The sequence below is a fragment of the Pseudomonas oleovorans subsp. oleovorans genome (assembly GCF_002197815.1).
Classification (GTDB): domain Bacteria; phylum Pseudomonadota; class Gammaproteobacteria; order Pseudomonadales; family Pseudomonadaceae; genus Aquipseudomonas; species Aquipseudomonas oleovorans.
Genome location: NZ_NIUB01000034.1, coordinates 1 through 52383, shown reverse-complemented (window position 1 = coordinate 52383; position 52383 = coordinate 1). Strand labels below are relative to the sequence as shown.

Annotated in this window: 46 protein-coding genes, 2 tRNA genes and 1 pseudogene; 37 read left to right on the top strand and 12 right to left on the bottom strand. The window is 57.5% G+C overall.

The genetic code is table 11. The features are described from left to right. The 11 genes and pseudogenes from adh to PSOLE_RS18145 form a co-directional block, all read left to right on the top strand. Window positions 1-386 (top strand): annotated as a pseudogene (gene adh, locus PSOLE_RS18195) (aldehyde dehydrogenase); the annotation flags it as partial. A 525-nt stretch (window positions 387-911) separates the two neighbouring features. Beyond that, on the top strand, window positions 912-983 hold the full coding sequence (gene pqqA, locus PSOLE_RS18190) for a pyrroloquinoline quinone precursor peptide PqqA (RefSeq protein ID WP_003243383.1): 72 nt from the start codon (window positions 912-914) through the stop codon (window positions 981-983). 47 nt (window positions 984-1030) lie between these two features. Continuing rightward, complete coding sequence (gene pqqB / locus PSOLE_RS18185) at window positions 1031-1945, top strand: pyrroloquinoline quinone biosynthesis protein PqqB (RefSeq protein ID WP_074859077.1); 915 nt, start codon at window positions 1031-1033, stop codon at window positions 1943-1945. Between the two features lie 87 nt (window positions 1946-2032). Continuing rightward, window positions 2033-2785 carry a pyrroloquinoline-quinone synthase PqqC gene (gene pqqC, locus PSOLE_RS18180; RefSeq protein WP_074859080.1) on the top strand — a complete coding sequence of 251 codons (753 nt, stop codon included), beginning with the start codon at window positions 2033-2035 and terminating at the stop codon, window positions 2783-2785. 100 nt (window positions 2786-2885) lie between these two features. Continuing rightward, window positions 2886-3167: a pyrroloquinoline quinone biosynthesis peptide chaperone PqqD gene (pqqD, locus tag PSOLE_RS18175; RefSeq protein ID WP_074859083.1), complete on the top strand. Its 282-nt coding sequence runs from the start codon at window positions 2886-2888 to the stop codon at window positions 3165-3167. Continuing rightward, window positions 3139-4293 (top strand): pyrroloquinoline quinone biosynthesis protein PqqE, encoded by a 1155-nt coding sequence (gene pqqE / locus PSOLE_RS18170; RefSeq protein WP_074859086.1) that lies wholly within the window; start codon window positions 3139-3141, stop codon window positions 4291-4293. Before pqqD ends, pqqE begins: the two co-directional genes overlap by 29 nt. Next, window positions 4281-6224 carry an alpha/beta hydrolase family protein gene (locus PSOLE_RS18165; RefSeq protein ID WP_074859088.1) on the top strand — a complete coding sequence of 648 codons (1944 nt, stop codon included), beginning with the start codon at window positions 4281-4283 and terminating at the stop codon, window positions 6222-6224. Before pqqE ends, PSOLE_RS18165 begins: the two co-directional genes overlap by 13 nt. 77 nt (window positions 6225-6301) lie before the next feature. Further along, window positions 6302-7465, top strand: coding sequence for an alcohol dehydrogenase-like regulatory protein ErcA (gene ercA / locus PSOLE_RS18160; RefSeq protein WP_074859091.1), 1164 nt, complete (start codon window positions 6302-6304; stop codon window positions 7463-7465). Beyond that, window positions 7449-9173, top strand: coding sequence for a hybrid sensor histidine kinase/response regulator (locus tag PSOLE_RS18155; RefSeq protein ID WP_074859094.1), 1725 nt, complete (start codon window positions 7449-7451; stop codon window positions 9171-9173). The genes ercA and PSOLE_RS18155 overlap by 17 nt, the downstream gene beginning before the upstream one ends. 80 nt (window positions 9174-9253) lie before the next feature. Next, window positions 9254-9661: a PA2779 family protein gene (locus tag PSOLE_RS18150; RefSeq protein WP_003461210.1), complete on the top strand. Its 408-nt coding sequence runs from the start codon at window positions 9254-9256 to the stop codon at window positions 9659-9661. A 56-nt stretch (window positions 9662-9717) separates the two neighbouring features. Next, window positions 9718-10599: a PA2778 family cysteine peptidase gene (locus PSOLE_RS18145; protein WP_074859096.1), complete on the top strand. Its 882-nt coding sequence runs from the start codon at window positions 9718-9720 to the stop codon at window positions 10597-10599. Between the two features lie 49 nt (window positions 10600-10648). On the opposite strand, the gene PSOLE_RS18140 is transcribed toward PSOLE_RS18145, so the two are convergent. Beyond that, entirely contained in the window at window positions 10649-11932 is a 1284-nt protein-coding gene (locus PSOLE_RS18140; protein ID WP_003461214.1) for an NAD(P)/FAD-dependent oxidoreductase, read from the bottom strand. 183 nt (window positions 11933-12115) lie between these two features. On the opposite strand from PSOLE_RS18140, the gene PSOLE_RS18135 reads away from it, so the two are divergent. The 12 genes from PSOLE_RS18135 (at window position 12116) to PSOLE_RS18075 (ending at window position 21783) form a co-directional block, all read left to right on the top strand. Beyond that, window positions 12116-12192, top strand: a tRNA-Val gene (locus PSOLE_RS18135). 264 nt (window positions 12193-12456) lie between these two features. Beyond that, window positions 12457-14379, top strand: a complete 1923-nt coding sequence (thrS, locus tag PSOLE_RS18125) for a threonine--tRNA ligase (protein ID WP_074859098.1) — start codon at window positions 12457-12459, stop codon at window positions 14377-14379. Continuing rightward, on the top strand, window positions 14379-14930 hold the full coding sequence (gene infC / locus PSOLE_RS18120; protein WP_169968739.1) for a translation initiation factor IF-3: 552 nt from the start codon (window positions 14379-14381) through the stop codon (window positions 14928-14930). The genes thrS and infC overlap by 1 nt, the downstream gene beginning before the upstream one ends. Before the next feature lie 60 nt (window positions 14931-14990). After that, a complete protein-coding gene (rpmI, locus tag PSOLE_RS18115) occupies window positions 14991-15185 on the top strand; it encodes a 50S ribosomal protein L35 (RefSeq protein ID WP_003461222.1) in 195 nt (64 codons plus the stop codon). A gap of 29 nt (window positions 15186-15214) precedes the next feature. Then, window positions 15215-15571, top strand: a complete 357-nt coding sequence (rplT, locus tag PSOLE_RS18110) for a 50S ribosomal protein L20 (RefSeq protein WP_003461224.1) — start codon at window positions 15215-15217, stop codon at window positions 15569-15571. Window positions 15572-15667: 96 nt separating this feature from the next. Next, a complete protein-coding gene (pheS, locus tag PSOLE_RS18105) occupies window positions 15668-16684 on the top strand; it encodes a phenylalanine--tRNA ligase subunit alpha (RefSeq protein ID WP_003461226.1) in 1017 nt (338 codons plus the stop codon). A 176-nt stretch (window positions 16685-16860) separates the two neighbouring features. After that, on the top strand, window positions 16861-19239 hold the full coding sequence (pheT, locus tag PSOLE_RS18100) for a phenylalanine--tRNA ligase subunit beta (protein WP_003461228.1): 2379 nt from the start codon (window positions 16861-16863) through the stop codon (window positions 19237-19239). 3 nt (window positions 19240-19242) lie between these two features. Continuing rightward, window positions 19243-19545 carry an integration host factor subunit alpha gene (ihfA, locus tag PSOLE_RS18095; RefSeq protein ID WP_003461231.1) on the top strand — a complete coding sequence of 101 codons (303 nt, stop codon included), beginning with the start codon at window positions 19243-19245 and terminating at the stop codon, window positions 19543-19545. Beyond that, the gene (locus PSOLE_RS18090; protein WP_003461233.1) at window positions 19526-19882 is read left to right on the top strand and encodes a MerR family transcriptional regulator; all 357 of its coding nucleotides are present in this window, start codon (window positions 19526-19528) and stop codon (window positions 19880-19882) included. Before ihfA ends, PSOLE_RS18090 begins: the two co-directional genes overlap by 20 nt. 75 nt (window positions 19883-19957) lie before the next feature. Next, window positions 19958-20034 (top strand) — tRNA-Pro (locus tag PSOLE_RS18085). Between the two features lie 217 nt (window positions 20035-20251). Then, window positions 20252-20467, top strand: a complete 216-nt coding sequence (locus tag PSOLE_RS18080) for an AlpA family transcriptional regulator (protein ID WP_024915821.1) — start codon at window positions 20252-20254, stop codon at window positions 20465-20467. 359 nt (window positions 20468-20826) lie between these two features. Further along, window positions 20827-21783, top strand: a complete 957-nt coding sequence (locus tag PSOLE_RS18075; protein WP_074859101.1) for an inovirus-type Gp2 protein — start codon at window positions 20827-20829, stop codon at window positions 21781-21783. A gap of 365 nt (window positions 21784-22148) precedes the next feature. Here PSOLE_RS18075 and PSOLE_RS18065 read toward each other — a convergent pair whose 3' ends face one another. Together PSOLE_RS18065 and PSOLE_RS18060 are read right to left on the bottom strand one after the other, a co-directional pair. After that, window positions 22149-22727 (bottom strand): plasmid pRiA4b ORF-3 family protein, encoded by a 579-nt coding sequence (locus tag PSOLE_RS18065; RefSeq protein WP_074859107.1) that lies wholly within the window; start codon window positions 22725-22727, stop codon window positions 22149-22151. A gap of 14 nt (window positions 22728-22741) precedes the next feature. Next, window positions 22742-23617, bottom strand: a complete 876-nt coding sequence (locus tag PSOLE_RS18060; protein WP_033997851.1) for a helix-turn-helix transcriptional regulator — start codon at window positions 23615-23617, stop codon at window positions 22742-22744. 137 nt (window positions 23618-23754) lie between these two features. Here PSOLE_RS18060 and PSOLE_RS25060 point away from each other — a divergent pair, with 137 nt between their 5' ends. The 13 genes from PSOLE_RS25060 to brxL all read left to right on the top strand — a co-directional run bounded on the left by PSOLE_RS25060 (window position 23755) and on the right by brxL (window position 42872). Next, the gene (locus tag PSOLE_RS25060; protein ID WP_074859110.1) at window positions 23755-24423 is read left to right on the top strand and encodes an OB-fold protein; all 669 of its coding nucleotides are present in this window, start codon (window positions 23755-23757) and stop codon (window positions 24421-24423) included. Between the two features lie 92 nt (window positions 24424-24515). Further along, window positions 24516-24719 (top strand): methylation-associated defense system helix-turn-helix domain-containing protein MAD1, encoded by a 204-nt coding sequence (mads1, locus tag PSOLE_RS18050; RefSeq protein ID WP_069953197.1) that lies wholly within the window; start codon window positions 24516-24518, stop codon window positions 24717-24719. Beyond that, on the top strand, window positions 24712-25323 hold the full coding sequence (locus tag PSOLE_RS18045) for a DUF1819 family protein (RefSeq protein ID WP_025297449.1): 612 nt from the start codon (window positions 24712-24714) through the stop codon (window positions 25321-25323). Before mads1 ends, PSOLE_RS18045 begins: the two co-directional genes overlap by 8 nt. A gap of 23 nt (window positions 25324-25346) precedes the next feature. Further along, window positions 25347-25976 (top strand): DUF1788 domain-containing protein, encoded by a 630-nt coding sequence (locus PSOLE_RS18040; protein WP_209375533.1) that lies wholly within the window; start codon window positions 25347-25349, stop codon window positions 25974-25976. Window positions 25977-25987: 11 nt separating this feature from the next. After that, window positions 25988-29542: a BREX system P-loop protein BrxC gene (gene brxC, locus PSOLE_RS18035; protein WP_074859114.1), complete on the top strand. Its 3555-nt coding sequence runs from the start codon at window positions 25988-25990 to the stop codon at window positions 29540-29542. Between the two features lie 80 nt (window positions 29543-29622). Further along, window positions 29623-31431 carry a BREX-1 system adenine-specific DNA-methyltransferase PglX gene (gene pglX / locus PSOLE_RS18030; protein ID WP_074859117.1) on the top strand — a complete coding sequence of 603 codons (1809 nt, stop codon included), beginning with the start codon at window positions 29623-29625 and terminating at the stop codon, window positions 31429-31431. Then, entirely contained in the window at window positions 31428-31571 is a 144-nt protein-coding gene (locus PSOLE_RS24405; protein WP_083393743.1) for an ATP-binding protein, read from the top strand. Before pglX (PSOLE_RS18030) ends, PSOLE_RS24405 begins: the two co-directional genes overlap by 4 nt. Further along, window positions 31555-32865, top strand: a complete 1311-nt coding sequence (locus PSOLE_RS18025) for an AAA family ATPase (protein WP_074859120.1) — start codon at window positions 31555-31557, stop codon at window positions 32863-32865. The genes PSOLE_RS24405 and PSOLE_RS18025 overlap by 17 nt, the downstream gene beginning before the upstream one ends. After that, entirely contained in the window at window positions 32858-33388 is a 531-nt protein-coding gene (locus tag PSOLE_RS18020) for a hypothetical protein (protein WP_074859123.1), read from the top strand. The genes PSOLE_RS18025 and PSOLE_RS18020 overlap by 8 nt, the downstream gene beginning before the upstream one ends. Window positions 33389-33446: 58 nt before the next feature. Beyond that, the gene (locus tag PSOLE_RS18015) at window positions 33447-36467 is read left to right on the top strand and encodes a reverse transcriptase domain-containing protein (protein ID WP_074859126.1); all 3021 of its coding nucleotides are present in this window, start codon (window positions 33447-33449) and stop codon (window positions 36465-36467) included. Beyond that, window positions 36464-38245 carry a BREX-1 system adenine-specific DNA-methyltransferase PglX gene (pglX, locus tag PSOLE_RS23875; RefSeq protein ID WP_115288485.1) on the top strand — a complete coding sequence of 594 codons (1782 nt, stop codon included), beginning with the start codon at window positions 36464-36466 and terminating at the stop codon, window positions 38243-38245. The genes PSOLE_RS18015 and pglX (PSOLE_RS23875) overlap by 4 nt, the downstream gene beginning before the upstream one ends. Window positions 38246-38252: 7 nt before the next feature. Then, the gene (pglZ, locus tag PSOLE_RS18005) at window positions 38253-40760 is read left to right on the top strand and encodes a BREX-1 system phosphatase PglZ type A (protein WP_074859133.1); all 2508 of its coding nucleotides are present in this window, start codon (window positions 38253-38255) and stop codon (window positions 40758-40760) included. 12 nt (window positions 40761-40772) lie between these two features. After that, a complete protein-coding gene (brxL, locus tag PSOLE_RS18000; RefSeq protein ID WP_074859136.1) occupies window positions 40773-42872 on the top strand; it encodes a BREX system Lon protease-like protein BrxL in 2100 nt (699 codons plus the stop codon). A 92-nt stretch (window positions 42873-42964) separates the two neighbouring features. Here brxL and PSOLE_RS24285 read toward each other — a convergent pair whose 3' ends face one another. The 8 genes from PSOLE_RS24285 to PSOLE_RS25055 all read right to left on the bottom strand — a co-directional run bounded on the left by PSOLE_RS24285 (window position 42965) and on the right by PSOLE_RS25055 (window position 49065). Beyond that, window positions 42965-43135 carry a hypothetical protein gene (locus tag PSOLE_RS24285; RefSeq protein WP_169713330.1) on the bottom strand — a complete coding sequence of 57 codons (171 nt, stop codon included), beginning with the start codon at window positions 43133-43135 and terminating at the stop codon, window positions 42965-42967. Between the two features lie 9 nt (window positions 43136-43144). Next, on the bottom strand, window positions 43145-43642 hold the full coding sequence (radC, locus tag PSOLE_RS17995; RefSeq protein WP_074859139.1) for a RadC family protein: 498 nt from the start codon (window positions 43640-43642) through the stop codon (window positions 43145-43147). Continuing rightward, on the bottom strand, window positions 43614-44564 hold the full coding sequence (locus tag PSOLE_RS17990) for a recombination directionality factor (protein WP_074859142.1): 951 nt from the start codon (window positions 44562-44564) through the stop codon (window positions 43614-43616). The genes radC and PSOLE_RS17990 overlap by 29 nt, the downstream gene beginning before the upstream one ends. Before the next feature lie 91 nt (window positions 44565-44655). Next, on the bottom strand, window positions 44656-45660 hold the full coding sequence (locus PSOLE_RS17985) for a YqaJ viral recombinase family nuclease (RefSeq protein ID WP_074859145.1): 1005 nt from the start codon (window positions 45658-45660) through the stop codon (window positions 44656-44658). A 79-nt stretch (window positions 45661-45739) separates the two neighbouring features. After that, window positions 45740-46708: a DUF932 domain-containing protein gene (locus PSOLE_RS17980; RefSeq protein WP_074859148.1), complete on the bottom strand. Its 969-nt coding sequence runs from the start codon at window positions 46706-46708 to the stop codon at window positions 45740-45742. A gap of 97 nt (window positions 46709-46805) precedes the next feature. Then, entirely contained in the window at window positions 46806-47078 is a 273-nt protein-coding gene (locus tag PSOLE_RS17975) for a hypothetical protein (RefSeq protein ID WP_249044923.1), read from the bottom strand. A gap of 168 nt (window positions 47079-47246) precedes the next feature. Then, a complete protein-coding gene (locus tag PSOLE_RS17970; protein ID WP_074859153.1) occupies window positions 47247-48662 on the bottom strand; it encodes a YfjI family protein in 1416 nt (471 codons plus the stop codon). Window positions 48663-48708: 46 nt separating this feature from the next. Next, window positions 48709-49065, bottom strand: a complete 357-nt coding sequence (locus PSOLE_RS25055; protein WP_083393744.1) for a helix-turn-helix transcriptional regulator — start codon at window positions 49063-49065, stop codon at window positions 48709-48711. Window positions 49066-49423: 358 nt separating this feature from the next. Between PSOLE_RS25055 and PSOLE_RS23870 the strand changes: the two genes are divergently transcribed. Beyond that, on the top strand, window positions 49424-50515 hold the full coding sequence (locus PSOLE_RS23870) for a hypothetical protein (RefSeq protein ID WP_139204974.1): 1092 nt from the start codon (window positions 49424-49426) through the stop codon (window positions 50513-50515). 28 nt (window positions 50516-50543) lie between these two features. Here the strand turns inward: PSOLE_RS23870 and PSOLE_RS17960 are convergent, their stop codons facing one another. Beyond that, complete coding sequence (locus PSOLE_RS17960) at window positions 50544-51881, bottom strand: tyrosine-type recombinase/integrase (protein WP_074859155.1); 1338 nt, start codon at window positions 51879-51881, stop codon at window positions 50544-50546. Between the last annotated feature and the right edge of the window lie 502 nt (window positions 51882-52383).

Genomic DNA, 52383 nt, shown 5'->3' with positions numbered 1-52383 from the left:
TGGCCAGCGGCTATTACATCCAGCCGACCCTGCTCAAGGGTCACAACAAGATGCGCGTGTTCCAGGAAGAGATCTTCGGCCCGGTGATCGGCGTGACCACCTTCAAGGACGAAGCCGAAGCCCTGGCGATTGCCAACGACACCGAGTTCGGTCTGGGCGCCGGTGTGTGGAGCCGCGACATCAACACCGCGTACCGCATGGGTCGTGGGATCAAGGCCGGCCGTGTGTGGACCAACTGCTACCACCTGTACCCGGCGCACGCCGCCTTCGGTGGCTACAAGAAGTCCGGTGTCGGCCGTGAAAACCACAAGATGATGCTCGACCACTACCAGCAGACCAAGAACCTGCTGGTGAGCTACGACATCAATCCGCTGGGCTTCTTCTGATAGCCAGCACACGATCTGCTGCGCGTCGGCCCTACTGCGTTAGAAGCAGGCTCGGCAGGCCGCTTGCGGCCAACGCACTTCAGTGCGGCCCTGGAGGGGCGAGCGGAGCGAGTCATGCGGACGAAAGTACAGTCGCCCGCGACTCCGACCGTTCCTCACCTGCTTCTGCCTTGTAGGTCTCTAGCTCGCAAGATCGTGAGCCGGCTATGTACCAAAGATGGCGCGCTCGCTCCGGTGCGCCGCCTCTTGCCAGGCGAACAACCCTACCCGGGTGGGTCTGCAGGCAGCCATGGGCCTGAACGGCAGCAGATCCTTATCGCGACGCGGCTTCGGCCGCGTTTTTTATTCGCGCATGTTTCAGGCCAGGCGATGACTGGAACCTTCCAGGCGTGAGCCATGCCTACTGATAGCGTCACCTACCAATGCCAGTGCCGATTCATCCCAAAGTACCATTTGGCCTCTTGCCTGGCGGGGGCTTAATGGGGTTGCCGGAATGCCCCGGCTTCATAACAAGAGGACCGCACCATGTGGACTAAACCCGCCTACACCGATCTGCGCATTGGCTTCGAAGTGACCATGTATTTCGCCAACCGCTGATTGCTCCTGGCCCCGGCTAGTCCGGGGCATCCCCGCTGGTGACTTCCATGCATATCCAGATTCTCGGTTCCGCCGCTGGCGGCGGCTTTCCCCAGTGGAACTGTAACTGCCGCAATTGCCGCGGCGTGCGTGCCGGTACCCTGCGGGGGCAGCCGCGCACGCAATCGTCCATCGCTATCTCCGATGACGGTGAGCAGTGGATTCTGTGCAATGCCTCGCCTGACATCCGTGCGCAGATTGAAGCCTTTCCTGCGCTGCAGCCGGCGCGCAAGCTGCGCGACACCGCCATCGCCGGCATTGTCTTGCTCGATAGCCAGATCGACCATTGCACGGGCCTCTTGACCCTGCGCGAAGGCTGCCCACATGAGGTCTGGTGTACCGAGATGGTGCATCAGGATCTGACTACCGGCTTTCCGCTGTTCAACATGCTCAGCCACTGGAACGGTGGCCTGCAGCATCGGTTGATCGAGCTGAATACCGAACCTTTCAGCATTCCCGCCTGTCCGGCGCTGAGCATTACCGCCATCGCCCTGCGCAGTAGCGCGCCGCCGTATTCGCCACATCGCGGCAATCCGCACCCGGGCGACAATATCGGCCTGTTCATCGAAGACCGGCGCAGCGGCCGCTGCCTGTTCTATGCGCCGGGCCTGGGCCAGGTTGACGAGCACCTGCTGGGCTGGATGCGCCGCGCCGATTGCCTGCTGGTGGACGGCACGTTGTGGCGCGACGACGAAATGCGCGTGTGCGAGGTGGGCGACAAGCTTGGCAGCGAGATGGGCCATCTGTGCCAGAGCGGTCCTGGCGGCATGATCGAGGTGCTCGACGGCCTGCCGTCCGCGCGCAAGATCCTGATCCATATCAACAACACCAACCCGATTCTCGACCTGGACTCGCCCGAGCGCGCCGAGCTGGACGCCCGTGGTATCGAGGTCGCGTTCGATGGCATGAGCATCGTTTTGTAGGGTGTGCGGGGCCGATCAGGCCGTGCGTACCTTGAAGAATGCAGGTGCGCACGGCGCACCCTACGGCAACGCGTATCGGAGATACTGATGAGCCAACCTGCCATGACACCTGCCGAATTCGAGCAGGCGTTGCGCGCCAAGGGCGCGCTGTACCATATCCATCACCCGTTCCACCGCGCCATGTACGAGGGGCGCGCCACTCGCGAGCAGATCCAGGGTTGGGTGGCCAATCGTTTCTACTACCAGGTCAACATTCCACTGAAAGATGCGGCGATCCTCGCCAACTGCCCGGATCGCGAGACCCGCCGCGAGTGGATTCAGCGCATTCTCGACCACGACGGAGCCCCAGGTGAGGAGGGCGGTATCGAGGCCTGGCTGCGCCTGGCCGAGTCGGTCGGCCTCGACCGCGAGCAGGTGCTGTCGCAGGAGCTGGTGCTGCCCGGCGTGCGCTTCGCCGTCGACGCCTACGTCAACTTCGCCCGCCGTGCCAGTTGGCAGGAAGCGGCCAGCAGCTCGCTGACAGAGCTGTTCGCCCCGCAGATCCATCAGTCGCGCCTGGATGCCTGGCCGCAGCACTACCCGTGGATCGATGCCACCGGCTACGACTACTTCCGCAAGCGTCTGAAAGAAGCGCGCCGCGATGTCGAACACGGCCTGCGCATCACCCTCGAACACTACCGCACCCGTGAAGCGCAGGAACGCATGCTGCAGATTCTGCAATTCAAGCTCGACGTGCTGTGGAGCATGCTCGACGCCATGAGCATGGCCTACGAGCTGCAGCGTCCGCCGTATCACACGGTGACCGCCGAGCGCGCTTGGCATCGGGGTATAGCCCTGTGAGTATCGATCGAGCGGTGCGCACGGCGCACCCTACGGCCGCATTTCCGTTCGACGCGCCCTTTGTAGGGTTCGCCGCGCGCACCAGTCAGGAGCCCGAACAATGACTGCTGTCATCCTCCCACCCAGCGTGCCCTCCATCCGCCGCGGCTTCCGCCTGCAGTTCGAGCCGGCGCAAGGTTGCCACGTGCTGCTCTATCCGGAGGGCATGATCAAGCTCAACGACAGCGCCAGCGAAATTCTCCAGCAGGTCGACGGCAAGCGCTCGGTGGCCGAGATCATTGGCAACCTGCAGCAGCGCTTCCCTGATGTGCCGAGTATCGACGAAGACATTCTTGCCTTCATGGAGGTGGCCCATGCTCAGTTCTGGATCGAGCTTCGCTAAGGCAGGTCATGAACCAGGGCCACCGCTGTGGCTGCTGGCGGAGCTGACCTACCGCTGCCCGCTGCAGTGCCCGTACTGCTCCAACCCGCTGGATTTCTCCCAGCAGGGCGCAGAGTTGTCGACCGCCGAATGGATCGAGGTATTCCGCCAGGCCCGTGAACTGGGGGCGGCGCAGCTGGGCTTCTCCGGCGGTGAGCCGCTGGTGCGCCAGGATCTGGCCGAGCTGATCGCAGCGGCGCGCGGTCTGGGCTATTACACCAACCTGATCACCTCCGGCATCGGACTGACCGAAGCACGTATCGCCGAGTTCGCCGATGCCGGGCTCGATCATATTCAGATCAGCTTCCAGGCCGCCGACGAGGAGGTGAACAACCTGCTGGCGGGCTCGAAGAAGGCCTTTGCGCAGAAACTGGCGATGGCCCGCGCGGTCAAGGCCCATGGCTACCCGATGGTGCTCAACTTCGTCACCCATCGGCATAACATCGACAATATCGAGCGCATCATCGAGCTGTGCCTGGAGCTGGAGGCGGATTTCGTCGAACTCGCCACCTGCCAGTTCTACGGCTGGGCCGAGTTGAACCGAGCGGGGTTGCTGCCGACTCGTGCACAGCTGGAGCGTGCCGAACGCATCACCAACCAGTGGCGCGACAAGCTGGCGGCCGAGAACCACCCGTGCAAGCTGATCTTCGTCACTCCGGATTACTACGAGGAGCGCCCCAAGGCCTGCATGAATGGCTGGGGCAACCTGTTCCTCGACATCACCCCGGACGGTACGGCACTGCCTTGCCACAGCGCGCGACAGCTGCCGGTGCAGTTTCCCAATGTGCGCCAGCACAGTATCGAGCACATCTGGCGCGAGTCGTTCGGCTTCAACCGCTTTCGCGGCGACGACTGGATGCCCGAACCTTGCCGGTCGTGTGATGAGAAGCACAAGGATTTCGGCGGCTGCCGCTGCCAGGCCTTTATGCTCACCGGCGATGCCAGCAACGCCGACCCGGTGTGCAGCAAGTCGGCGCACCATGGCGTGATTCTCGCGGCACGCCAGCAGGCCGATGAGGCGCCGCTGGGGCTGGATGCCCTGCAATACCGCAATGAGAAGGCCTCGCGAATCATATGCAAGGCGTGAGCGACCCGGACTCGATCTGGAGTGCCGACCAGGCCGCGGCCGCCAGTGCCGATTTCGCCGAGCTGCACGCTGCACACGGCGGCGTGCTGTGGGTGGCGTTCGATCCCGGGCTGGCGCGGTGCGGGCTGTTATTCTGTCGCGACGGCGTTGTGTGCGAGCTGACGCCGCCAGGGTTTTCCGTGCGCAGCCGGGTCTACGAGTACGGCGGTGGTGCCTGCTGCGCCACGGAGCTGGGGGTGGCCTTCATTAATGAGAGCGATCAGCAGATCTACCATCTGGCAATGGCAGGTATTTCTGTAGGAGCGGCTTTAGCCGCGAACCGCGGTGAGCCAAAGGGCTTCGCGGTTAAAGCTGCTCCTACGGGCCTTGAGCCACAGGCGCTGACTGCTCGCTCCCTCTGCCGTTATGGCGACTTGTCTTTCGTACCGGCCTGGCAGGCGCTGCTGGCGGTGGAGGAGTGCCACGAGGCCGGCGCGGTGCTGCATCGCCTGGTGCGCATCGGTCTCGAGGGCCAGCGCGAAGTGCTGGTCGAGGGCGCCGATTTCTACGCAGCGCCCGTGGCCGACTCCGCGGGCCAACGCCTGGCCTGGATCGAGTGGGATCGCCCGCACCAACCCTGGGTCGCCACGCGCCTGTGCCAGCGTGAGTCGGGCCAGCCTACCCGGGTGCTGGCCGGGCAGGCGGGTGATCGATCTTTGCAGCAGCCACGCTTCGATGCGCAGAACCGGTTGTGGGTGTTGAGCGACAAGGCGGGCTGCTGGCAACCCGGGTGTGTCGATCACGACATCGAGTTGCAAGTCGCACCCTTCGATCACGCGCCGGCGCCCTGGCAGCTGGGGAGCCGCACTTACCTGCCGCTGGAAAATGGTGAGCTTCTGCTGACCCGTTTCGAGCAGGGGGTGGGTGTTCTAGTAGGGTGCGCCGTGCGCACCAAGAGTTCATACAGCAATAACATCGGCGCGCACGGCCCAGGCGGCCCCGCGACATCCTACGAGTCGCGGCTGGCCGAAGGTTTTACGCGTTTCCGTTCCCTTACCGCCGATACCGAACATTTCTACTGTATCGCCGCCGCACCAGATCGCCTGCCGGCGGTGCTGGCGATCGGCAGGGCCGACGGCGCGGTACGGATACTGGCTGGTGGCGAGCAACCCCTGGGCGAAGCGCAGTTGGCCCGGCCACAGCTATTCAGCTGCGCGCTGGGCGAGGACGAGCGCTGCCATGGATTCTTCTACGCACCTCGGCCTGCTGCCGGGCGGCCGCCGCTGGTGATTTTCCTCCACGGCGGCCCGACTTCCGCCAGCTACCCGGTGTTCGACCCGCGTATCGCTTTCTGGACGCTACGCGGCTACGCCGTACTCGATCTCAACTATCGCGGCAGTAGCGGTTATGGGCGTGCCTATCGGTTGTGTCTGGCAGGGCAGTGGGGCGAGCTGGAAGTGGAAGATATTCGCGCTGCCATCGACTCGCTCGCCAGCAATGACAGTATCGACCCGCAGCGTGTATTCGTACGCGGTGGCAGCGCTGGCGGCTTCAGCGCGCTACGTGCACTGGTCGAGCTGCCGCAGCTACGCGGTGGTGCCAGTCTCTACGGTGTCAGCGACCCGCTGGCGCTGCGCCGGCTGACGCACAAATTCGAGGCCGATTATCTCGACTGGCTGATCGGCGACCCCGAGCAGGATGCCGGGCGCTACCGGGAGCGCACGCCGCTGTTGCAGGCCGAACGGATCAGGGCGCCGGTGATTTTCTTTCAGGGTGCGCTGGATGCCGTGGTGGTGCCAAGCCAGACCGAAAGCATGGTCGAGGCGCTGCGTCAGCGCGGTTTCCCGGTTGAATATCACCTGTTCGCAGAAGAACGCCACGGTTTCCGTCAGGCCGCGAACCTGGCCGAGGCTCTGCGCGCCGAGCATGCCTTCTATCTACGTCTGGGCTAAGCGCAGGTCGCATTGCATAAACCGGGCAATGCAGTAGGCTGATCGCCATTCCATAACAATAAGTTTCAGGCCGTTGTATGAGCCACGAATTGAATCAGCTGCGAAAGTTCGTTTCCCCCGAGATCATCTTTGGCGCCGGCTCCCGGCATAACGTCGGCAACTACGCCAAGACCTTCGGTGCGCGCAAGGTATTGATCGTCTCCGATCCCGGTGTGGTTGCCGCTGGCTGGGCTGGCGATGTCGAGGCCAGCCTGCAGGCCCAGGGCATCGCCTACTGCCTGTACACCAAGGTATCGCCCAACCCACGCGTGGAAGAGGTGATGGAGGGCGCCGAGCTGTATCGCAGCGAGGGTTGCAACGTCATCGTCGCGGTCGGCGGCGGTAGCCCGATGGACTGCGCCAAGGGCATCGGCATCGTGGTTGCCCACGGCCGCAGCATTCTCGAATTCGAAGGCGTGGACACCATTCGCGTGCCCAGCCCGCCACTGATCCTGATCCCGACTACCGCCGGCACCTCGGCCGACGTGTCGCAGTTCGTGATCATCTCCAACCAGCAGGAGCGGATGAAGTTCTCCATCGTCAGCAAGGCCGTGGTGCCGGACGTGTCGCTGATCGATCCGGAAACCACGCTGAGCATGGATCCGTTCCTGTCGGCCTGCACCGGCATCGATGCCATGGTGCATGCCATCGAGGCGTTCGTCTCCACCGGCCATGGCCCGCTGACCGACCCGCACGCGCTGGAAGCCATGCGCCTGATAAACGGCAACCTGGTGCAGATGATCGCTAACCCGGGCGACATTGCCCTGCGCGAGAAGATCATGCTCGGCAGCATGCAGGCCGGCCTGGCGTTCTCCAACGCGATTCTCGGTGCGGTGCACGCCATGAGCCACAGCCTCGGTGGCTTCCTCGACCTGCCGCACGGCCTGTGCAATGCCGTGCTGGTCGAGCACGTGGTGGCGTTCAACTACAGCGCCGCGCCGGAGCGTTTCAAGGTCATTGCCGAGACCCTCGGCATCGACTGCCGCGGGCTCAATCACACGCAGATTCGCCAGCGCCTGGTCGAGCATCTGATCGCCTTCAAACACGCCATGGGCTTCCGCGAGACGCTTGGCCTGCACGGCGTCAGCACCTCGGACATTCCGTTCCTGTCCAGCCACGCGATGGATGATCCATGCATCCTCACCAACCCGCGTGAGTCGACCCAGCGTGACGTCGAGGTGGTCTATGGCGAGGCGCTCTGACGAAGCGCTGGCCGGGCTGTTGGGGCTCGGCAGCCAGTCGGCGCGCAAGAGTCATTACCCCGAGCTGCTGGCGCGTCTGGAGGAGCTGGAAACCGAGCGCAACCGCTATAAATGGCTGTTCGAACACGCCGTGCACGGCATCATCCAGGCCAGCCTGCAGGACGGCGTGCTGGCGGCCAATCCGGCGATGGCGCGCATGCTCGGCTATGACGACCCGCAGCAGGTGCTGTGGTCGCCGGGCGATCTGGCTCGGCACCTGTTCGTTGGCGGCTTCGACGAGCTGGAAGTGATTCGCCAGCGACTGAGCCAGGGCCAGACTCTGCTCGGCTACGAGACGCGCCTGCGCCGGCGCGATGGCAGCACCATCGACGTGCTGATGAACCTGCTGCTCAAGCCTGAAGGCGAGGGCATCTTCGAAGGCTTCGTCGCTGATATCACCGAGCGCAAGCAGGCGCAGCAGCGCCTGCAACAACTCAATGACGAACTGGAGCGTCGCGTCGCGTCGCGCACCTTCGAGTTGCTCGAATCCAACCGCAATCTGCAGCGACAGATCGAGGAGCGCGAACGCATCGAGTTGGCCCTGCGCGAAGCGCGCGACGCGGCCGAGGCGGCCAACCGCAGCAAGGACAAGTACCTGGCCGCGGCCAGTCATGACTTGCTGCAGCCACTTAACGCGGCGCGCTTGTTGATCTCCACGCTACGTGAGCGTGAACTGCCGAGTGCCGAGCAGAACCTGGTGGAGCGCAGCCACCTGGCCCTGGAAGGTGCCGAAGATCTGCTGGCGGATCTGCTGGACATTTCCAAGCTGGATCAGGCGGCGATCAAGCCGGATCTCGATGTCTATCGCCTGGAAGAGGTGCTTGCGCCGCTGGTATCTGAATTCGACAGTGTGGCTTCGGCCAGTGGTTTGCGCCTGCGGGCGCGAGTCCCGAGTTATGCGGTACACACCGATTTCCGTCTGCTGACACGCATTTTGCGCAACTTCCTCAGCAATGCCTGCCGCTACACCGAGCGCGGTGGTGTACTGCTTGGCGTACGCCGACGTGGCGCTTTCGTCGAGTTGCAGGTATGGGACAGTGGCCGCGGTATCGCCGCCGATCAGCTGGACACGATCTTCCTTGAATTCAGTCAACTGGAGGTCGGGCGGGCGGCCGAGCGTAAGGGCGTTGGCCTGGGCCTGGCTATCGTCGAGCGTATCGCACGCATGCTGGGCTATCCGGTGCAGGTGTTCTCGCAGCCAGGGCGTGGTTCCGTCTTCAGTATCCGCGTGCCGCTGGCGCAGGAGGCTCCGCGGCGCCAGGTACAATCCGCTGCGCAGCCGATCCTCGGTAACCCCCTACCGGGGCGGCGCCTGCTGGTGATCGATAATGAAGTCGACATCCTGCATAGCATGGACGCGCTGCTCGGGCAGTGGGGCTGCGAGGTGGTCACGGCAGTCGACTTGGCTGAAGCCTTGCAGAAACTGCAGGGCAGGGCGCCAGAGGTGATCCTGGCGGATTTTCACCTCGATCACGGGGTGCTCGGTTGTCAGGTGATCCAGCAACTGCGTGACGAATTCTCCAGACCGATCCCGGCGCTGATCATCAGCGCCGATCGCAGCGATGCCTGCCGTCGTGATCTGCAGGCCCTGGGTGCGCCGCTGCTGAACAAGCCGGTCAAGCCGGGCAAGTTGCGCGCGGTACTCAGCCAGTTACTGATCGACGCTTGAGCGCGCAGCGATTGACGGAGTGAACCTGGGTGACTGGGTTACTGTCTATTGGCTACCTCGTCCCTCAGGAGATAACCACAATGACAATTTCCATGAACCCCGTTATGCGCCGTCTGGCAGCCATCACCGCGTTGTTTCACCTGTTGCTGGTGGTGCAGATTCCTGCCGCGAACGCGGCGATGGTCGGCACGCACGAGGTGATCGCCGAGCAGCAGCACAAGGTGGATCAGCAGCAGTTGATGGCCATGCTCGATGATGAGCAGGTGAAGGAGAAACTGGTATCGATGGGCGTTGACCGTGACCAGGTCGAGTCGCGTATCGCCAGCCTGACTCCGGCCGAGCTGGCGCAGTTCAACCAGCAATTGGATCAGGCACCAGCCGGTGCGGGTGTGGTTGGCATCATCGTGTTGTTTCTGGTGATCTTCATCATCACTGATATGCTGTGCGCCACCAACATCTTCAATTTCGTCAAATGTATAAATCGCTGATTCGCCTCTGCTGTATCGCATCGATCGTTCTACTGACAGCCTGCGCTCGGTCTCCGGTGTTATCACCGGAGGCCGAACGCCTGCCTGAGCGTGTAGAACTCACCGACGTTCCGTTCTTCCCCCAGGACGCCTATCAGTGCGGGCCGGCGGCTTTGGCCACTATGCTCAACCAGCGTGGTGTGCTGACCACGCCTGGTGCTCTGAGGGACAAGGTCTACATCCCCAGCCGTGAAGGCAGCTTGCAGGTGGAGATGGTCGCGGCGGCACGCAATCACGAAATGCTGGTGTACCCGTTGCAGCCGCGTCTGGAGGCGGTGCTCGCCGAGGTGGCCGCCGGCAACCCGGTGCTGGTGCTGCAGAACCTGGCATTCGACTTCTACCCCCAATGGCACTTCGCGGTGGTGGTGGGTTATGACCGTCGCGAGCGCACGCTGATTTTACGTTCCGCCACCACGCGCAGGCTCGAAGACAGCTTTGCCAGTTTCGATAGAACCTGGGCGCGGGGCGGTCGTTGGGCGGTGTTGACCCTGCCGCCGGAGCGCTTGCCGGCACAGGCCGATATGCATGTCTGGATGAAAGCTGCCAACGACCTGGAGCAAACCGGCAATGCTCAGCCTGCGCGGCGTGCCTATCGCCGCGCTGCCGAGGCCTGGCCGGAGCAGGCGCTGCCCTGGTTCGCCCTGAGCAACAGCCGCTACGCCGATGGTGACCGTAAGGGCGCCGAGCAGGCATTGCGTGAAAGCCTCAAGCGCGAGCCGGATTTCGCCGCCGGTTGGTTCAATCTGTCGCAGGTGCTCGGGGAACAGGCTTGCGCCCGTGAGGCGCAGCAGGCTCAGGCCTGTGCGCAGCGCCTGGCTCCGGAGGATCCGCGCTTCGCTGCGCCACCGAATGTCGGTGGTTCTGCCGGGCAATGTCAGGCCTTGCCGGCCTGTCCATGATGCAAACGAAAACGGCGCCATCGGGCGCCGTTTTCGTTGATGGCCGGGATTACACGCCGAGCTTGTCACGCAGCGTGTAGTACCAGGCGCCGAGGGCGCTGAAGGGGGCTTGGAACATCCGTCCGCCCGGGAAGGGATAGTGCGGCAACCCGGCGAACGCATCGAAACGCTCGGCCTGACCACGCAACGCTTCCGCCAGCACCTTGCCCGCCAGGTGCGTGTAGGTGACGCCATGGCCGCTGCAGCCTTGCGAGTAGTAGATGTTGTCGCCGATACGGCCCACTTGCGGCAGGCGCGAAAGCGTCAGCAGGAAGTTGCCGGTCCAGGCGAAATCGATCTTCACGTCCTTTAATTGCGGGAAGGTCTTGAGCATCTTCGGGCGGATGATCGCTTCGATGTTCGCTGGATCACGTGCGCCATACACCACACCACCGCCGTAGATCAGGCGCTTGTCACCGGTGAGGCGGTAGTAGTCGAGCAGGTAGTTGCAGTCTTCCACGCAGTAGTCCTGCGGCAGCAGGCTGGCGGCGACTTCATCGGGCAGCGGCTCGGTAGTGATCACCTGAGTGCCGCACGGCATCGACTTGGACGCTAGCTCCGGAACCAGATTGCCCAGATAGGCGTTGCCGGCGACCACCACGAACTTGGCCTTGATGCGGCCTTCCGGGGTATGCACCACCGGGTTGGCGCCGCGCTCGATACGGGTAGCAGGCGACTGTTCGTAGATCACACCGCCCAGTGACTCCACAGCAGCGGCTTCGCCCAGGGCCAGATTGAGCGGATGGATATGGCCGCCGCTCATGTCCAGCATGCCGCCGACATAGTTCTCGGTGGCAACGACTTCACGGATGCGCTTGGCGTCCATTAGTTCCAGCTGGGTATGGCCGTAGCGCTCCCACAGCTTCTTCTGCGATTCCAGGTGGCCCATCTGCTTGCTGGTCAGCGCGGCGAACACGCCGCCGTCCTTCAGGTCGCACTGGATGTCGTACTTGGCGATGCGTTCGCGAATGATGCGGCCACCCTCGAACGCCATCTGCCCGAGCAGTTGCGCCTGCTTGGGGCCGACCGTGCGCTCGATCACGTCGATGTCGCGGCTGTAGCTGTTGACGATCTGCCCGCCGTTGCGTCCGGAAGCGCCGAAGCCAACCTTGGCCGCCTCGACGATGCTCACCTTGAAACCGTTCTCCAGCAGAAACAGTGCAGTGGACAGGCCGGTGTAACCCGCGCCGATGATGCACACATCGGTGTCCACCTCGCCTTGTAGGGCAGGGCGTTGCGGGACGGGGTTGGCTGAAGCGGCGTAATAGGATTGTGGATATGCCGTGTGCGCCATCTTGAACCTCTGTTCTTTATTTTTTACGAATGATCCGATGCTACCTGAGTTGAAAATGGCCGGCTAGTGTCCGTGCAAAATATTCAACGATCCGGTTTCGATAAAAAATTGGCCTATTTCAGTGAGTTAGCGAAAAAATCTGTTGACGGCCAAAAAGATCTGCGTAGAATGCGCACCCATCGAAGGCACATAGCTCAGTTGGTTAGAGCACCACCTTGACATGGTGGGGGTCGTTGGTTCGAGTCCAATTGTGCCTACCAAATCGATAAAAAGGGGTCGCTAAGCGACCCCTTTTTTATTGCTCGAATTTTTCGAGCAGGCTTTGCGTGTTTGTTGCAGGTGGCTGCTTGTCAGAGCTCAGGCTTTCTGAAAGCATCCACACTCTTTACTTCCAGTGACTTGGTTCGGTCTGGTTGGCCTTTGGGCTCCTGCCATTGTTAGGCGGGTATACCGCTGAATCGCTTCCTGGCTCATCCCAACCCACGTGACCTTTGGTAGGGGTCACCACTAGGAGAGGAGGCGCCATGCCCATCATTACTCTTCCCGACGGCAGTCAGCGTTCGTTCGATCATCCGGTATCCGTGCTGGAGGTCGCGCAATCCATTGGTTCGGGCCTGGCCAAAGCCACCCTGGCTGGCAAGGTCAACGGCAAGCAGGTCGATGCCTGTGACGTGATCGATACCGATGCCACCTTGCAGATCATTACGCCGAAGGACGAAGAGGGGCTGGAGATCATTCGTCACTCCTGTGCGCACCTGGTTGGGCATGCGGTCAAGCAGTTGTACCCGAACGCCAAGATGGTTATCGGGCCGGTCATTGACGAAGGCTTCTATTATGATATCGCCATTGATCGTCCCTTCACGCCGGAAGACATGGCGGCCATCGAAAAACGCATGGCCGAGTTGATCGACAAGGACTACGACGTCATCAAGAAGATGACGCCGCGTGCCGAGGTCATCGAGCTGTTCAAGTCGCGTGGCGAGGAATACAAGCTGCGTCTGATCGACGACATGCCGGATGAGCAGGTCATGGGGCTGTATTTCCATGAAGAGTACGTCGACATGTGCCGCGGCCCGCACGTGCCGAATACGCGCTTCCTCAAGGCGTTCAAGCTGACCCGCATTTCTGGTGCCTACTGGCGCGGCGACTCGAAAAACGAGCAGCTGCAGCGTATCTATGGCACGGCCTGGGCGGACAAGAAGCAGTTGGCTGCCTATATCCAGCGTATCGAAGAGGCTGAGAAGCGCGATCACCGTCGCATCGGCAAGCAACTGGATCTGTTCCACTTGCAGGAAGAAGCGCCGGGCATGGTGTTCTGGCACCCCAATGGCTGGACTGTCTACCAGGTGCTGGAGCAGTACATGCGCCAGGTGCAGCGTGAGAACGGCTACGTTGAGGTGCGCACACCGCAGGTGGTCGATCGCATCCTCTGGGAGCGTTCCGGGCATTGGTCCAACTACGCCGAAAACATGTTCACCACGGCTTCGGAAAATCGCGACTACGCGGTCAAGCCGATGAACTGCCCGTGCCACGTGCAGATCTTCAACCAGGGCCTGAAGTCCTACCGCGACTTGCCGCTACGCCTCGCCGAGTTTGGTGCTTGCCATCGCAACGAGCCGTCCGGCGCGCTGCACGGCATCATGCGTGTGCGTGGCTTCGTGCAGGACGATGCGCATATCTTCTGCACCGAGGATCAGGTCAAGAAGGAAGCGGCCGACTTCATCAAGCTGACCCTGCAGGTCTATGCGGACTTCGGCTTCAGCGATGTCGCCATGAAACTTTCGACTCGTCCCGCCAAGCGCGTGGGCTCCGATGAGTTGTGGGATCGCGCCGAGGGTGCGTTGGCTGAGGCGCTGAATGAGTCCGGTCTGGCCTGGGAATATCAGCCGGGCGAGGGCGCCTTCTACGGGCCGAAGATCGAATTCACTCTGCGTGACTGCCTGGGTCGTAACTGGCAGTGCGGTACGCTGCAGTACGATCCGAACCTGCCTGAGCGTCTGGATGCCAGCTACATCGCCGAAGACAACAACCGCAAACGCCCGGTCATGTTGCACCGCGCGATCCTCGGTTCGTTCGAGCGTTTCATCGGTATGCTGATCGAGCACTACGCCGGTTCCTTCCCGGCTTGGCTCGCTCCGACCCAGGCAGTGATCATGAATATCACCGACAAGCAGGCCGATTTTGCCCGTGAAGTCGAGAAAACTCTCAATCAAAGCGGTTTTCGTGCCAAGGTTGACTTGAGAAACGAAAAGATCGGCTTTAAAATCCGCGAGCATACCTTGCTCAAGGTTCCCTATCTCTTGGTTATTGGAGATCGGGAAGTCGAGACTCGATCCGTTGCTGTCCGTACTCGTGAAGGCGTCGATCTGGGCTCTCTGCCCATCGAGCAGTTCGCCTCGCAGTTGCAGCAAGCGGTTTCCCGGCGTGGTCGCCAAGATTTGGAGTAATAACTATTAAGCGTGAAATGAGACAGGATAAGCGGGCCGCTCCCAAGGCCCCGATCAACGAGAACATCACCGCACGTGAAGTGCGCCTGATTGGCGCCGACGGCGAGCAGATTGGTGTTGTTTCGATCGATGAAGCGTTGCGCGTGGCCGAAGAGGCCAAGCTGGATCTGGTAGAGATCTCCGCTGATGCGCTCCCGCCGGTTTGCCGCATCATGGACTACGGCAAGCACCTGTTCGAGAAGAAGAAGCAGGCTGCTATCGCCAAGAAGAACCAGCACCAGCAGCAGATTAAAGAAATCAAGTTTCGTCCAGGGACGGAAGATGGGGATTACCAGGTAAAACTACGCAACCTGGTACGTTTCCTTGAAGATGGGGACAAGGCCAAGGTATCTCTGAGATTCCGCGGTCGTGAGATGGCTCACCAGGAACTGGGTATGGAGCTGTTGAAGCGGGTCGAAGCTGACCTCGCTGAAATCGGCACTGTAGAACAGCATCCTAAGCTGGAAGGACGCCAGCTGATGATGGTCATCGCACCCAAGAAGCGTAAATAATCTACCGGGCACTGGCAGGCCTGATGGTTATCAGTTGTTAATGAATGCGGAGTACAAAACATGCCAAAAATGAAAACCAAGAGCGGTGCTGCGAAGCGCTTCCTGAAGACTGCTACAGGCTTCAAGCACAAGCACGCTTTCAAGAGCCACATCCTGACCAAGATGTCCACGAAACGTAAGCGCCAGCTGCGTGGCAGCTCGCTGATCGGTCCGTCGGACAAAGCTAAAGTCGAGCGCATGCTGCGCGTTCGTTAATCGGTCAAGATACTTAGAGGTAATTACTCATGGCTCGTGTTAAGCGTGGCGTTATCGCTCGTGCTCGTCACAAAAAGATTCTGAAACTGGCTAAAGGCTACTACGGCGCGCGTTCGCGTGTGTTCCGTGTTGCCAAGCAGGCTGTCATCAAGGCTGGTCAATATGCCTACCGTGACCGTCGTCAGAAAAAACGTCAGTTCCGCGCACTGTGGATCGCTCGTATCAACGCTGGTGCTCGCGTCAACGGTCTGTCCTACAGCCGTCTGATCGCAGGCCTGAAGAAAGCGTCGATCGAAATCGACCGTAAGGTTCTGGCTGATCTGGCAGTGAACGAAAAAGCGGCGTTTGCTGCGATTGTCGAGAAAGCTAAGGCCGTTCTGGCTTAAGTCCCCCGACAATCACCGGGTTCGCCCGGTGGCAACGTCAAAGATAGGGGAAGAGCCTTAACAGCTCTTCCCCTATTTCGTATCTGGAGTCTGTAAATGGAAAATCTGGATGCATTGGTCTCGCAAGCGCTTGAGGCCGTGCAACGAAGTGAAGATGTCAATGCCCTGGAACAGCTCCGGGTTCAGTACCTTGGCAAGAAAGGCGAACTGACCGCCCTGATGCAGACTCTGGGCAAGCTGTCGGCCGAAGAGCGCCCGCAGGCTGGCGCCCTGATCAACACCGCCAAGAATCAAGTGCAAGACGCCCTGAATGCCCGCAAATCCGTGCTTGAGCAGGCCTTGCTCGCCGAGAAGCTGGCCTCCGAGCGTATCGACGTGACCCTGCCAGGCCGTGGCCAGGCTTCTGGTGGCCTGCACCCGGTCACCCGCACGCTCGAGCGTGTCGAGCAGTTCTTTACCCATATCGGCTACAGCGTGGCCGAGGGGCCGGAAGTCGAAGACGACTACCACAACTTCGAGGCGCTCAACATCCCTGGCCACCACCCGGCGCGGGCGATGCACGACACCTTCTATTTCAACGCGAACATGCTGCTGCGTACCCACACCTCGCCGGTTCAGGTACGCACCATGGAATCGCAGCAGCCGCCGATCCGCATCGTCTGCCCCGGCCGTGTCTATCGCTGCGACTCCGATATCACTCACTCGCCGATGTTCCATCAGGTCGAAGGCCTGTTGGTCGACGAGGACATCAGCTTCGCCGACCTCAAGGGCACCATCGAGGAATTCCTCCGGGTGTTCTTCGAAAAACCGCTGGGTGTGCGTTTCCGTCCGTCTTTCTTCCCCTTCACCGAGCCGTCGGCCGAAGTCGACATGCAGTGCGTGATGTGTTCCGGCAAGGGCTGCCGCGTGTGCAAGCAGACCGGCTGGCTGGAAGTGATGGGCTGCGGCATGGTGCATCCGAACGTGCTGCGCATGAGCGGTATCGACCCGGAGAAATACTCCGGCTTCGCTTTTGGCATGGGTGTCGAGCGCCTGGCCATGCTGCGTTACGGCGTCAATGACTTGCGCCTGTTCTTCGATAACGACCTGCGATTCCTGGCGCAATTTCGCTAGCAGCCGCCCCTCGTGATCGAATTCATTTAGCGTGACAGTCGCGTAGCGACGCTTCCTTCAAGTCCTTCTCCCCTGGGAGAAGGTGGCGCCAAGCGCCGGATGAGGGTGGGGTATGCCGCGTAGGCTTGCATGATGTGGGTGCCTACGCGGCATGCCCGTCAAGGAGAACAGACAACATGAAATTCAGTGAACAGTGGCTGCGCAGTTGGGTGAATCCCGATGTATCCCGCGAGGAACTGGTCGCGCGCCTGTCCATGGTCGGCCTCGAAGTCGACGCCGTACAGCCGGTGGCCGGCGCCTTCAGTGGCATCGTGGTCGGTGAGATCCTCAGCGCCGAGCAACATCCGGATGCCGACAAGCTGCGCGTTTGCCAGGTGAGCAATGGCAGCGAGACCTTCCAGGTCGTTTGCGGTGCGCCCAATGCGCGCGCCGGCATCAAGGTTCCGTTCGCCATGATCGGTGCCGAGCTGCCGGGCGACTTCAAGATCAAGAAGGCCAAGCTGCGCGGTGTGGAGTCCCAGGGTATGCTGTGCTCGGCTTCCGAGCTGCAGATCAGCGAGGACAGCAGTGGCCTGATGGAGCTGGCGGCCGATGCGCCGGTGGGTAGTGATATCCGTAACTACCTGCAACTGGACGACGCCAGCATCGAGATCGGCCTGACCCCCAACCGTGGTGACTGCCTGTCGCTCGCCGGCCTGGCTCGGGAAGTCGGCGCCATGTACAGCGCTGCAGTTTCGCCAGTCGCTATCGAAGCCGTTGCGCCTAGTCATGACGAGGTGCGTCCGGTCGAGGTGCTGGCCCCCAAAGCTTGCCCGCGTTACCTCGGTCGCGTTATCCGTAACGTTGACCTGTCCCGTCCGACTCCGCTGTGGATGGTCGAGCGCCTGCGCCGTTCCGATATCCGCAGCATCGATGCGGCGGTGGACATCACCAACTACGTGATGCTCGAACTGGGTCAGCCAATGCATGCCTTTGACCTCGCCGAGATCAATGGCGGCGTTCGCGTGCGCATGGCGGAAGAGGGCGAGAAGCTGGTGCTGCTGGACGGTCAGGAGGTCAGCCTGCGAGCCGACACACTGGTCATCGCTGATCACAGCCGTGCTCTGGCCATCGCGGGCGTAATGGGCGGCGAGCACAGCGGCGTGAGCGACAAGACCCGCGACCTGTTCCTGGAAAGTGCCTTCTTCGACAACATCGCCGTTGCCGGCAAGGCCCGCTCCTATGGCCTGCACACCGACGCGTCGCACCGCTTCGAGCGTGGTGTGGATTCGCAACTGGCGCGCCAGGCAATGGAGCGCGCGACTGCGCTGCTGCTGGAGATCGTTGGCGGCGAAGCCGGCCCGGTCATCGAAGTCAGCAGCGAGGCCGATCTGCCGAGCGTGGCGCCGATCACCCTGCGAGCCGAGCGCATCAGCCAGATGCTGGGTATGGATATGGACAGCGCCGAAGTCGAGCGTCTGCTCACCGCGCTGGGTCTGGGTGTCAGCGCTCAGGGCTCCGGCCAGTGGCTGGTCAGCGTGCCGAGTCACCGTTTCGACATCAGTCTGGAAGTTGATCTGATCGAAGAGCTGGGCCGCCTGTACGGTTATAACCGTCTGCCGGTGCGCTATCCGCTGGCGCGCCTGGCGCCACAGGCCAAGTCCGAGGCGCGTGCTGAGCTGCCTGCTCTGCGTCGCCTGTTGGTCGCCCGTGGTTACCAGGAAGCGATCACCTATAGCTTTATCGATCCCAAGCTGTTCGAGTTGTTCACTCCGGGTGTCGAGCCGCTGCAACTGGCCAACCCGATTTCTGCCGATATGGCCGCTATGCGTTCCTCGCTGTGGCCAGGGCTGGTCAAGGCGCTGCAGCACAACCTCAATCGTCAGCAGTCACGCGTGCGTTTGTTCGAGAGCGGCCTGCGTTTTGTCGGCCAGTTGGAAGGTCTGCAGCAGGAAGCCATGCTCGCCGGCGTGATCACCGGCAGCCGCCTGCCTGAGGGCTGGGCCAACAGCCGTGATAACGTCGACTTCTATGATCTGAAAGCCGATGTCGAGGCGCTGCTGGGTTATGCCGGCGCGGCTGATGCCTTTAGCTTCGTTCCTGGCGAGCACCCTGCTCTGCATCCAGGTCAGACCGCTCGCATCGAGCGGGAAGGGCGCCTGGTTGGCTTCATCGGTGCTCTGCATCCTGAGCTCACCAAGACCCTGGGCTTGGATCAGCCAGTATTCCTCTTCGAGCTGGTGCTGGCCGAAGTGGCTGCTGGTCGCATGCCTGTATTCAGCGAGTTGTCGCGCTTCCCTGAAGTGCGTCGTGACCTCGCGCTGCTGGTCGACCGCGAGCAGCCGGCCAAGGCTGTGCTGGACGCAATCCGTGAAACGGCGGGAGAATGGCTGACGGACCTCAAGCTATTTGACGTCTATCACGGTAAAGGCATTGATCCGCTTAGAAAAAGCCTTGCCGTCGGCTTGACCTGGCAACATCCATCGCGCACTCTTAATGACGATGAGGTGAGTACTACTACGCAAAATATCCTCACCTGCCTCGAACAAAGGTTCAACGCCACGTTAAGGAAGTAGCGTATGGGGGCTCTGACGAAAGCTGAAATGGCGGAACGTCTGCATGAAGAGCTCGGCCTGAACAAACGGGAAGCCAAGGAACTGGTGGAGCTGTTTTTTGAAGAGATCCGCCAGGCTCTTGAGCTGAACGAACAGGTCAAGCTGTCCGGGTTCGGCAACTTCGACTTGCGCGATAAGCGCCAGCGACCCGGCCGTAACCCGAAAACAGGGGAAGAGATTCCAATCACGGCTCGCCGTGTGGTCACTTTTCGTCCGGGGCAAAAATTGAAAGCCAGGGTCGAGGCCTATGCTGGAACCAAGTCATAACGACGAACTACCGGCAATTCCCGGCAAACGCTACTTCACCATTGGTGAGGTCAGTGAACTCTGCGCGGTCAAGCCCCACGTTCTGCGTTACTGGGAACAGGAATTCCCACAGCTGAATCCGGTAAAGCGGCGGGGTAACCGTCGCTATTACCAGCGTCAGGATGTGCTGATGATTCGGCAGATTCGTGCACTCCTGTACGATCAAGGCTTCACCATCGGTGGCGCACGTCAGCGCCTTTCTGGTGACGAAGCCAAGGACGACACCACTCAGTATCGTCAGCTGATCAAACAGATGATTTCCGAGCTCGAGGATGTTTTGCATGTACTGAAGAAGTAAGGCCAAGAAAAAGTTGCCTTATTTCAAAAGCTTAATGTATAGTTCCTCCCGCTTTCAGTCACCCGAAAGCACCGTCGGGGCGTAGCGCAGCCCGGTAGCGCACTTGCATGGGGTGCAAGGGGTCGAGTGTTCGAATCACTCCGTCCCGACCAAAAAACCCTAGAAAATCCAAGCACTTACGGGTGCTTGGATTTTTTTATGCTCGTCGTTTTTCTGTCTTGGGCTGATTTCCGGTATTTTGGTCACCGTTGGGTCACCGTTAGATCATTTGTGCGTGTTCGAACTGGTGGATTCCATTGCCGAGATGCTTTCGTGTTGTGAAAGTCCTCTGTTTCGTGCCTGTGTGGCATATGACAGAGGGGTAGTGTTTTGAGAATTATTCGTTTGAGGGGTGTGGTTAGCTCCACCGGTTTGGCGAGATCTACAATCTACAAGCTCATCAGTTTGGGGGAGTTTCCCAAACCTGTCCCTCTGGTTGGGCGTAGCGTCGGTTGGATTGAAAGCGAGGTGCACGACTGGATCCTGGCCAGGATTCAGGAGCGCGACCTGACTGAGGGAACTGCTTCGCGTCCCACCGGCCTCTGAGTGTCGCCAGCTAGAACGGACCATCTGCGCAATGGCTGGCTACGGCTGGTCATGGCGCTTATGCCGCGTGGAGAGGTCTGCATTCTCAGCTAACTCTCCCAAAATGTGATCTGGCAAATCCCCTGGCAGGCTTGGCAATATTGCTCGCCATTGCTTGGTTTCGTCGGGGTGGTCTTCTTGGGGGTGAGCTGCTCTCTAGTGATATAGCTAATAGCTACCGACTATCATTATCTATATTTCAATAGTTTATACCATGGCATTGCTGCACAGTACCTACCCACTGCCCAGTCAGGGATAGTCCATCGTAAAAAATCACTAGACCACCTTCTGGTATGCCTTAAACAACGAGGGATACCACCATGAACAATCGCAAGACCTACACCCACCTCCCCCAATCTGACATTGCTCTCCAGATCGAGCGACTTGTCCAGGTCATCGAAGACTCTGACTCACCGGCATACCGAATCAAGCAGACTCGTACGGGTTACGAGCGTGTCGAAGAGACCAGGCTCTCCCGGTACTTGACGCACATCAAGCAGATGGTCGACCTGTTCGATGATCGTGTGCCCTACGACTACAGCGAGCACCTGCAAGCGTTCAGGGCTGCATGTCAGGACATCGGGCTGGAGCGTCACCCTAATGGCCCGGTCTGCCTGAATGAAGGGGGCACTGCCTACCTGGATCATCATCGCAGCATGAACGTCTTGGTCGCCCGGATCCGTCAACTGACTCGTGAACGGTGGTATCGCCGCAAGACAGATGACCACCGCTATCAGGCCAGGAAGCAGGAGATCCAAGTCTGCGACTACGCCGATGCCTTATGTGAGCTCTATTCGCGTATCACCATCGTCAGGGTCGACTTCCATTACCGTGCTGCGGCGCAGGCTAGGCTACGTGCCGAGCACGTATTCGATGACCTGGATGATCTGATCTACGAGCACAGACGGAACCCGATCTTCGAGCATCTCATCGGCCACATTTACTCGGTCGAGCAAGGTGATCACCACGAGGGCAGGGGCTACCACATCCATGCTGCTTACTTCTTCAATGGCAACGAGGTGCGTGGCGATGTCTACAAGACCATCCAGCTAGGCGAGTTGTGGGAAGACATCACCCGTGGCCAGGGCTATTCGCATAGCTGTAACCATGACAAGGAGCAGCATGGAGACGAGTGTGGTATCGGTCGCATCAAGAGGAATGATCGAGGGATTCGGCGCCATGTACACAAGGTGGTGAAGTATCTCGTCAAGGATGCTCAGCATCTGCGCTTGAGGCCCGAGGGAGCTCGATGCCTAAGGACGGGAATGCTCCGATAGTCGAACATCATGGGCGAGGATGGTGTGTCTCAATACCGCATCCATCGTTTGAACGGAAGATCTGTCCACTTTGGTTACATGCCAAAAGTGGACAGGTCGCCATGGCAGGAACGCCTCGCTATGGTCGAGCGATCACCTACCCGGAGGTTTGCCATGTTCACTTTGCTGATCTCGCCTCATGATGTCCTGGCCCTTGTCTGTCTTGTAGCGATCTTGCTCGGACTGGCCAGGCTGGCCTATGGCGGTGCAGTCCAGTGAGCGTCCGGACTTCGATATCGCGGCGGTATCGATCCTGCTAGTCAGGTTGCTCATCGTGAACAGCCTGTCAGACTGCATCTGCTGGGGTTGCTGGGGGCGCTGCTGACTCAGCCCCACAGGTTGTTGCAGATCCGCTGCACAGCCGCGTTGGCCGCTCGGCGATCAAATCCTTCGGGGTCGAAACAGCCACCGGCCCATTCCAGTGCGTTTCGGCCTTCCTCGCTGGCCGGTTGCTGGATCAGTGCCAGAAAATCCAGATAACCCGGCACACCGCCTACATCCTCAGGAGGGCAGGCGCGGGCGCCATCCAGCACCTCGCACCAGGTGCCCGTGAAGTCGCAGGGCTCGATAGTCTCCACGGCGATCACATGCTGCCAGCTATCGCCAAAGTCGTAGAGGTAGCGCAGGCGGTCGCCTTCCTTCAGCATGCGGCGCAGCTTGAACTTGCGGTCATCCAGCGCCTCGTCGTCGTCCATAAATTCCGCATCCAGGGGCATGTAGCGGTTCATCCCCAAACTGAACTCATGCAGATGGCTGCTGTGCCAGCCCATGGCCGCCTGAATGAAGTGGTGCAGTTTACGCAGGGTGCAGTCGCCGCTGACGCGGATGCGCCGCCAGATCGGCGGATCGAGCTGCAGCGGCTCCAGCTGGATATGCAGGGTGTAGAGCATCGGTTGCGTGGCCATGTCTTTATCCTTGCTCAGTGATACAGCCACGGCTGCAGTTCATCCAGATTGGCGACGACAATCTGCTGCGCCGTCGCCTTGGCATGCACCTTGGTCGGGTCGATCTGATAGCGCTGCAGCACGTATTGCACCAGAGCGCCGCGGGTTTCGATTACCAGCCGGCCATCCTGCATGCCGTAGTCGGCCTCGATGATGGCGCGTTGCTCTGGTTTCAGGCGCGAGTCGGGCTCGATGATCACCGGCAGTGATGTGGCCCAGCCCGGATCACTCTCGCGGCCGTGATCGGTCGGATCATCCATCAGTTCCGGTATGCCCCGGAAGCGGCTCAGAACGAAGTCACGATAATCCCGATTCTTCTCGCAATAGGCCCGCACATGCCAGCGCATGCCGGTGTAAACCAGGGTGTGCGGGGCGATCAGGCGGGTTTCGCCATCGGGCGTGGTGAAGGACACGTACTCGCATTCCAGGCGCAGCCCCTCCCGGCAGGCTTTGAGCAGCGGGCGCAGCACTTCCGGCCTTACCGAGCGATCCGGCACTGCCAGTACCTCTGTGTGTGCATAGGCCAGTGCCAGGCCCTCGATATGCGGGGCGCGCTCATGGTTCTGGTTGAGCAGGTGCAGATAGGCGCTGGCGCTGTCGTCGATGAACAGCGGTTGGAAGCGTCGGCTCGGGACGTACCCCTTCAAATGCTTGTCATATTCGAGGTTCTTCGGCGCGTGTTCGCTGATGTAGGTGTTGATGTCCTTCGACGCCTGCTGGCGGCTGATGCCGAAGCTCTGCATTAGGTGATTGGTGGTCAGGCGGCCCTCCCACCAGGCCACTGTCTCGATCAGGCGATAGCGCAGGGCCAGATCCCAGCGCACGGACTCGATTGACTGCTTGCGTTTCATGGCCCCTCCATCTGCTCGAAAACTTTACCTGTACAGGCAAACACTCTAGATACGTCTAGTCACGCTACATATCTTGATTCGCACAAGCAAGTCGGCAGCGCCGGCCAATCCAGGAAGAGCAATCAAGGAGTAGCAACATGGCATTGATCAACTGTGAAGAATGCGACCGCATGGCCAGCGACCAGGCTGCAGCCTGCCCGCACTGTGGGGCGCCTATCGCTAAGCAGCCGGCACCTGTTCAAGCCCAACCCAGGGTGCAGGTTATCCGCAGCGTTGGCTTCTGGCTCGGCGTGGGCGTTTTTCTGTTCCCGGTCGTTTTTGCCTGGTTCTTGCTGCGCCAAGGGCATAGCACCACGAGCCGGGTAATTGGCTTTTCATGGTTGGCGTTGGCGCTGTTTCTTATGGCTGGGCACGAGCGGAGCGATACGCGGTCAGCGGCGGCCACCACCAGCCGGAGTCAGCCAGCAAAGGTGTCGGCGTCTGCCGAACCACTGCGCGAAATCAGCGCTCAGCAACTGGCTCAGGCGTATGACCGCAATACGGTCGCAGCCGATCAGCAGTTCAAAGGTAAGCGCTTCAAGGTCACTGGCGTGGTGGAGTCGATCAATACCGATTTGTTCGGTAATCCTTACGTCACCCTGCGTGGCGGGGTAAACCAGTTCATGGAGCCGCAATTCCAGCTCGATGACGCCCATGCCAACTACGCCGCAGGCCTGCAGAGCGGTATGCGCATCAGCTTGATCTGCATTGGGGGCGGTGATGTGGCCAAGACGCCAATGTCCAAGGACTGCGCTCCCGCCAACTGAGTCTTCAGCGTGATTTCACTGGGCAGATAAATCCGTCTTAATCCTGCTCAATCAGCTAAGATCTGTGCTTCCTATTCGATATGGATCTGGAAATGACCGATCGGTGGTTGAGCGTAGAGGAAATTGGCGAACACTTGGGCGTGAGTAAGGACACTGTCTATGCATGGATCGCAAAGCGGCACATGCCCGCGCACAAGGTGGGGCGGCTCTGGAAATTCCAGAAGGCTGAGGTCGACGCGTGGGTTAAAGCTGGCGGTGCCAGTGATGATGTCGCCTCGGAGTCGGCGCATGGCTGATCCATACCGCTTGTCATTCACCACAGGTGGGCTCTTCATTCAGGAGTCACCGCCTGTGGCTGAGCTTTTCCTCATGAAGCGTGACTGGCAAGAGGCTCGTGATCAGGTTCGTGAGATGAACCTGCTGCAAGTACGTACTGCAGCAGCTGCCACGCGTATTAGTAAAGAGATTGTCGCCCGATTGGAGCACCTGGATGTAGGTGAGCTTGAGGCCTTGGTTGAGGGGAACAGGAAAGATCAGGGATACCTTCTCTGGGCTGCCTGTTCCCGGCGCTACACCTTTATCCGCGAGTTCGCGATGGAGGTGCTTCGTGAGCATCTACTGATGAGGCGGCGCGTCCTATCCTCGGTCGACTTCGACGCATTCTGGAGCAGGAAGGCTCTATGGCACGTTGAGCTAGATCAGATCGCTGAGTCGACGCAAAAAAAGCTCAAACAGAACCTCTTTCGGATGTTACGAGAGGCGGATCTGATTGGTGATTCGCTACAAATTCAGCCGGCCCTATTGTCGCCGGCGTTGGCCCAGCTGCTGGCCAAAAGGGGTAAGGAAGAGTTGCTGATCTACCCCGTAACTGATCAGGAGATTACGCGTTGGCTTCAATGAACCGGAAAATCAGCGAGCAGCCAATGGCCGCTCGCTTCGATCATTTGCTAGGCGTAATCAGTGGTCAGCGTTTCCTTGAAATGAGGGGGCTGAACAACGATCTGCCCTTTTACATCTGCGAGTTCAAGGCTGCTGAAGCGGTGGAGATGGAGCGTGTACGCCGGCAGCTGGTAACGCGACTGGCGAACATGAGCATTCCCTGTCTCCAGGGACGAGGCATCCATGTCCTGGACATCAACCTGTATGACTTGTCCGTTGAGCTGCTCAAGGCCCGGGAGGGCAGCAGTGAAGAGGGCAACCTCTGGGATGACCTTCTCGCCATTGAGCAGGAGGTAGAGAAAGAACAGCTGTTGGAGACTCTGCAGAACGTCTTGGGCATCGAGGAGTATCTGATCCCCGCTATCGGCGAGCGACTGGCAGTTGCTGAGTACGACGTTCTATTCCTCTCCGGCATCGGTGAGGTGTTCCCCTACATCCGTTCACACAACGTGCTGAACAACCTGCAAAGCACGGCCAAGTCCAAGCCCACCGTTATGTTCTTTCCCGGCGAGTACCGGTACTCGCTGGAGCAGGGGGCATCGCTGGAGCTGTTTGGCTTGCTGCATGACGACAAGTACTACCGCGCATTCAACATTTTCGAGACTCAGGCCTGAGGAAGCAGTAGATGGAACTCAACGGCATTTTCCTGAACCCCGTCAGCCGTCCTATTGAAGGGGTGATCAAAGCTGATGATGAAGCCAGCCTTTACAACGAGCTGAGCGAGTATGTGCTGACTGACGAGGTCGCCAAGCGCCTGGAGCACTTCCTTGATGCTTACACTGACTATCATGGCGCCAATGGCGTGTGGGTGTCTGGCTTCTTCGGGTCGGGTAAATCTCACTTGTTGAAGATGCTGGCGCTTCTGTTGGAAAACCGCCGCATCGATGGCTCCTCTGCCCTGGATATCTTCCTGCCCAAGATCCACGAGGACGATGCACTCCTGCGCAGCAAGCTCAAGCAGGCTGTCGCCATTCCTTCGAAGAGCATCCTGTTTAACATCGACCAGAAGGCCGACATCATCAGCAAGACGCAGATCGATGCCTTGCTGTCGGTCTTCGTCAAGGTCTTCAACGAGATGTGCGGCTACTTCGGCAAGCAGGGCTACATTGCCCAGTTCGAACGAGATCTCGACAGCCGCGAGCAGTTCGACGCCTTTAAGGACGCCTATCAGATCATCGCCAAAAAGCCATGGGAGCGTGGTCGCGAGCAGGCCCTGCTGGAGTCCGGCAACATTGCCAAGGCCTATGCACAGATCACCGGTGAAGATCCGACTCTGGCCAAGGGAATTCTCGACAAGTACCGCACCCAGTACAGCGTCTCAATTGAGGACTTCGGCAACCAGGTCAAAGCCTGGCTAGACAAGCAGCCGGCCAATTTTCGCCTGAATTTCTTCGTCGATGAGGTAGGCCAATACATCGCCGAAAACACCAAGCTGATGACCAACCTGCAGACAGTCGCCGAAAGCCTGGCGACTAAGTGCCAGGGGAGGGCTTGGATCATCGTCACCGCCCAGGAGGATATGAACTCCGTGCTCGGTGACATGAGCAAGCAGCAGAGTAACGACTTCACCAAGATCCAGGCTCGCTTTGCCAACCGTCTCAAGCTCACCAGTGCTGACGTAGCTGAGGTGATCCAGAAGCGTCTGCTGACCAAGAACGATAGCGGTGTAGATCTGCTGAAAACTGTTTACGACCAGCAGTTCAACAACTTCAAGACCCTGTTTGAGTTCGCCGATGGCGGCCAGCATTACCAGAACTTCCGAGATCTGGAGCATTTCACCTACTGCTATCCGTTTGTGCCGTATCAGTTCCCGCTGTTCCAGTCGGCCATCCGTGGCATTTCTTTGCACAATGGCTTTGAAGGTAAGGCTAACTCGGTGGGTGAGCGTTCCATGCTCGGCGTGTTCCGCGAGGTGGCCATCGCCATTGATAACGAGCCGGTTGGGCAGCTGGCCACCTTTGACCGAATGTTTGAAGGCATTCGTGGCGCGCTGAAAAGCGCAATCCAGAGCGCGATCAACAACGCCGAGCGTCACCTGGGTGACGAATATGCCATCCGTGTATTGAAGGCTCTGTTTCTGGTCAAGTACGTCAAGGAGTTCAAGGCCACCCTGCGCAACCTAAGTGTGTTGATGCTAGAGCGTTTTGGCGAGGACGTGCCCGCCCAGCGCAAAAAGCTGGAAGCTGCGCTCAACCTGCTTGAGCAGCAGACCTACATTCAGCGTAACGGCGATCTCTACGAGTACCTCACTGACGAAGAGAAGGACATTGAGGAGGAGATCAAAAACACCGAGGTGGAGTCTGCGGACATCCTCAAGGAGCTGGAGGTTTTGCTGTTTGATGGGGCAATCAAGCAGCGCAAGATCCGCTACGAGAACGGACAGGATTACTCCTATACCCGCAAGATGGATGATCGGGTGCTCAGCCGGGAGCATGAGCTCACCATCCATGTCGTAACACCGCTCAGCGACAACTTCGACAATCTCACCGTGCAGCGCATGCAAAGCATGGGGCGTGATGAGCTGCGTGTCGTGCTGCCTGCCGATGCGCGTTTCATGCAAGACCTGACCATGTACAAACGCACGGAGACATACATTCGTCAGAACAGCAGCACTCAACAGGAGGCGGTGAAACGAATCCTAGACTCCAAGAGCTTCCAAAACACCGAGCGCCTTGCGGATATCCAGGAGCGTGCCAAGCAGCTCTTGGCAGGTGCCCAGCTGATCATCAATGCTGCCGACATCGAAGCCCCCAGTACCGATGGTCAGACACGAATTCTGAAAGGTTTCTACCAGCTCATTGAAACCACCTATCCGAACCTGCGTATGTTGCGGGATGTGCCGTTCAGCGAGGCTGATATTGGCAAGTACTTGCGCCAGGGGCAGGACGGACTGCTAGGCAATGATGCCACCAGCCTGAGCGAGCCTGAGCAGGAGCTATTGGCTTTTATCCAGACCAATGCTCGCAGTGGCGTTCGCACAACGGTCAAAAGCTTGCTGGAGCGCTTTGAGCGCAAGAGTTACGGCTGGTACTACGCCGCAATTCTCTGCAACCTCGCCCTGCTTTGCGCGCGAGGAAAGGTAGAGGTGCGTCAGGACAGCAATCCCCTGGAAGGGGATCTGCTGGAGCGCAGCCTGCGCAATACCAATGCCCATGCCACCTTAGTACTGGAGCCGCAGATTGAGTTCAGCGCTTCCCAGGTACGTGCGCTGAAGGATTTCTTCGCGGACTTCTTTGACCAGCCGGCCAGCAGCAATGAAGCCCGCGCTCTGGCGCGTGAAACCATAGATGCCATCAAGGAGCTTGAGATCGATCTGGCTGAGTTGCATGGTCAGAAAGTGCAGTATCCCTTCCTCAGTGCCTTGGACGGTGTGCTGGCGACTCTCAAGGAAATAGCTGCCAAGAATCCAGCTTGGTTCCTGACGGATCTGTCCCGCGCAGAAGATGCGCTGCTAGAAGCCAAAGAGCAGGTCATCGACCCTGTGCAGCGCTTTATGAAAAGCCCGCAGAAAGAGATCTACGATCTGGCTCGTCTGCTGGTGCAAGAGCAGCAAGAGAATTTTGCCTACGTCGGCTCGGCGGAAGTTGACGCCATTCGAGCCGTGCTTGCAGATGCAAAGCCCTGGCAAGGCAATCGTCTTCAACAAGCTCGGCAGCAGTTGGAGGCGCTTCAGCTTGCCATTGCCAACCAACTGGCCAGCGAGCAAAAAGCCAGTGAGCAGTTGCTCGACGATCTGGAGCAGCGCCTGCAGGGCGCCGAGGGTTACGCGGCTCTTGACGCTGGGCAGAAACAGCAGTTCTCAGCCCCCTTCGCACAGGCTAAGCAGCAGCTGAAAGGGCAAAAGCTCATTGCGGTCATTCGTGACCAGCGCAATCGCTTTGAGGACGAGCAATACCCTCAGCTGTTGCTCAAGCTCGATCAGCTGGCGCGTCCCAAGCCGGCCCCTTCTGAGCCGCCTGCGGCATCTAGCCGACCGGAGAGCACTCAAGCGCCAAGCACTGACATGCCTAAGCAGCCGGAGATGGAGGTGGCGGAACCGCGCATTGTGCAGTCTCGTCACATCAAAGTCGGCTACGCAAAGCCCTGGTTGACCAGTGAAGCCGAGCTAGACGAATACCTGCAGAAGCAACGTGAAGCCTGGCTGAAGGAAATCCAGGCTGGCAACCGAGTGCAGATCTGACACGGAATAAATACAACTGGCCCGTCAGGTGCGAGGCCAAGTCTAGGGCCGTTCGGTTGAATGGCCGAGTGGGGGGATTGATGGATACCAGCAAACTCAAGAAATTTGCCCAATACGCACGACGCACCTTGCTTGATCAGGTGAGTGGCAAGATGGATGTGGTGCTAGCACCGCAGAGTGCTGCACGTCGTGAGCGAGCCCAGGTAGTGGCTGAGTTGGAAAAACTGATCAGCAACTCCGGTCGCGAGTATGTGGAAGAGCGTGTTGCCTACACCTGGTTTAACCGCTTCTGTGCCTTGCGTTTCATGGACGTAAATCGCTACACGCGTATCGGTGTGGTGTCACCGGCTGAGGGCCAGTTCCAGCCCGAGATCCTGGCTGAAGCCAAGATGGGGCACATCGACGAGGAGATGGTGCCGAGTCAGATTCGTCAGAAGATCCTGGATCTGCTAGCTGGCCGCGCACCAAGCACCGACTCGCAAGGCGAAGCCTACCGCCTGTTGGTAGTTGCTGCGTGCAACGCTTGGCACCAATCGATGCCCTTTCTGTTCGAGCGCATCGACGACTACACCGAGCTTCTGATGCCCGACGATTTGCTTTCGGGCAACTCTATCCTGGCCTACACGCGGGAAGCCATGACGCCTGACGCCTGCAAAGATGTTGAGGTGATCGGCTGGCTGTACCAGTTCTACATCTCCGAGAAGAAGGACGCGGTGTTCGAGGGGTTGAAGAAGAATCAGAAGATCACTCCCGAGAACATTCCGGCTGCCACTCAGCTGTTCACCCCGCACTGGATTGTGCGCTACCTGGTGGACAACTCGCTGGGCCGACTGTGGCTGCTCAACCGGCCCAACTCACGGCTGGCAGAGCAAATGGAGTACTACATCCCGCCAGAGAGGCCAGAGACTGATTTCCTAAAGATCGCCGGCCCAGAGGACATAAAAGTCTGCGATCCGGCGTGCGGCTCCGGTCACATGCTCACCTACGCCTTCGACCTGTTGTATGGGATGTACGAAGAGGAGGGCTATGACCCGGCTGAGATCCCGGAAAAGATCCTCACCCACAATCTTTTCGGCATCGAGTTGGACGAGCGTGCAGGAGAACTGGCTGCCTTTGCGCTCACCATGAAAGCCCGAGCTCGCCAGCGGCGCTTCTTCAACAAAGGTGTCAAGCCGAACATCTGCGTGCTGGAAAAGGTGAGCTTCAGCCGCGAAGAGCTGGACGAGTACATGGGCTTTGTCGGCCGTGACTTGTTCACCTACGGCCTTCGCGAAACGCTGGAGCAGTTCAGTGAAGCCGACAACTTCGGCTCGCTGATTGTGCCCAAGGTCGCCAACGTGGCAGATGTCCTGGCCACGCTGGAGAGCAAGGACATGAGCAGCAACCTGTTCTTGGCCGAGACGCACAAGAAGGTCCTGACTGTTCTGCGCATGGCTGACGCGTTGAGCCCGCGCTACGCAGTAGTCGTGGCTAACCCTCCTTACATGGGCGGTAAGGGCATGAATCCTCGCTTGAGCACTTGGGCCAAGGAGAACTTCCCGAGCAGCAAATCCGACCTGTTTGCGATGTTCATCGAACGCAACTTGGATCTGACGGTGAAGGGAGGAGCTGTTGCCATGATCACCATGCAGAGCTGGATGTTCCTTTCCTCCTTCGAGTCTCTGCGTAGCCGCATTCTGAATCAGCACACCATCCTATCCATGGCGCACTTGGGTGCACGAGCCTTCGACAGTATCGGCGGTGAAGTTGTTTCGACCACAGCCTTTATACTGGAAAACGCCCACAAGCCTGATTATCGGGGCGCTTACATGCGCTTGGTGGATGGCAATTCGGAAGCGGAAAAGATGGAGATGATGGCTAAGGCTATCGCTCAAGGCAGGGCTGCATGACCAGTAGCCTCCAGCTCAAGAGCTTCGGCGCATTCACCGATCTGAGCATCGACTTCTCGCGAGGCATTAACATCGTCACCGGCGAGAACGGTAGCGGCACCACAGCCTTCAAGGACATTCCTCATGAAGCTTATTATTGAAAACATCGGCATGCTTGAGCATGCAGAAATTTCACTGCGCAAGCTGTGCGTGATTGCAGGTGAGAACGACAACGGCAAGAGCACGATAGGTAAGATCTTTTTTTGCATCGTCAAGGCCATCAATCGCTACCGAGAAGACCTGCAGGAGTCAAAGGAATTCTGGGCAAATGAGAAGACGGACGAAATCTACTTCCGTCTGCGCGAGGCCATACGGTTCACCGGCCCCGAGGTGATGGATGTACTGAGGCGCTTGCGCATGTCCTCAAGACACCGCCTGAATGCCGAAGAGCAGCTGGCCGCTGTCGACGAATCCATTCAGCGTGTTTTCGCCCTGACAGAGTTCGAGCCAAATGACAGGCAGGCAGTCCTCGCCCTGCGCGACGAAATCCAGGCCGTGCTGGATCGGCCCGAGAACATCAAGCAATCGATTGAGAACGCACTTAACAAGGTCTTCGCATCGGAGTTCGATGCCTCATTGCTGCTGCACGGTGCAACACAGGGGCGTATCCAGCTCGTTGAGAACGATTTAACCCTGATGGATCTCGTAGTGACCGATGATGGCGTGAGCCTGATGGGAGAGGTGGAGCCAGTGGCACTGAAAGATGCCACCTTCATCGATTCGCCGCTCATCTTGAACAACCACGACGTGCTGGCGCGCAGCCAAACCTTGCTGGACGTGGACCAAAGACGGTCGGGCCGTTTGAGCCTGCCATACACGACCCTGCACACCAAAGACCTGTTCGACAAGCTTCGCACACCGGTGCTGCCATTGGATTTGCTCAGCCCAGACAACACGATGAGAACAAACCGTGTGCTGGATGATATGGAGGTGCTGATCGACGGTGAGGTGGCTTACGACAAGACCGAGCGTGACTTTGTATTTCGCCGGCCAAGTGGCGCAGCCATCTCTATCAAAAACACAGCCAGTGGCATCAAGGTATTTGGTTTGCTGAAGATGTTGGTGGCCAATGAGTTCGTGACCAAAGACACCATCCTCATATTTGACGAACCTGAAAACCACCTGCATCCAAAGTGGCAGCTCAAACTGGCGCAGGTGCTGCTCAAGTTGGTGGAAAGCGGCGTTTATGTGCTGGTGTCGTCGCACAGCCCTTACCTGATTGAAGCGCTCAAGCGTGGCGTGGACCGCGCAGGCCTGACTAATGAGGCACGTTTCGCCCTTGCTCAGGAACGGAAGATCAATGACGAAGACCGCCTAAGCGATATTTTCAGCGTACTAGCCGAGCCCTTTGAAGCGTTCAGAAAAATGGATGCTGAGGACTTGGGGGATGAATAAATACAGCTTACGGCAGTATCTGGCGCAAAAACTGGGGCCGCATTCATCTACCTTCAAAGCCACCAGCTTTGATGACGCGAACAATACACACCTCTGCAGTGATGAGACTACGGAGGAGGTGTACAACTTTGACGCCTACATACGGGCTCTCGGTGCTGATCCCATTCCTGCCTCACCCGACGCCATCCACATTGGCAGCAAAGATCTTTACTTCGTTGAGTTCAAGAACCAGCGACCAGCCGATGTCGACAAGTCACAGATGCAGCGCAAATTCGAAGCAGGAACGGGAATACTGAAGGATCTTCTGAAAGATTTCTCCGCAAAGGACTGCCGATATCATTTCTGCGTGGTGATGAAGGCCCAGCCAAAGCCGCGCTTCATGGATTTTCGGCACATAGAGCAAAGCGCAGTTAGGTTTGAGCTTGATGCCTTGAACCAAAGGCTGGGCGGCTTTTACGACCATGTTGTCACTGAAAGCATTGATTTCTACGTTGATCAATTCAAGGCATTGCAGTGCGCATGAGCCACGACATTGCGACTAGAGTGCAAGCGCCAAGCGTAGCATCCAAGAGATGGCGAGTATGACCACTCTCCAAAATCTCGGTTTGGCTTACCGCAAAGCCAAGGTGGACCTGTACTACTCGTCTCATGCATCGCTGGACGCGATTGCGAACTACGAGGACGCACTCCATGCCAACCTGACTGCTTTGCTCGCGAAGCTGCTTAGCGATGATGAGTCCTGGGTCACGCAACCCGAGTTTATCGGCGGCTGGACTCTGGCCACCAAGTCGGTGGACATGTCTTGCTGGGATGAGTATCGCAAGCAGAATGGCAATGGCCTGATCTTTTCATCTCCGGCCGAGGAGTGGGCCCATGCCTGTGGCCTTCTGGCTGAAGGCGAACATCCCCAAAAGCCCAAAGCCGAATTTCGAGTGATGGCCCAGTGCAGCCTGGACTTTCATGTGCTGTCCACCCTCTGGATGTTGGAGGTTGGCCATCTGTTCGATGCCCAGTTGACCGACTGTGCCTATGGCAACCGATTGCGTCGCACGCAAGATGGGAAAGGCATCAATGCGCTTTCGCTGGGCTCTTTTCAGCCGTACCTGAAGCCTTTCCGCGACTGGCGTGACCAGGGTATCGAGGCCATGCGTACTGCGTTGGACGCAGACAAGAATATCGTAGCGCTCACGGCGGATGTCAGCTCTTTCTATCACGAGCTGAATCCTGGCTTCATGCTCAATCCAGCCTTCGTTACGGATGTGCTGGGGCTGGAACTGTCTCCCGCTCAATCTAAGCTGCATCGCCTCTTCATTCAGGCGCTGCAGGCATGGGCGGCAGCCACGCCGCTGAAGAGGGGCCTGCCCGTAGGTCTGCCAGCTTCAGCCGTGGTGGCGAACGTTGCGCTGATTGAGCTGGATCGCGTCGTCGAGCAGCAGATTGCGCCGCTGTACTACGGCCGCTATGTAGATGACATCCTCCTGGTCATGGAGAACGGTGCCAGCTTCCGTTCCACGGCTGAGCTGTGGGAGTGGTTGTTCGCCCGCTCCAGCGGCATGCTGGCGTGGGTGCCAGGCGAGGAGTACAAGCAGATCGGTTTTCAGCCCGTCTATTTGAGCGACAGCCATATCCGCTTTGCCAACGCCAAGAACAAGGTGTTCATGTTGGCAGGTGAGCCGGGAAAAACCCTGGTGGATGCCATCGCTCACCAGATCCACGAGCGGGCCAGCGAATGGCGCGCCATGCCCCGTTTGCCGCGCGCTGCAAGCCATGTGGGAACCGATCTTTTGGCCGCTACGCAAAGCGACGGTGAGGCCGCCGATAACCTGCGCAAGGCAGATGCCCTGACCATGCGCCGGGCGGGCTTTGCCATCAAGCTGCGTGACTTTGAAGCCTACGAACGTGACCTGCAGCCAGACGCTTGGCGCGACCATCGCCAGGCCTTCTTCCGTGCGTTTGTCCAGCATGTGCTGGTGCTGCCGCAGTTTTTTGATCTGTCGGTCTACCTACCACGGGTTATTCGCCTTGCTACGGCATGCGAAGACTTTGCAGCCTTGCGTCAGATTTTGCGAGGGCTGGAGCAACTGTGCACGCAAGTGTCACAAGGTTGCGAGCTCAGCATTAAGGCCTGCCCCGCAGAAGACAAACCAAGCCAGAGCGAAATGCTGGAGCGCTGGCAAAAGCAGCTTTTCACCACGGTACGCGAGAGCATCAGTGCTGCCTTTCCACCTCGGCTATCGAAAGACGGTAAGGCGGCCTGGCTGGCACACATGGAGGGCTATGCACCGGCGAATATCGATGCCTTCCTGAATTGGTATTTGTTCCCCATCAAGGGTTTCCAAACCCAGCAAGCGAGGCTGTTCTCATTTGATCTGGCGCACATGCCTTTCCGCTTCCTCGGTCTGCCCAAGGAAATGGTGGCCCAGCGTGGCATCCCGGCGAAAAAGGCCGTTGCATCCTGCACCCTTGCGGACGATTTGCTGCCAGAAGCCGTGCTTGACGGTAACCAAGTGCTTGCCAAGTGGATCCGCTTCAAAGGTTTGCCGCACGGGCTGCTGTTTGCCACCCGGCCTTACAACTTGCCGGAGCTGTTTATCCTGAACAAGGCGGCCTACGATGCTGCGGCGCACGGGGCCATGCAAGCTGTCGTCCTCGCCGTACGCGGCTTCGAGCTTGGTAATGCCGCGCCTGCTTTCGATAAGCACGGCGTGCTACAGATCCCGGATGGCCAGCCGCAGCGCAAGTACGCCATCGCCGTCTCCAGTTGGAAAACGCAGATGGTGAGCTGGACAGCTTCGGTCATGTGCATCCCTGATCCTGATGCCGAGCGTTACGCGCGCCTGTGTCGCTTGTTGGATGCTGTGATTGCTCAGCCAAGGGAAAGCCGCTACCTGGTACTTCCCGAGCTGGCCTTGCCCGCGCACTGGTTCATCCGCATTGCTCGCAAGCTGCAAGGGCGTGGCATCTCGCTGATCACAGGCATCGAATACTTGCATGTCAGCAAAGGTCGCGTGCGCAACCAGGTGTGGGCTGCGCTGTCGCACGATGGGCTGGGCTTCCCATCGTTGATGATCTATCGGCAGGACAAACAGCGCCCAGCCCTGCATGAGGAACGTGAACTGCAGCGCCTGGCTGGCTTGGAGTTGAATCCTGACAAGACGTGGCGAACACCGCCCATTCTGCAGCATGGTGACTTGCGTTTTGCCCTGCTGATCTGCAGCGAGCTGACCAACATCAGCTATCGCGCCGCCCTGCGCGGCAAGGTGGACGCGCTGTTTGTACCCGAGTGGAACCAGGACACAGAAACCTTCAATGCCCTGGTGGAGTCTGCCGCGCTGGATATGCACGCTTACATCATCCAGTGCAATGACCGCCAATACGGTGATAGCCGCATTCGCGCCCCCGCAAAAGACAGTTGGGAGCGTGATGTGCTTCGAGTTAAGGGCGGTGTGACCGACTATTGCGTGATTGGCGAGATTGACGTGCGGGCGCTGCGCCAGTTCCAGAGCAGCTATCGCTCACCGGCCAAACCCTTCAAACCGGTGCCGGATGGATTTGAAATTGATTTTGGCCGCAAGGTATTGCCGGCGGGAGAGAAAGAATGAGTGATCACCAAAACAGCGGCCGCGAGCAGGGCATGGAGAAGTACTTTTTTCGGGCTTCGGCGGCGGACTTCAAGAAGATTCCTGGACGAGCCATCGCCTATTGGGCATCCGACGCCGTATTGAGGAGCTTCGATCGCAATTTGCCACTCTCTAAGAATATAGAGACAAGAGAGGGCTTGACCACTGGTAGTAATAGTTTGTTTCTCAGACTCTGGCATGAGGTCGCACTTGATTGCATTGGATTTGATGTGTCAAGCACTCATCTGGCGAAGAAGAGTGCGAGGCGCTATTTCCCGTATGTAAAGGGTGGGGATTTTCGGCGTTGGGCAGGAAACTACGAATACGTCGTAAATTGGTATAACGATGGCGAAGAGTTAAAGGTTTTCAAGGATCCGGCCACCGGGCGTGTGAGATCGCACAACTACAACGGCGACTATGGATTCAAGACAGGTTTTACTTGGTCCGGAATCTCAAGCGGCACATTTGCAGTGAGAAATGTTCCTTCCGGGTTCATGTTTGATGCTAAAGGCCCGATGGGATTTTCAATTGATTTGAGTCGGCAAGGGCAACATGAAGCACTATTAAACAGCGCCATAACGAGTCATCTCTTGAAGATGCTCGCGCCGACTCTCGACTTTAAATTGGGGCATGTTCTCAATTTGCCAACGGTCGAAGGTGTTTCGGATGAGGTCGGTCGCAACAGGGCGCACTGCGTAAAGACAGCTCTCGCTGACTGGAACTCCTACGAGACCTCATGGGATTTCATCAGTTCTCCGCTGCTGCACCCAGATCATCGCCAACCCACGCTCAAGGCTAGCTACCAAGCGCTCCGCACCCACTGGCGCGAGATGACGATGGAAATGCAGCGCCTGGAGCAGGAGAACAACCGCATCTTCATCGAGGCCTATGGCCTACAGGACGAGCTGACGTCCGAAGTGCCGCTGAGCGAGATCACGCTCACCTGCAACCCGCACTACCGCTACGGCGGTGACAAGAGCGAGGAGGAGCTGGAAGTGCTGCTGCTGGCCGACACTATGCGCGAGCTGGTGAGTTACGCCGTGGGCTGCATGTTTGGTCGCTACAGTTTAGATAAGCCGGGGCTGATCTTGGCTAACCAGGGCGAGACGCTGGCGGACTATCTGGCCCAGGTGCCGCAGCCTACGTTCCCGGCCGATGACGACAACGTGATCCCGCTGTTGGATGGCGACTGGTTCCCGGACGACATCACCTTGCGTTTCCGCCAGTTCCTGCGTGTGGCCTTTGGCGATGCGCATTACGAAGACAACCTGGCCTTTATCGAGCAAGCGCTCAACGTCAAAGGCAAGCGCAACTACAGCCTACGCGACTACTTCCTGGGCGAGTTCTATGCCGACCATGTGAAGCGCTACAAGAAGCGTCCCATCTACTGGCTGTTCAGCAGCCCCAAGGGCACCTTCAGCGCATTGGTCTACCTACACCGTTACCGTCCGGACACCGTCAGCGTAGTGCTCAGCTACCTGCGCGATTTCCGCAAGAAGCTCGCCTCGCGTCTGGACTATCTGCAGCAGGTAGCTATCAACCCATCTGCCAGTCAAAGCGAAAAGACCAAGGCCAGCAAGGAAGCCGATACCATCAAAAAACAGCTTATTGAGCTGGATGATTACGAGCGCGATACGCTTTATCCGCTCGCGACAGAGCAGGTCGAGCTGGATCTGGACGATGGCGTTAAGGTCAACTACCTCAAGCTGGGCGCAGCCCTGAAGAAGATCGTCGGGTTAGACGCCAAGGGTGAGGACTGATCCGTACATGAGTAACCTCAAGATAACCCAGGCGCTGACGAACCTGTTTGAGAAGCAGCGTATTGTCTTCTGGTACGACAACCGTCTGGAGTTCCGTGCAGATTTCGAATCGCTAGAGCTGCCGGGTGTCGAGAAAATCGAGCTGGCAAACAACGAGTTTGGTGTTAAGTACCGCATCCTGCGCGAACAGCCTGAGCAGAAGTTTCTGCTTTACCGCGAGGGTGCCGAACCGGCCTATCTGGATAACTGGTTGCTTGATGTACAACTGGCCAGCGGCAATACCTTCCGCACGGACCAGCTTGCCCTTTGGTTGGCTGAGCTGGAGTTGGGGCCCGACTGCTATCCGGTGCTGGAGGAACATGCTGCATTCTTTGGTGCGGCTAAGCGGCGTGAACAGTTGCATAAGCTGCTGCAGTCGGGCGATTCGCACAGCATGCTGCGCTTCAAGATGCTCGCCGTGTGTGCAGGCTGTGAGCCACGATTGGATGTAATTCTTGAAGAGCTGCTTGCTGAGCTCGCCAATGCTGAAGTCACACGCATCAAGCTTATTGAAACAAGCGGCCTGGATAGCTTCCTCTGGGAGCAGATGAAGCGCGCCTACGGCTATGTGTCGGAGCAGCCGGGACTGCACGATTTCGTGATCGAGCTATTCAAGGCCTGCTTCATGATGGGCACAGATCCTGAGTACAAGTCGCGCTTGTCGGCTGAGTCGCTAGTTTTTCTCCGGCGCTGGAAGGACAGCCGTTCGCATGAGAGCAGCTTCGAGCTGCTCTCTGCGCAGTGTGCAGAGGTGCTACAGATTGGTGACAAGCTGCATAAGCTCGATTATCGAGCCCTCCTGGATCTTGATTACTTTGAGCTGATCGACCGCAAGATCCTCAGTGAGCTGGTTCGCGCGACGGTAGTCCGAACGGCGACTGCTGCCGATGTCGAACAATCTGTGCGTCAACGGCGCCAGAGCCATTGGTTCAGCCATTTCGAGGATGTCTATCTGGCGCTGGACCATGCCGCGCAGTTCTTGCAGACGTTGGATGCAGCCAAGCTGGAAATGGCCTCCTTGGCCGATGGCGTGGAGAAGTATGCCAAGAGCTGGTATCGGCTAGATCAGCTGTATCGCAAATTCGTCCATCACGCGCGCAAGTCTGGCCAGGCCTCCTTGCTGGAGGAGCTCAGCGCTCAGATCGAAAACCAGTACACCAACAACTATCTGGCTCGTCTCAATGATCGTTGGCAGCAGTTTGTGGACTCTGCTCCGAGCTGGACGGCTGCTCCGATCATGCTGCAGCGGAATTTCTTCAGCCGCTGTGTAAAGCCCTTCCTGGAGCGCAAGACTAAGGTCTGCGTGCTGATCTCGGATGCCTTTCGTTATGAGGTAGGTGAAGAGCTGCAGAGCCTGATTCGCCGTGAAGACCGCTTTGAGGCTGAACTGGAGCCGGCGCTTTCCATGCTGCCGAGTTACACGCAACTGGGCATGGCTGCATTGCTACCTAATCAGGTGCTGCAGCTGGCTGAAAACGACAGTGGTGACGCTTTGGTGGATGGTCAAAGCGCCCAGGGTTCGGCAAATCGCGGAAAGATCCTTGCTGCTGCGGTGCCGAGTTCTGCTGTTGTTTTGGCCAAGGATCTGCTGGCTATGAACCAGGCCGACTCACGGGCACTCCTGCGTGATAACGATGTGGTTTACGTCTACCACAACCTGATCGATAAGACTGGCGATACCCGTGATACCGAGGAGCGGGTATTTGCTGCGGCAGAAGAGACATTGTCCGAGCTTGTCCGGCTGATAAAGAAACTGACCAACGCCAATGCCAGCAACCTGTTGGTCACTGCAGATCATGGCTTCATCTACCAGCACCGACCGCTGGAGGAGAGCGATTTTCTCAGCAACGTACCGGAAGGCGACGAGGTGCTCTATCGCGACCGACGTTTCGTCCTTGGGCGCGGTCTGCGTAGTCAAGCAGGTTTCCGGACATTCACCCCTGAACAGCTGGGACTTGAAGGATCGCTGGATGTACAGATCCCTAAGTCGATCAACCGCTTGCGTCTCAAAGGCTCAGGCAGCCGGTTCGTACATGGCGGAGCCACGTTGCAAGAAGTGGTGATCCCGGTTGTGCGTATCAACAAAAAGCGCCAAAGCGATGTGGGCAGTGTCGACGTCGAGTTCATCGGTGGCGGCAGCAGGAGTATCACGACTGGCCAATTGGCCGTTGTGCTGTATCAGTCCGAGGCGGTCACCGAGAAGAAACAAGCTCGCCGCTTGCGTGCAGGCCTGTATACCCTGGACGGGGAGCTGATCTCCGACTCGCATGAGCTGACGTTCGATTTTGCGTCCGATAACCCGCGTGAGCGCGAGCTGTCGGTGCGCTTCATCCTGAGCCGGAAAGCCGATGAAGCAAACAACCAGCAGGTTGAGCTACGACTCGAAGAGCAGGTTGAAGGCACCTCGCATTTCACCCAGTACAAGGCCACTCGGTATACGATTCGTCGTTCGTTCACCAGTGAATTCGATTTTTAAGCGGGAGCCTTCATGAGTCAGCTCGATGACAAGATCAACCAGCATTTCGCGGGTTTAGTCGTTCGCAAGGATCTGGTCAAAGCTGTTAAGGGCAACGCCATCGTGCCGTCCTACGTGCTGGAGTACCTGCTGGGCCAGTACTGCGCAACGAATGATGAGTCGACGATTCAAACCGGCATCGAGACGGTTAAAGAAATCCTGCGCAAGCACTATGTGCATCGCAACGAAGCGGGACTAGTGCGTTCGACGATTAAGGAGAAGGGGCGCCACAAGGTCATTGACCGTATAAGTGTTTCTCTCAACGACAAGGACGATGTGTACGAGGCTGAATTCGCCAACCTCGGGATAAAGAAGGTGCTGATCGACTCCAGCACAGTGAAAGCACATCAGAAGCTGTTGGTCGGTGGGGTATGGTGCATCGCTGATCTGGAGTATGACTACACCGAGGATAAGTCCGCCTCTCCTTGGGTGCTGGCGTCGCTTAAGCCTATCCAGATCTCTCGTTTTGATTTCGACGGCTATTTGGAGTCTCGCAAGCAGTTCACCACGGACGAGTGGATTGATCTGCTTATCCAGAGCATCGGCTTCAATCCGCAGATGTTCGGCAAGCGCAACAAGCTCTTGCAGCTGATCCGTCTGATTCCCTTCTGCGAACGGAATTACAACCTGATCGAGCTAGGGCCGAAGGGCACCGGCAAGTCGCACGTCTACTCCGAGTTTTCGCCCCACGGCATCCTGATTTCCGGCGGAGAGGTGACGGTGCCCAAGCTGTTTGTCCACAATGGTACGGGCAAGCTCGGCCTGGTTGGCTACTGGGACGTGGTGGCCTTCGACGAGTTCGCCGGCAAGCAGAAGCGGGTGGACAAGGCGCTGGTCGACATCATGAAGAACTACATGGCCAACAAGTCGTTCTCGCGGGGTGTGGAAACCCTTGGGGCCGAGGCCAGTATGGTGTTCGTGGGCAACACCGACCACACCGTGCCGTACATGCTCAAGCACAGCGATCTATTCGATCCGCTGCCAGAGAAGTTTCACGATTCGGCCTTCCTCGACCGCCTGCACAGCTACATTCCGGGCTGGGAGGTGGACGTAATCCGTGGGGAGATGTTCTCCAGCGGCTACGGCTTTGTCGTCGATTATCTGGCCGAGATCCTCCGTTCACTGCGCAGCCATGACTTCTCGGATCGCTACAAAGGTCTGTACACGTTGTCGGATGAAATCTCCACGCGTGATCGTGACGGTATCAACAAGACTTTCTCCGGACTGATGAAGATCCTCTTCCCTCATGGCGAGGCGACTGACTCAGAGGTCGAAGATGTGCTGCGCTGTGCCATCGAAGGGCGTAAGCGGGTCAAGGACCAGCTGCTGCGCATCGATACCACCTACCCAGCTGTTCGTTTTGCCTATCAAGGAAAAGATGGCATCGAGAAGTTGGTCAGCACTCTGGAGGAAGGGGAGTACCCGAACCAGTACCACCGGCGAGTGGCGAGTGAAGTGTCGGAGCTGGATCTGTTCGAGACGGCTAATGTCGCTCCTAGCGAGCCGGTTAGCGATGCGGCCAGTCCTCAGCCCATTCAACAGCCTGCTGGCTCGGTGAGCAAAGAGCCAGAGCTGAAACCTCAGCACCTGGTTATTCAGGAGAACCAGCGCGGTGTCACCTTCGATAGGCTGTTTGGGCCCTATCTGAAAGGGGCTAAGCGGATCATCGTTATTGATCCGTACCTGCGGATGTTCCATCAACTGCGCAACCTGATGGAGCTGATGGAGACGATCAGCAAGCAGTTGGTTTCAGGTGAGGAAGTAGCTGTACATGTGGTCACTGTGGAGGATGAGTTCAATGGTGATCGCCAGACCGAAAGCCTGCAGAAAATTGCTGACGCATGTGCAGGGGTGGGTATCAAGTTCACTTGGGCGTATGACACGACAGGGACTAAGCATGATCGTGACATCACCACTGATACGGGCTGGAAAATCGTGCTTGGACGTGGGCTGGATATCTTCCAGCGCTTCGAACTGAACGACGCGTTTAGCTTTGCGAACCGGTTGCAGCAACACCGGCAATGCAAGGAGTTCAGTGCAACGTTCGTTAAGGTTGAGGATGCCAGCGAGTGAGTGATCTTGCTCCTGGTAACCAGGCAGAGCAAAAAAAAAGCAGACAGTGGCATGGTTACAGCCTTTCAGCTGTAACCACGTTTTCTGACCAACTAGCGTTCAGACTTCGGTGGCCGATTGAAGATCCAGCACGCCAACACCACAGCGATCAGTAATGGCGGAAAGCGCACCACCAGAATCACCAGTAGCAATATCGCAAGGCAGCCAGCCAGGATCCCGGCAAACATGAACGCGGCTGCGAACGTGCGTAGCAGTAGCTTCATATCGCCTCCTTACAGGTAGCCCAGTTCTGCCAGTGACACGCAGCCTTCGTTCCCCACCACGATGTGATCGAGCGTGCGCACACTGACGAGATTCAGCGCGTCTTGCAGTTTCGTGGTGAGATTGCGATCCGCCTGGCTGGGCTCGGGATCACCTGAGGGGTGGTTATGCACCAGGATGATTGCGGCTGCGTTGTGCTCCAGGGCGATCTTCACGACTTCCCGTGGGTAGACGCTGGCGCTATCCAGCGTGCCGCGAAACACTTCCTCAAATGCGATCACCCGGTGCCTGCTGTCGAGCATGAGCAGGGCAAATACCTCATGCTCATAGTCAGCCAGCAGCGCCTGTAGGTGACTGAACACCTCCTTAGGCGAGGTCAGTGCTCGTCCCTTGCGCAGGCGCAGGCTGGCCAGTTGCTTGGCCATCAGCAGGATGTCGTTTTCCGTCACTGGCGAATCGACCAGGTAGGTGCCGGTCGTGTCACTGGCTTTCAGCTTGTGCAGGCGCATGTCTGCCTCCTTGGTCTTGGTCTTTGGGTGGGGTTTGACGAGCAGCCTGTGCATCGAGTTTTTCAGCCAGGCTGGATTTGCTGGGGCTGGGGTGAGATGTAATCACTGCAGCTGGTGCTTCACCTTCGGGGTAGAACTCTTCCACGATGGCGCTGACATCCTCCTCGCTGTCCTCGAACGCGCCGTTGCCAAAGCCACGTCGCGCTGCTTCATCTAAAGCAGCCTGATTGAACCCCGCAGCCTGCCGCCGCGAATCGAGTTCACTAGCTGTCACCAGAGCTTCAGCCATGTCCATGCCGCCGCGTACCGTCAGATCGGCGTAGAAGATCGGCGTGCCATGGCTCTGGCGTGTCGACTTGCCGCGAAGACGCAGCTCCAGCGGCAGGCAGGCCAGGCGGTTGCCTGAAATGGCCTGGAAGTAATGCAGTCGTGCAGCGAGCGTGCGGATGCTGTTGAAGCCGGTGGTTCGGAAGACGAAGCTGCCCAGCGGATCCTCATCACCAATGACCACGTTCAGTCGGCCATAGGGCTTGCAAGCACCGCCTTTCGCCAGTGGACAGGCATCCGGAGATGGGCAGGGCAGCGACTGCATGCCGTCCTGGGTGACCCGCTTGCAGGTCTCGCCATTGCCGACGCAGATCGGGCGCCCCGATTGCCGGTCGAACAGCGTGTAGTCAGCCCGGAAATTCAGCTCCGGCTCGTTGAACAGCAGGCGTACCGGAATGCTGCGCAGCTTGTCGTCCTTGCCCTGACGTAGCTCGTCATTCAGCGGGTGCAGCAGCCAGCCGTCCTTACCCTGCACCTGTGACGTGATGGTGAACTGGTCATCCTTCTCCGGCAGTCGCTTGCCGTTCTTCTCGATGACCTTACCGATGGAAATCCGCCCGAGTACCGGTGGAGTGATAGCCAGACCTTTGAGCATGGTGAGTCTCCTGGAAATGAAAAAAGGCCAGCCACGCAGCGCGAACTGCATGGACTGGCCAAGGGGAGGGAAGAGTTGGAAAAGCTGGGGTTCAGCCGACCAGGAAGCGCCGTGCGCCCGGTTTCAGCAACGGGTACTTGGCCTGCAGGTAGGGCTTGTCCTTAAGCAGTTGAGCTACATCGAGACCGATGCTGTCCTTGGCCTTGCGCCAGCTGACATAGCCGCTGGAGAACTCCGCCCGACTGGCATCGCCCATGGCCTGCTGCAGCACCTGCTTGAGCTCGGCCTCGCGCTTTTCCTTGTCGGCAATCGACTGACGCACGGCTTTCAGCTCGATGAAAGCCGCTGAAAGACCAGCATGCTGGCTGAAGTCGACGACCTGGCCGTTGTCCTCCGGGTAGAGGCTGCGCAGCGCTGACTCAGCCGAAGCCGTGCCATCGGCCGGTGGCGGCGTATCAGTCTCCACGTAGTGCCAGAACTTTCGCTCCAGCTCGATCAGTCGAGCGATCATCTGTTCATCCCGCTCGATGCGGTGGATCTCCAGCGTCTGGCCACCCAGCAGGACAGCCACATCCGCCGCCTGCTTGCCGGTGACGGCTAGCTGGTGCATCACCTGCAACTGCACATATTCAGGCACGCCCTCTTTCCAGAGGCGTGCCCCGTTTATGCCGGCAGTCTTGCATTCGAGGATCTGCACATCGTCGGCCCCGATCACCTCGCGGTCGATGTTGGCCAGCATCCACGACAGCTCCGGGTCCGGGTGCTGCAGCACTGCGTTGATGCGTCGAACCCTGTTCTTCGTGCGCTTGCTGTAGTGCCAGGCCACGATGGGCTCCAGCACGTTGCCCCAGTACATCGGGCTTTCCTCATCCTGAGGATCAGCCTTGGGCATGCCAGCATCGCGCCCGGTCTTTTCCATCCACAGCTCCAGCTGCGATTTATAGGGGTTCAGCCCTACTGCCGCAGCAGCGTCCGAACTGCCGATGCCCTGCTTGCGGATCTGCAGCCAGTCCTCGCGTGGCAGCTCCTTGGTGCTGACCAGGCGCAGGGCCGGACGGGTTTTGCTGTTGCTGCGATTCAATGAAGTGGCTTTCATAGCGTTCACCTTGCAGAAATAGAAACGCCCGACCTGCAACGAAGCGGGTCGGGCGTTATGGGGTGGGATTAGTAAAAGGTCAGGCGACCAGTTGCAGGGCTGTATCCAGGGCGCGTTGCTTGATCTGGGCACCCTGGCCGAACCAGGCTGAGTCGAGGCGATACTCCGTGCTTCGTGCCCGTCGCTCGTGATCGACGTACTCGGTCACGGCATTGAGCAAGCCCCAGGCAGTACCGCGTGCTGAGTCCAGCTGGCTGCCACGGCCACGACCTTCGTACAGCTCCTGCACCTTGCGCAGAGCGCGCTCGTTAGGCAGTTGCTCCGGTAGTGCCCCTGTTGGGCTGGTCTCGCACATCACGTTCATGAAGAAGCCCAGTGCCTCATGCCACTGCACCTTGCGTTCAGCCAGGTGGCGCATGCGGTACATAAAGTCGTCCCATTGCGAGACGGCGATACCCAGCTGCTTTTTCACCAGATCGCCGTCGAAACGGGTGCTGTGCGGCACCTTAATCGCACGGCTGGTGCCGTTCAGGGCGATGGTCAGCGTGTTGTTGCAGACCACACGGATAGTGGTGGGCGTTGCCGTGGTAGCCAGGGTGCCGTCGCAGGAAGTGGCCAACAGCAGGTAGCCATTCACCTGGTCGTTGCCCTTGAGTGCGGCGCCGTGTCCGGTACGCGCCAGCGCCCAGAACTTACGACCGCCTTTGAGCACGCCGGCGGTTTCCAGCTCGTAGCCGGAGACCTCGGTCAGGTCCCGGTAGAACTCCAGCACATCCTTGGGCTGCACAGTGTGGTAACGCTGCGAGACCACCGAAAGCGGTGCCTTGGTGTCCGAACGGTAGAGCACCTTCTGTTCGGGGAAAGAATGGATCGCGCCCAGGTGGCCGATGGCGTCCGACTTGAAATGCACTGGGCTTTCCAGGATCTGCCAATCCATGCCGGCTTCGCGTTGCCAGACTTCGATGGGCTGGTTCTGCGGCAGGTTGTTGCCCAAGCCGTGCCACGGTGTAGCGCCAATGTAGGCCATTTGTTCGATTTGATGAGCCATGACGAATTTCCTTTGGGTGCAGGCCGGCATAAAGCGCCGCGCAGAGCGCAGCACCGGCAATCAGTGATGGATAAGTAAGAGGAGAGCAGTTGCCGGATCAGGCCGGCAGATTGAAGCGATGACCGCAGAGCAGGCAGAGGTTGTGAGCCAGGACATGGCGGTCGAGCGACTCGCCGAGCTGAGCGCCTAGCGCACAACCACCCACGCCTCCGGCCAGGCCACCGAGAATGGCGCCGGATACTGAACCGAGTGTGATGCCGACAGGGCCGGCGATTACGCCGAGCGCTGCGCCGGCCTTGCCGCCTGCCAAGGCAGCGCTGACGCCACGTGCGAGGCCACCGACAGCTCCGATGGCCGCGCCAGCTTTCATGGCGTGATGGAAAGAAGCGACTTTGGGGGAGTGACAGCGGGGGCACTGCAATGACATGTGGGGAGTTCCTTTTTGGTGGTTATGTCAATGCGGTTATGTGTTGTTGTGATAAATTCGAATCAAGAAAAATAAATAAACCGGCGCAAGTCCGGTTTTGAAGTTGGTTCACTAGCTGTTGTGTTTTAGTATAATTCGTACAGGTTTTTTAGTGTAGTCAACAGTAATTTTTCCTTGGGCCTCAAGGCAGTCGAGGAGTGGGTTTAACTTCGAAATTGTTCGGAATTTCCCTGGGCCTTTGTACAGGACTGTATTTTTTTCGACCCAGTTAAATAGTGGTGAATGTTTGCAGTTTGATTGTAGCCAGGCGTGTAGGGTTTCTGCATCGCTGATGATGTTAGGCATGAAGGTGAACTCGTTTCGGAATGTTTTTGAGCACTCAAGTACGATTTTCTCTGCTGACTTGAGCTCTGCTAATGAAATAATGCCATTGCCAAGTTCAAAGTAGTGCAAGAGAGCAGCAACTCTGGCGATGTTCTCGCTAAGCTTGGATGCGTGATCTTTTGATCGTTCATACTTGCCACCTTTTTGTAGTTCGTATTCGATATTGTTATATGATTCTGTCCAGTATTCGGCGGCGCTTGAAGAGAACTTGATGATTTCCTTCTCTTCTGTGATGTTACGAAGTCGTTGAATACTTTTTTCAAGAAGTTGGTTTGCTCGTGACTGGTAGCGCGCAATGACTTCTTTGTTTATTGGTCGTTTGTTAATGAATCGCTTTCCTTGAGTCGACTCTGGGTTAAAGACTAAGGCGCGAGATAGTAAGCCTACAGATCGAGCGCGATCTCCCTTCCCCTCAAGATATTCCTTTAGTATTTGTGGTTGAATCATAATTCCTATGGTTAGACGGGCATCATTTAGTGAGCATCCTTCTACGGTTGCCCTTGCTACATCAATGGTGCTACCTGTCCATAGCGCATTAATTTTCCCGAAATCATTAAATACTCCCTTTAAGGCAGAAATTCCTTCACTTGACATCAATGCTGCCCAAGGGCAGTCAAGACGCATTCCCTTGAGAAGAGCTGCGGTAGTGGCGTCTTCATAGATTGGATTGAATGCGCGCGGCCGTTCGGGTTTCAGTTCGTGATGGAGAATTAATTCATTTTCAAAATGTTTGTACGCTGGGTCGGTCTCAGGATGATCGCTCATCTCTTTAATGATTTTGCGCTTTCTTGCTTCCCAGGCTTCTGATTTGATTCGCCATACAAGTAACTCTTTTTCATGTGCTTTAATCGCATTTATTACAAATACCCGGACGGCACCCATAAACATGCTTTCAACTGTTGACTTTCTTTCTCCGGATTGTGCAATGCTGATGACCATTAGAGAGACCGGCCCGATCATTTTTCCTGGTCGCTCTACATCAATCAGTGGTTGGCATAAGAGCGAAATAGTTGAAAGCGCTGAGGCTAACACCAACTCCAATGGTGCTTGTGTTGCTTCGGCTACCTCAATAAGCATATCTTTAAGCAAGGGGAACTCATTGAGTGCAGTAAGGATTGTTTCATTGGTGATGTTTTGATTCATTTTATTTTCTCTCTTTGGCTTGTATTCAAAGTTTCTATGGTGATGTTTAGATATCTGGTTGCTCGCGATTGTTTAGCCATGCGATAACTGATTCCAATCGCCAACCTACTGCGCCGCCACTTTTGCGCCCTGAGAGCCGAACTTGTTTCGGAAAGGATGGGTCGTGCCTGGGTGACTTTGGATTCAGCCAGTCATAAACGCAGGATCGAGAAATCGATAGCATCTGCGTTAGCTGACTAAGCCGAATGATTTGGGGGGAGGATGTTTTTTCTGTATGTGCGTTCGTCTCCTTTTTCCGTAGTTTGGATAGTGATTTGTGTGCATTGGCGAAGTGCTCGACTCGAAATAGAACGGTTGGATCCCCTTCGAAATTCTTCGCCTCTGATTCGCGGGTGTTGGTCATTTGATTGCCTCCGAGTTGGTGAGGCGATGCTATTCCTGTGCCCATGGGCTTACACCGCTTGTACTTAGCGGTAATTTTTTACCTGCAAGCACTGGCCTTGAAATGACTAAGGGTTTGTGGTAGTCCGTTTGTGTTTTCGGTCGGGGGAGGTATCAAAAGCCAGCGATAGCTGCGACTGCTATCGCAGCTATCGCTGGCTTTTAGCGCTTCCTCTTTCGGGGATGCAGAAAGCGAGCAGGCGTGATGGCATAGACTTGGGTGGCACGGATGATGAAGCTGTGTGCCTCTCAGGCGTTTGTCTTGTACGGCCTGGGGAAGGGGAGTGCTAGGCTTATTGTGAAATTGTGGAGATAGGCTTATGAGGCTTGCTGTGCCGAAAGCTGCTCATTACGGTGTATTGATTACTAATGACTCTTTTGAAGTTTTACTGCCTAAAGAAATTAACTATTCTGAGGGGTTATTCTTGAGATGGGAGCTGAGTCCTGGTTGCGCGCCGACAAAGTTGGTGCGCTCTAGGTTGGTTGATGATTTCTGTATTAATGCTGAATTTATTCTTATACCGCTCCACTTGATATTTGTTAAGAGTGGAACCCTTGTTAATTTTTTGATGAAATATGTAGGTGGCGACATAGATGCTGCAGGTTTCAAGTGGGTTTCTATACGAGAGGCTTGGGATGAAGTGGCTAAATTGGATGATGATGATCTTCACATGGGTGAATGTAGTTCCTTAAGTATTTTAAATAACTGGGTTCATGAGCAAAGGCGTAGATTGGCTGAAGATGAAATTAATGAATCTCATATAGAGTCTTATGGGCGATTTGATGCGCTCTGCCATCGGGCGCGTGCCGTGCTGGATAGGTATCCTAGGTACTTTGATGGCGTTGGTATGTATTCGGAATTTATGCAGTCAATGCTTGGTGTGGCAGAAAGCGAAATAGATGAAATTGATAATTTTGATTTATATCTGAATGAGTTGTGTGCGAGAGCGGAAAGACCTGGTAGAAGCTCTCGTCGTGAGAAAGATCTTATTCATGTTGTTCGCTTTAGCATGGCTAGTGCATATCGCTGTTTGCGTGAAGGAATGAATGATGATTATTCTGCTGAGTGTCTGCGTGCTGAGAAGTTTATAGATTATCTTGAGCAAATCTATTCTGGGGTCTCGCCTGAAATAAGGTCTCGCGCCATTAAAGGTGGGGGTGCACCTAGGCGTGGTCGTCTAAAACAAAGTGATATTAAAATTGTTGAGTCTGTTATTTTGAGTGTGCTTGAAGTTAGAAAATTCAAAAGCAGACAGAGTCAAAATTATGAAATTTCACGAATTATAGCGGATGATGTTTTGGTTGGGATTTCAAAGTCGGGGCTTGGTGATGCCTTTGATCTAGATGGTTTGCGTCAATTCATTCTCGATTTTATTATCGTAAATAAGGCTGCGCGGACTTTGATAAAATAACGTAGCATCTAAGATGTTTGGTGTTTATTTACTGTTCCGTTATTTTTTGCAGGTGCGCGCCAAGTAAGTTCCAGGCTTCTGACATCTCTTTTGAGTAGCTATGTCTTTGGTAAGTTCTTTTTACTTTGTTTTCCTCCGTGTGATTAAGGCATCTCTCGGCTACCTCCGGCAAAACGCCTAAAGCTGTCATGATCGTAGCTCCTGTCCGTCTCAGGTCATGAGGTGTCCACTTGCCTCCTTTTAGTAGAAGAGCGTGAGAGTTGGCGCTTCGGTTGCTCATTGTGGCTTGATCTGGTTTCCGTTGCCTATCACCAAGTTGCTTGGTGACTGTTTTGGAGCAGACAGGTCCTGTCTTTTTGGTGTTTGGATAGCACCATTGGCATTTACCTGAAATTGCTTTTATTCTTTCGAATTGATATCTTGAAAAATTGGATAGCGTTACTGTGTGAGCCTTCCCATTCTTGCTATCTTCAGCAGGAATAAGCCATATCCCTGCTTTTAGATCGACATTTTCCCAGCGAGCATTCATGAGTTCGCCTATTCGGCAGCATGTGGATAAGGCAATCCATATAGCGGCCTCAGTTGAAACGAGAAGGCCTGCGTCTGGCAAAAGCTTCGCAAGCGAAGATATTTCTTCATCGCTGAGTACTCTGTCCCGCTCGACATCTTTCCCGCCGATCTTGGCTTTCCGGATGCTTGCGGTGGGATCATGCTCAAGCAGATCTCGATCTACGGCAAATCGAAACATTTGGCGCATCAGGCTGAAAATCAACTTAGCCATGCGGTTCACGCCTCGGGCCAACAATGCGTCAGTTACTTCGGTGATGTGGCCTTTGCGGACTTCTTCAAGTGGCAATGTCCCAAGCAGGGGGAGGACGTCCTTTTTGAACATCCGACGTACCTCATCTCCGCCATCTTTTCGGTTTATCAGATCAACCTTGGCCCAATGGTCAAAGAGGTCTTGAACTGTTTTTCTTGCCGCTTGCTTGGCTTCAGCCGCCTCAAATGCAGCCTTCTCGGCAGCAAGGCGCTTTTGCTCCGCTTCTCTTGCGGCTGTCCTCGCTTCTTCTTCTGCCTGGAAGTGTTCGCGCAGATCACGAACGCCTCCTTGATAGAGGCGTGAAAGTTCACCTGCTTTAGCTCTGGCTTCTTTTAGGGTCAGGCCGTCTATTCCGGCAGGGTCATAGACGCCCAGCGGAAGAAAGACGCGCTCGCTGCTTGAGTTCGTATAGCGGAAGTAGAAGTGTCGCTCACCGTTTGGCCTGAGCCTTGCCATGAAGCGACCGCATCCACGAGGAGCATCTTCAATCAACCAGGTTGGTTTTGCAGGCTTAGCAGCCATTTGCTTGTCAGTTATCGTTGCCATCGTATTCCTAGCTTGGTCACCGTATGGTCACCGTTTCTCGTAGGCTTTGATTGGATGGTATAGCAATCGATTGGACAGTGGAACCTGTTGGAGGCCCCATTTTAAAGGGGTTATAAGGCAATTTTTGGATTTCTTTGGATTACGTTGGTAGATAATTTACCTTTATGGGGTGCAAGGGGTCGAGTGTTCGAATCACTCCGTCCCGACCAAAAAACCCTAGAAAATCCAGTCACTTAGCGGTGACTGGATTTTTTTATGGTGCGCCAGGCATGGCGCGTAGCGCCGTGACTGGCGCTGTCGGGTTCACTGTGGTGGTGAGCCTGGCGACTTGGAGGTGAAAGTCCTCTACACACCCGGCAAGGGGAAGTGTTAGCTGAAGGCAAGGGTGTCGCGGGCGACTGCGAATCTGAAGGAAGCCCGAGGCAAAATGCTGGCCTGACGAACAGGAAGCGGATGAGGCGGCGCAGCGGGGTGAGGTGGCCATAATCGCCAAAGCCCGATA

Bases quoted from the DNA above. Each gene is read 5' to 3' on its own strand.
- PSOLE_RS18155 (WP_074859094.1), top strand. From the start codon at position 7,449: ATGGCGAGGCGCTCTGACGAAGCGCTGGCCGGGCTGTTGGGGCTCGGC.
- PSOLE_RS17975 (WP_249044923.1), bottom strand. From the start codon at position 47,078: ATGAAAGCTGGCGCGGCCATCGGAGCTGTCGGTGGCCTCGCACGTGGC.
- PSOLE_RS23870 (WP_139204974.1), top strand. From the start codon at position 49,424: ATGAGGCTTGCTGTGCCGAAAGCTGCTCATTACGGTGTATTGATTACT.
- PSOLE_RS18165 (WP_074859088.1), top strand. From the start codon at position 4,281: ATGCAAGGCGTGAGCGACCCGGACTCGATCTGGAGTGCCGACCAGGCC.
- PSOLE_RS25055 (WP_083393744.1), bottom strand. From the start codon at position 49,065: ATGACCAACACCCGCGAATCAGAGGCGAAGAATTTCGAAGGGGATCCA.
- pheS (WP_003461226.1), top strand. From the start codon at position 15,668: ATGGAAAATCTGGATGCATTGGTCTCGCAAGCGCTTGAGGCCGTGCAA.
- rpmI (WP_003461222.1), top strand. From the start codon at position 14,991: ATGCCAAAAATGAAAACCAAGAGCGGTGCTGCGAAGCGCTTCCTGAAG.
- pqqE (WP_074859086.1), top strand. From the start codon at position 3,139: ATGCTCAGTTCTGGATCGAGCTTCGCTAAGGCAGGTCATGAACCAGGG.
- ercA (WP_074859091.1), top strand. From the start codon at position 6,302: ATGAGCCACGAATTGAATCAGCTGCGAAAGTTCGTTTCCCCCGAGATC.
- PSOLE_RS18025 (WP_074859120.1), top strand. From the start codon at position 31,555: ATGAAGCTTATTATTGAAAACATCGGCATGCTTGAGCATGCAGAAATT.
- PSOLE_RS17985 (WP_074859145.1), bottom strand. From the start codon at position 45,660: ATGAAAGCCACTTCATTGAATCGCAGCAACAGCAAAACCCGTCCGGCC.
- PSOLE_RS18150 (WP_003461210.1), top strand. From the start codon at position 9,254: ATGACAATTTCCATGAACCCCGTTATGCGCCGTCTGGCAGCCATCACC.
- pqqB (WP_074859077.1), top strand. From the start codon at position 1,031: ATGCATATCCAGATTCTCGGTTCCGCCGCTGGCGGCGGCTTTCCCCAG.
- PSOLE_RS18060 (WP_033997851.1), bottom strand. From the start codon at position 23,617: ATGAAACGCAAGCAGTCAATCGAGTCCGTGCGCTGGGATCTGGCCCTG.
- PSOLE_RS18020 (WP_074859123.1), top strand. From the start codon at position 32,858: ATGAATAAATACAGCTTACGGCAGTATCTGGCGCAAAAACTGGGGCCG.
- ihfA (WP_003461231.1), top strand. From the start codon at position 19,243: ATGGGGGCTCTGACGAAAGCTGAAATGGCGGAACGTCTGCATGAAGAG.
- pglX (WP_074859117.1), top strand. From the start codon at position 29,623: ATGGATACCAGCAAACTCAAGAAATTTGCCCAATACGCACGACGCACC.
- pglX (WP_115288485.1), top strand. From the start codon at position 36,464: ATGAGTGATCACCAAAACAGCGGCCGCGAGCAGGGCATGGAGAAGTAC.
- pheT (WP_003461228.1), top strand. From the start codon at position 16,861: ATGAAATTCAGTGAACAGTGGCTGCGCAGTTGGGTGAATCCCGATGTA.
- PSOLE_RS18040 (WP_209375533.1), top strand. From the start codon at position 25,347: ATGGCCGCTCGCTTCGATCATTTGCTAGGCGTAATCAGTGGTCAGCGT.
- brxC (WP_074859114.1), top strand. From the start codon at position 25,988: ATGGAACTCAACGGCATTTTCCTGAACCCCGTCAGCCGTCCTATTGAA.
- PSOLE_RS17960 (WP_074859155.1), bottom strand. From the start codon at position 51,881: ATGGCAACGATAACTGACAAGCAAATGGCTGCTAAGCCTGCAAAACCA.
- PSOLE_RS24285 (WP_169713330.1), bottom strand. From the start codon at position 43,135: ATGAAGCTACTGCTACGCACGTTCGCAGCCGCGTTCATGTTTGCCGGG.
- brxL (WP_074859136.1), top strand. From the start codon at position 40,773: ATGAGTCAGCTCGATGACAAGATCAACCAGCATTTCGCGGGTTTAGTC.
- pglZ (WP_074859133.1), top strand. From the start codon at position 38,253: ATGAGTAACCTCAAGATAACCCAGGCGCTGACGAACCTGTTTGAGAAG.
- PSOLE_RS18075 (WP_074859101.1), top strand. From the start codon at position 20,827: ATGAACAATCGCAAGACCTACACCCACCTCCCCCAATCTGACATTGCT.
- PSOLE_RS18090 (WP_003461233.1), top strand. From the start codon at position 19,526: ATGCTGGAACCAAGTCATAACGACGAACTACCGGCAATTCCCGGCAAA.
- mads1 (WP_069953197.1), top strand. From the start codon at position 24,516: ATGACCGATCGGTGGTTGAGCGTAGAGGAAATTGGCGAACACTTGGGC.
- PSOLE_RS25060 (WP_074859110.1), top strand. From the start codon at position 23,755: ATGGCATTGATCAACTGTGAAGAATGCGACCGCATGGCCAGCGACCAG.
- PSOLE_RS18015 (WP_074859126.1), top strand. From the start codon at position 33,447: ATGACCACTCTCCAAAATCTCGGTTTGGCTTACCGCAAAGCCAAGGTG.
- thrS (WP_074859098.1), top strand. From the start codon at position 12,457: ATGCCCATCATTACTCTTCCCGACGGCAGTCAGCGTTCGTTCGATCAT.
- PSOLE_RS18065 (WP_074859107.1), bottom strand. From the start codon at position 22,727: ATGGCCACGCAACCGATGCTCTACACCCTGCATATCCAGCTGGAGCCG.
- pqqD (WP_074859083.1), top strand. From the start codon at position 2,886: ATGACTGCTGTCATCCTCCCACCCAGCGTGCCCTCCATCCGCCGCGGC.
- PSOLE_RS18140 (WP_003461214.1), bottom strand. From the start codon at position 11,932: ATGGCGCACACGGCATATCCACAATCCTATTACGCCGCTTCAGCCAAC.
- PSOLE_RS18045 (WP_025297449.1), top strand. From the start codon at position 24,712: ATGGCTGATCCATACCGCTTGTCATTCACCACAGGTGGGCTCTTCATT.
- radC (WP_074859139.1), bottom strand. From the start codon at position 43,642: ATGCGCCTGCACAAGCTGAAAGCCAGTGACACGACCGGCACCTACCTG.
- PSOLE_RS17980 (WP_074859148.1), bottom strand. From the start codon at position 46,708: ATGGCTCATCAAATCGAACAAATGGCCTACATTGGCGCTACACCGTGG.
- PSOLE_RS17970 (WP_074859153.1), bottom strand. From the start codon at position 48,662: ATGAATCAAAACATCACCAATGAAACAATCCTTACTGCACTCAATGAG.
- pqqC (WP_074859080.1), top strand. From the start codon at position 2,033: ATGAGCCAACCTGCCATGACACCTGCCGAATTCGAGCAGGCGTTGCGC.
- rplT (WP_003461224.1), top strand. From the start codon at position 15,215: ATGGCTCGTGTTAAGCGTGGCGTTATCGCTCGTGCTCGTCACAAAAAG.
- PSOLE_RS17990 (WP_074859142.1), bottom strand. From the start codon at position 44,564: ATGCTCAAAGGTCTGGCTATCACTCCACCGGTACTCGGGCGGATTTCC.
- PSOLE_RS24405 (WP_083393743.1), top strand. From the start codon at position 31,428: ATGACCAGTAGCCTCCAGCTCAAGAGCTTCGGCGCATTCACCGATCTG.